The organism is Mesorhizobium sp. B2-5-4, assembly GCF_006441095.1.
Lineage (GTDB): Bacteria > Pseudomonadota > Alphaproteobacteria > Rhizobiales > Rhizobiaceae > Mesorhizobium > Mesorhizobium salmacidum.
Window position 1 is genome coordinate 1 of record NZ_VFUR01000016.1, and the last position, 56,250, is coordinate 56,250.

At 60.4% G+C, this 56,250-nt stretch carries 54 protein-coding genes, 1 tRNA gene and 2 pseudogenes (1 of these 57 only partly in view); 26 read left to right on the forward strand and 31 right to left on the reverse strand.

The window, feature by feature from the left end; all coding sequences use genetic code 11:
- Both FJ492_RS28805 and FJ492_RS19845 read left to right on the forward strand, forming a co-directional pair.
- The coding region (locus FJ492_RS28805) for a hypothetical protein (RefSeq protein WP_181166701.1) at window positions 1-809 on the forward strand (809 nt) is incomplete at its 5' end.
- 287 nt (window positions 810-1,096) lie between these two features.
- Window positions 1,097-1,756, forward strand: a complete 660-nt coding sequence (locus FJ492_RS19845; RefSeq protein WP_140771712.1) for a hypothetical protein — start codon at window positions 1,097-1,099, stop codon at window positions 1,754-1,756.
- A gap of 275 nt (window positions 1,757-2,031) precedes the next feature.
- Here FJ492_RS19845 and FJ492_RS19850 read toward each other — a convergent pair whose 3' ends face one another.
- Entirely contained in the window at window positions 2,032-4,890 is a 2,859-nt protein-coding gene (locus FJ492_RS19850) for a plasmid replication protein, CyRepA1 family (RefSeq protein WP_140771715.1), read from the reverse strand.
- Window positions 4,891-5,280: 390 nt separating this feature from the next.
- Between FJ492_RS19850 and FJ492_RS19855 the strand changes: the two genes are divergently transcribed.
- The gene (locus tag FJ492_RS19855; RefSeq protein WP_140771717.1) at window positions 5,281-5,652 is read left to right on the forward strand and encodes a hypothetical protein; all 372 of its coding nucleotides are present in this window, start codon (window positions 5,281-5,283) and stop codon (window positions 5,650-5,652) included.
- Between the two features lie 59 nt (window positions 5,653-5,711).
- On the opposite strand, the gene FJ492_RS19860 is transcribed toward FJ492_RS19855, so the two are convergent.
- Entirely contained in the window at window positions 5,712-6,044 is a 333-nt protein-coding gene (locus FJ492_RS19860; RefSeq protein ID WP_140771719.1) for a helix-turn-helix transcriptional regulator, read from the reverse strand.
- 162 nt (window positions 6,045-6,206) lie between these two features.
- Here FJ492_RS19860 and FJ492_RS19865 point away from each other — a divergent pair, with 162 nt between their 5' ends.
- Both FJ492_RS19865 and FJ492_RS19870 read left to right on the forward strand, forming a co-directional pair.
- Window positions 6,207-6,533, forward strand: coding sequence for a hypothetical protein (locus FJ492_RS19865; RefSeq protein WP_140771721.1), 327 nt, complete (start codon window positions 6,207-6,209; stop codon window positions 6,531-6,533).
- 11 nt (window positions 6,534-6,544) lie between these two features.
- Window positions 6,545-7,084, forward strand: a complete 540-nt coding sequence (locus FJ492_RS19870) for a hypothetical protein (protein ID WP_140771723.1) — start codon at window positions 6,545-6,547, stop codon at window positions 7,082-7,084.
- A 65-nt stretch (window positions 7,085-7,149) separates the two neighbouring features.
- Here the strand turns inward: FJ492_RS19870 and FJ492_RS19875 are convergent, their stop codons facing one another.
- From FJ492_RS19875 to FJ492_RS19885, 3 genes are all read right to left on the reverse strand, one after another.
- The gene (locus tag FJ492_RS19875; RefSeq protein ID WP_181166702.1) at window positions 7,150-7,455 is read right to left on the reverse strand and encodes a helix-turn-helix transcriptional regulator; all 306 of its coding nucleotides are present in this window, start codon (window positions 7,453-7,455) and stop codon (window positions 7,150-7,152) included.
- A 288-nt stretch (window positions 7,456-7,743) separates the two neighbouring features.
- Window positions 7,744-8,055, reverse strand: a complete 312-nt coding sequence (locus FJ492_RS19880; protein WP_140771727.1) for a hypothetical protein — start codon at window positions 8,053-8,055, stop codon at window positions 7,744-7,746.
- 98 nt (window positions 8,056-8,153) lie between these two features.
- Entirely contained in the window at window positions 8,154-8,348 is a 195-nt protein-coding gene (locus tag FJ492_RS19885; protein ID WP_140771729.1) for a hypothetical protein, read from the reverse strand.
- A 245-nt stretch (window positions 8,349-8,593) separates the two neighbouring features.
- On the opposite strand from FJ492_RS19885, the gene FJ492_RS19890 reads away from it, so the two are divergent.
- On the forward strand, window positions 8,594-8,779 hold the full coding sequence (locus FJ492_RS19890; protein ID WP_140771731.1) for a hypothetical protein: 186 nt from the start codon (window positions 8,594-8,596) through the stop codon (window positions 8,777-8,779).
- On the opposite strand, the gene FJ492_RS19895 is transcribed toward FJ492_RS19890, so the two are convergent.
- Window positions 8,776-9,480, reverse strand: coding sequence for an SOS response-associated peptidase (locus FJ492_RS19895; protein WP_140771732.1), 705 nt, complete (start codon window positions 9,478-9,480; stop codon window positions 8,776-8,778). The genes FJ492_RS19890 and FJ492_RS19895 overlap by 4 nt on opposite strands.
- Before the next feature lie 394 nt (window positions 9,481-9,874).
- Here FJ492_RS19895 and FJ492_RS19900 point away from each other — a divergent pair, with 394 nt between their 5' ends.
- Window positions 9,875-10,867, forward strand: a complete 993-nt coding sequence (locus FJ492_RS19900; protein ID WP_140771734.1) for a hypothetical protein — start codon at window positions 9,875-9,877, stop codon at window positions 10,865-10,867.
- Window positions 10,868-10,947: 80 nt separating this feature from the next.
- A complete protein-coding gene (locus FJ492_RS19905; RefSeq protein WP_140771736.1) occupies window positions 10,948-11,394 on the forward strand; it encodes a MucR family transcriptional regulator in 447 nt (148 codons plus the stop codon).
- Between the two features lie 42 nt (window positions 11,395-11,436).
- Here the strand turns inward: FJ492_RS19905 and FJ492_RS19910 are convergent, their stop codons facing one another.
- On the reverse strand, window positions 11,437-11,709 hold the full coding sequence (locus FJ492_RS19910) for a hypothetical protein (RefSeq protein WP_140771738.1): 273 nt from the start codon (window positions 11,707-11,709) through the stop codon (window positions 11,437-11,439).
- Between the two features lie 131 nt (window positions 11,710-11,840).
- Between FJ492_RS19910 and FJ492_RS19915 the strand changes: the two genes are divergently transcribed.
- The 4 genes from FJ492_RS19915 to FJ492_RS19930 all read left to right on the forward strand — a co-directional run bounded on the left by FJ492_RS19915 (window position 11,841) and on the right by FJ492_RS19930 (window position 15,235).
- Window positions 11,841-12,239, forward strand: coding sequence for a hypothetical protein (locus FJ492_RS19915; RefSeq protein WP_140771740.1), 399 nt, complete (start codon window positions 11,841-11,843; stop codon window positions 12,237-12,239).
- 62 nt (window positions 12,240-12,301) lie between these two features.
- A complete protein-coding gene (locus tag FJ492_RS19920; RefSeq protein WP_246676074.1) occupies window positions 12,302-13,027 on the forward strand; it encodes a thermonuclease family protein in 726 nt (241 codons plus the stop codon).
- Window positions 13,028-13,040: 13 nt separating this feature from the next.
- Window positions 13,041-13,646 carry a BRCT domain-containing protein gene (locus FJ492_RS19925; protein ID WP_181166703.1) on the forward strand — a complete coding sequence of 202 codons (606 nt, stop codon included), beginning with the start codon at window positions 13,041-13,043 and terminating at the stop codon, window positions 13,644-13,646.
- 287 nt (window positions 13,647-13,933) lie between these two features.
- Window positions 13,934-15,235, forward strand: coding sequence for a hypothetical protein (locus FJ492_RS19930; RefSeq protein WP_140771745.1), 1,302 nt, complete (start codon window positions 13,934-13,936; stop codon window positions 15,233-15,235).
- Between the two features lie 547 nt (window positions 15,236-15,782).
- Here FJ492_RS19930 and FJ492_RS29270 read toward each other — a convergent pair.
- Window positions 15,783-16,013, reverse strand: a complete 231-nt coding sequence (locus FJ492_RS29270; RefSeq protein ID WP_246676075.1) for a hypothetical protein — start codon at window positions 16,011-16,013, stop codon at window positions 15,783-15,785.
- 715 nt (window positions 16,014-16,728) lie between these two features.
- A complete protein-coding gene (locus FJ492_RS19940) occupies window positions 16,729-17,394 on the reverse strand; it encodes a recombinase family protein (RefSeq protein WP_140771749.1) in 666 nt (221 codons plus the stop codon).
- A gap of 127 nt (window positions 17,395-17,521) precedes the next feature.
- On the opposite strand from FJ492_RS19940, the gene FJ492_RS19945 reads away from it, so the two are divergent.
- The 6 genes from FJ492_RS19945 to FJ492_RS19965 all read left to right on the forward strand — a co-directional run bounded on the left by FJ492_RS19945 (window position 17,522) and on the right by FJ492_RS19965 (window position 22,936).
- A complete protein-coding gene (locus tag FJ492_RS19945) occupies window positions 17,522-17,800 on the forward strand; it encodes a hypothetical protein (RefSeq protein ID WP_140771751.1) in 279 nt (92 codons plus the stop codon).
- Window positions 17,797-18,324, forward strand: coding sequence for a DUF2971 domain-containing protein (locus tag FJ492_RS19950; RefSeq protein ID WP_140771753.1), 528 nt, complete (start codon window positions 17,797-17,799; stop codon window positions 18,322-18,324). The genes FJ492_RS19945 and FJ492_RS19950 overlap by 4 nt, the downstream gene beginning before the upstream one ends.
- 116 nt (window positions 18,325-18,440) lie before the next feature.
- On the forward strand, window positions 18,441-19,772 hold the full coding sequence (locus tag FJ492_RS19955) for an SIR2 family protein (RefSeq protein WP_246676076.1): 1,332 nt from the start codon (window positions 18,441-18,443) through the stop codon (window positions 19,770-19,772).
- Window positions 19,759-21,657 (forward strand): ATP-binding protein, encoded by a 1,899-nt coding sequence (locus tag FJ492_RS19960; RefSeq protein ID WP_181166705.1) that lies wholly within the window; start codon window positions 19,759-19,761, stop codon window positions 21,655-21,657. The genes FJ492_RS19955 and FJ492_RS19960 overlap by 14 nt, the downstream gene beginning before the upstream one ends.
- A gap of 3 nt (window positions 21,658-21,660) precedes the next feature.
- Entirely contained in the window at window positions 21,661-21,879 is a 219-nt protein-coding gene (locus FJ492_RS29275) for a KTSC domain-containing protein (RefSeq protein WP_181166706.1), read from the forward strand.
- Between the two features lie 19 nt (window positions 21,880-21,898).
- Window positions 21,899-22,936 (forward strand): hypothetical protein, encoded by a 1,038-nt coding sequence (locus FJ492_RS19965; protein ID WP_140771755.1) that lies wholly within the window; start codon window positions 21,899-21,901, stop codon window positions 22,934-22,936.
- 142 nt (window positions 22,937-23,078) lie between these two features.
- On the opposite strand, the gene FJ492_RS19970 is transcribed toward FJ492_RS19965, so the two are convergent.
- Window positions 23,079-23,399, reverse strand: a complete 321-nt coding sequence (locus FJ492_RS19970) for a YMGG-like glycine zipper-containing protein (RefSeq protein WP_140771760.1) — start codon at window positions 23,397-23,399, stop codon at window positions 23,079-23,081.
- Between the two features lie 224 nt (window positions 23,400-23,623).
- Between FJ492_RS19970 and FJ492_RS19975 the strand changes: the two genes are divergently transcribed.
- Together FJ492_RS19975 and FJ492_RS19980 are read left to right on the forward strand one after the other, a co-directional pair.
- Window positions 23,624-25,189 (forward strand): recombinase family protein, encoded by a 1,566-nt coding sequence (locus FJ492_RS19975; protein ID WP_140771762.1) that lies wholly within the window; start codon window positions 23,624-23,626, stop codon window positions 25,187-25,189.
- The gene (locus FJ492_RS19980) at window positions 25,186-26,049 is read left to right on the forward strand and encodes a plasmid partitioning protein RepB C-terminal domain-containing protein (protein WP_140771764.1); all 864 of its coding nucleotides are present in this window, start codon (window positions 25,186-25,188) and stop codon (window positions 26,047-26,049) included. Before FJ492_RS19975 ends, FJ492_RS19980 begins: the two co-directional genes overlap by 4 nt.
- A 308-nt stretch (window positions 26,050-26,357) precedes the next feature.
- On the opposite strand, the gene choX is transcribed toward FJ492_RS19980, so the two are convergent.
- Window positions 26,358-27,296, reverse strand: a complete 939-nt coding sequence (choX, locus tag FJ492_RS19985; protein WP_140613573.1) for a choline ABC transporter substrate-binding protein — start codon at window positions 27,294-27,296, stop codon at window positions 26,358-26,360.
- Window positions 27,297-27,395: 99 nt separating this feature from the next.
- On the opposite strand from choX, the gene betI reads away from it, so the two are divergent.
- Window positions 27,396-27,995 carry a transcriptional regulator BetI gene (gene betI / locus FJ492_RS19990; RefSeq protein WP_140613574.1) on the forward strand — a complete coding sequence of 200 codons (600 nt, stop codon included), beginning with the start codon at window positions 27,396-27,398 and terminating at the stop codon, window positions 27,993-27,995.
- Complete coding sequence (locus FJ492_RS19995) at window positions 27,992-29,368, forward strand: amidase (protein WP_140771768.1); 1,377 nt, start codon at window positions 27,992-27,994, stop codon at window positions 29,366-29,368. Before betI ends, FJ492_RS19995 begins: the two co-directional genes overlap by 4 nt.
- A gap of 303 nt (window positions 29,369-29,671) precedes the next feature.
- Here the strand turns inward: FJ492_RS19995 and FJ492_RS20000 are convergent, their stop codons facing one another.
- Window positions 29,672-30,085 (reverse strand): hypothetical protein, encoded by a 414-nt coding sequence (locus FJ492_RS20000; protein WP_140771770.1) that lies wholly within the window; start codon window positions 30,083-30,085, stop codon window positions 29,672-29,674.
- A gap of 307 nt (window positions 30,086-30,392) precedes the next feature.
- Here FJ492_RS20000 and FJ492_RS20005 point away from each other — a divergent pair.
- Window positions 30,393-31,829: pseudogene (locus FJ492_RS20005) on the forward strand (YifB family Mg chelatase-like AAA ATPase); the annotation flags it as partial.
- 201 nt (window positions 31,830-32,030) lie between these two features.
- On the opposite strand, the gene FJ492_RS20010 reads toward FJ492_RS20005, so the two are convergent.
- The 5 genes from FJ492_RS20010 to FJ492_RS20030 form a co-directional block, all read right to left on the reverse strand.
- Window positions 32,031-34,202, reverse strand: a complete 2,172-nt coding sequence (locus tag FJ492_RS20010; RefSeq protein WP_140771773.1) for a malate synthase G — start codon at window positions 34,200-34,202, stop codon at window positions 32,031-32,033.
- A 299-nt stretch (window positions 34,203-34,501) separates the two neighbouring features.
- On the reverse strand, window positions 34,502-36,544 hold the full coding sequence (locus FJ492_RS20015; protein WP_140771775.1) for a hydantoinase/oxoprolinase family protein: 2,043 nt from the start codon (window positions 36,542-36,544) through the stop codon (window positions 34,502-34,504).
- A 191-nt stretch (window positions 36,545-36,735) separates the two neighbouring features.
- Window positions 36,736-37,362, reverse strand: coding sequence for a CDGSH iron-sulfur domain-containing protein (locus FJ492_RS20020; protein WP_140771777.1), 627 nt, complete (start codon window positions 37,360-37,362; stop codon window positions 36,736-36,738).
- A gap of 107 nt (window positions 37,363-37,469) precedes the next feature.
- On the reverse strand, window positions 37,470-37,841 hold the full coding sequence (locus FJ492_RS20025) for a hypothetical protein (protein WP_140715639.1): 372 nt from the start codon (window positions 37,839-37,841) through the stop codon (window positions 37,470-37,472).
- A 116-nt stretch (window positions 37,842-37,957) separates the two neighbouring features.
- Window positions 37,958-38,197: a DUF1127 domain-containing protein gene (locus FJ492_RS20030; RefSeq protein ID WP_140506988.1), complete on the reverse strand. Its 240-nt coding sequence runs from the start codon at window positions 38,195-38,197 to the stop codon at window positions 37,958-37,960.
- Window positions 38,198-38,409: 212 nt separating this feature from the next.
- Here FJ492_RS20030 and FJ492_RS20035 point away from each other — a divergent pair, with 212 nt between their 5' ends.
- Window positions 38,410-39,924, forward strand: coding sequence for a winged helix-turn-helix domain-containing tetratricopeptide repeat protein (locus FJ492_RS20035; RefSeq protein WP_140771779.1), 1,515 nt, complete (start codon window positions 38,410-38,412; stop codon window positions 39,922-39,924).
- A gap of 33 nt (window positions 39,925-39,957) precedes the next feature.
- On the opposite strand, the gene FJ492_RS20040 is transcribed toward FJ492_RS20035, so the two are convergent.
- From FJ492_RS20040 to FJ492_RS20050, 3 genes are read right to left on the reverse strand one after another with little or no spacing between them, the layout of a single operon-like run.
- Window positions 39,958-40,314, reverse strand: coding sequence for a hypothetical protein (locus FJ492_RS20040; protein WP_140506991.1), 357 nt, complete (start codon window positions 40,312-40,314; stop codon window positions 39,958-39,960).
- A gap of 49 nt (window positions 40,315-40,363) precedes the next feature.
- Window positions 40,364-41,851, reverse strand: a complete 1,488-nt coding sequence (locus tag FJ492_RS20045) for an aspartate aminotransferase family protein (RefSeq protein ID WP_140771781.1) — start codon at window positions 41,849-41,851, stop codon at window positions 40,364-40,366.
- A gap of 11 nt (window positions 41,852-41,862) precedes the next feature.
- Entirely contained in the window at window positions 41,863-42,951 is a 1,089-nt protein-coding gene (locus FJ492_RS20050) for a pyridoxal-phosphate dependent enzyme (protein ID WP_140771783.1), read from the reverse strand.
- Between the two features lie 249 nt (window positions 42,952-43,200).
- Between FJ492_RS20050 and FJ492_RS20055 the strand changes: the two genes are divergently transcribed.
- Window positions 43,201-45,207: a BTAD domain-containing putative transcriptional regulator gene (locus tag FJ492_RS20055; RefSeq protein WP_140771785.1), complete on the forward strand. Its 2,007-nt coding sequence runs from the start codon at window positions 43,201-43,203 to the stop codon at window positions 45,205-45,207.
- 95 nt (window positions 45,208-45,302) lie between these two features.
- Entirely contained in the window at window positions 45,303-45,479 is a 177-nt protein-coding gene (locus tag FJ492_RS20060) for a hypothetical protein (protein ID WP_181165991.1), read from the forward strand.
- Between the two features lie 37 nt (window positions 45,480-45,516).
- On the opposite strand, the gene FJ492_RS20065 is transcribed toward FJ492_RS20060, so the two are convergent.
- The 11 genes and pseudogenes from FJ492_RS20065 to FJ492_RS20115 all read right to left on the reverse strand — a co-directional run.
- Window positions 45,517-45,825, reverse strand: coding sequence for a UBP-type zinc finger domain-containing protein (locus FJ492_RS20065; protein ID WP_140771787.1), 309 nt, complete (start codon window positions 45,823-45,825; stop codon window positions 45,517-45,519).
- Window positions 45,826-45,859: 34 nt separating this feature from the next.
- A pseudogene (locus FJ492_RS20070) lies at window positions 45,860-47,515 on the reverse strand (FAD-dependent oxidoreductase); the annotation flags it as partial.
- A 150-nt stretch (window positions 47,516-47,665) separates the two neighbouring features.
- Window positions 47,666-47,750: transfer RNA gene (locus FJ492_RS20075), tRNA-Leu, on the reverse strand.
- 123 nt (window positions 47,751-47,873) lie between these two features.
- The gene (locus FJ492_RS20080) at window positions 47,874-48,494 is read right to left on the reverse strand and encodes a 2,3-bisphosphoglycerate-dependent phosphoglycerate mutase (RefSeq protein ID WP_140507004.1); all 621 of its coding nucleotides are present in this window, start codon (window positions 48,492-48,494) and stop codon (window positions 47,874-47,876) included.
- Between the two features lie 92 nt (window positions 48,495-48,586).
- Complete coding sequence (dapB, locus tag FJ492_RS20085) at window positions 48,587-49,432, reverse strand: 4-hydroxy-tetrahydrodipicolinate reductase (RefSeq protein WP_140771789.1); 846 nt, start codon at window positions 49,430-49,432, stop codon at window positions 48,587-48,589.
- Window positions 49,429-51,288, reverse strand: coding sequence for an ABC transporter ATP-binding protein (locus FJ492_RS20090; RefSeq protein ID WP_140771799.1), 1,860 nt, complete (start codon window positions 51,286-51,288; stop codon window positions 49,429-49,431). Before FJ492_RS20090 ends, dapB begins: the two co-directional genes overlap by 4 nt.
- Before the next feature lie 78 nt (window positions 51,289-51,366).
- Window positions 51,367-52,413 (reverse strand): glucokinase, encoded by a 1,047-nt coding sequence (locus tag FJ492_RS20095; protein WP_140507010.1) that lies wholly within the window; start codon window positions 52,411-52,413, stop codon window positions 51,367-51,369.
- A 187-nt stretch (window positions 52,414-52,600) separates the two neighbouring features.
- Window positions 52,601-53,692, reverse strand: coding sequence for a penicillin-insensitive murein endopeptidase (mepA, locus tag FJ492_RS20100; protein WP_140771801.1), 1,092 nt, complete (start codon window positions 53,690-53,692; stop codon window positions 52,601-52,603).
- Between the two features lie 58 nt (window positions 53,693-53,750).
- Window positions 53,751-54,665 carry an SDR family oxidoreductase gene (locus tag FJ492_RS20105; protein WP_140771803.1) on the reverse strand — a complete coding sequence of 305 codons (915 nt, stop codon included), beginning with the start codon at window positions 54,663-54,665 and terminating at the stop codon, window positions 53,751-53,753.
- Window positions 54,662-55,816, reverse strand: a complete 1,155-nt coding sequence (gene queG, locus FJ492_RS20110) for a tRNA epoxyqueuosine(34) reductase QueG (protein ID WP_140771806.1) — start codon at window positions 55,814-55,816, stop codon at window positions 54,662-54,664. Before queG ends, FJ492_RS20105 begins: the two co-directional genes overlap by 4 nt.
- Window positions 55,797-56,250 carry the 3' portion of a glutathione S-transferase family protein gene (locus tag FJ492_RS20115; RefSeq protein ID WP_015314714.1) on the reverse strand. Its footprint extends 239 nt past the window's final position, so only the last 454 of its 693 coding nucleotides appear in the window; its start codon lies off the right edge, out of view — the gene reads right to left on this strand; the stop codon is at window positions 55,797-55,799. The genes queG and FJ492_RS20115 overlap by 20 nt, the downstream gene beginning before the upstream one ends.

Here is a 56,250-nt window from a genome sequence, read left to right on the forward strand (position 1 = left end):
TCCGATCCCAATACAGAATCGGCAACCTCACAGATCGCGATCACTCCCGAAAGGTGGCCCGAAAACACCGCTTACGCTGGAAGTACTCCGACTTCGAAACATCGTTCCTGTACTTCGTCAAGGAGATCGACCTCACAGCCACTTTGAAGGCGGCGGCTGAGAATTCTGAACGGGCTTCGCTTGAACAGCAGGTCTCTGCCATTGAGGAAAAGCTTCTTCAGCTCAGAGCGAAGCGCGAACGGATATTTGAGCTTCTGACTGAACCAGGCGCATCGATGGCCTTCATAAGGAGCAAGCTCGACGAATGTGAAAGGCAAATCGCCGACGAGGAACAACTGGCGAGCGACGTTAGGATGCAAATGTCAACTGCTCAAGCCATGCCAGTTATCACCGCTTCCGAATTGAGATCGTTGATCGAGGCGGTCCAGGATATGTCAGCACCGGATATTTTTGATCGTCGCGCTGTGGTCGCCAATCGGTTGCGGATGGTAATTACGTCCCTGAGGATGGCGGTTGACGGTACTCGACCTAAAATTCAGCGGATCAGGGATTTTCTAGAAAGCGAAAACGTTGATCCGAGCGAACGCAGGCAATTGCTTGACCATATCGAACGAACCAACATTGAAGCAAAGCGGTATAATCGCAGCTTCACCGTCGTTCTAGCCGACGGAATTTCCCGTAGAATCGTGCTGAACAATGACGACCCAACGGATTTCGTCGCTGAGGTCACCGTGGATGCCTCAGGCAATCCGGCTGGCAGCGAACGTGGCATGGACCTGCAAACACTATTCGGACGTGCATCGGAATAGTAATGCATCGCCGATTAGAGGGCACGTGGCTGTGTGGCAATTTTCGAGCGGAACAATCGAATGTGAGAGTTCGTGAGGTCCGGTTGAGATCGCCATAAATAGATTGCCACCCAGAATCGTCATTCCCTCAGAACCGAATTTCCCCTTCAGATCCTTTCCCTTTTGTCGGTTTCAAATCGGTTTTTGGACCGTGCCGACGGCCATCCTCGCACGACTTCAACCTCCCAAACGCAATTTCACCCCATTAAACCGATGGGTCTATACCCCTTTGAAAGAAGCCAACTCACATGCAGCAAAGCCACTCACAGTTCTCCCCACCCTCCATCTCATCTCAATATGCATCCTGGTTCGACAACAGGATCGAGCAGTTTATCGAAGCTCACAAAGGTAGGTTCGATCTCACCTCCATGTTCAAACGACGGAACGGGTTTTTCATCACGATCTCGTTCGATCACAGCAGTCGAAAGCATCGGCAAAAAAGTTCCGCACCTATCGACGGCCCAGGTGCCAAAAGTGAGATGGATACGTTCCAGGATCTGTACAATTTGATCTGCCGGAACCTGATCGGACGGAACTACCATCGTCCTTCATTCCATGACGTCAAACCTCTAGCTATCGGTTGTCTGGACATGAACGGATCGAGATACTGGAGATCGATGGGAGAGCTGGAGAACGCTCACATCCACTCGATCTGGATGTTCACTGATCAAACTAGAGATGGATTTCTGAAGTTATTAGCCGACAAAGAATGGCTTAGATCCATCAAAGAACGGTTCTCGATTCGAGAGCTAGATATCCAGCAGCTGGATCATGACCATCGAAATTCGACGGGTGAGAGTCGTGCATCATCGTACATGGCGAAATTCAGGGTGCACAATAATCACGAGCTGAAAGTCGCCGACGACTTCAGGGTGCTGCCATTCCAGGTCGAGAAAACGGTGAACTGAGACAGGGTTTAAGCCGGGTGCAGGCGATCTGGCAGCCACATTTCATCATATTGGATCGAGAGTGACGTCACCGTCAGAAATCTCCGTGAACTCAACATAACCCTGCCCGAATTTCGGAGGCCGTAGGATTCGCCGTAAACCCGGCGTGTGTGTCTTGGTGTGGTTTTCAAGGACGAGGATGGGATTTGCTCAGCGACCGAAAAGAAGATGCCCCACCCCCCTAACAGAGAGGGGCAGGGCATGTGTTAGATATAGCTAATTGACTGTCAGTCCCCTTATGCCGCTAATGGAAGTCGGTCAGACCAATTCTTGGCTTTGCGGATTGCCACAATCTCCTTCACTTGATCCAAGCTGACAGGATCGATCTTATATCGGATGACGAGCGCCCCACCTGCACGGGTTTTGGGCAGTTTGACCAACTTGAGCCCTACCATCTCCAAAAACGGTCGAATTTGCCTGATCGGGTTATGGTCGAGGCTCCTGTTCAAAGCGATGTTGAACTGCTGTTGGATAGCTATCCGATTGTCCTTCATCCAATCTATGAACGGCTTGAGGTTACCCTTACTAAACGTGAGGTCGGACCGGAACGCAAAATTCCGGTAGAAAGGTGCCGTGGAGAGCGTTTCCATCAGCAAAATACGCCCACTCCCGGCGTTTGGAATCAGCATGCCTGACTGTTTACGCCTGTCTGGATCATGGACTCCACCACCGAGTGCGTCGCCGGTCTTGGGGTCCAGCATCATTTCGAAATTGGCCACACAGGCACGGAAGCGACCCCTATCATCGAGCGTAATCAGTTCGTTCGAGATGGGCTGGTTATAGAAGCGCTCTGTCGCCGATCGTTCATAGCTTGCGCGCTCGCGATCGTCGGCGAACTCGTACCTTCTAATGCGACGATCAATTCGCTGGAAATCGGCTTCTGACAAGGATTCTGCCTGCATCAGTCGATTGAGGCGGAGTTTTGCCCGAAGTTCTATGCCCTGTGAGAGGATGTCCGATCCGAAGTGAGCGATTTCCGCATGCTGACCGATGTGTTCGATTTCCCAACCCTGCTGCACCTTGTAATGCAGGAAGTTCCTCCACAGGTGGTTTTTGGATGCCCTCTGTAGTGAGATGATCGCCGTTGCGATGTCCAGAAGCGGATCGGGGCGAACAATCCTTGTGGGTATGAAATCCATTGTCCATTCACGAGCTGAACTGCTGAAGACGTAGGCGTCGAGCGCGTCTTTTTTCACTACGCTGAGGTCGGTTTCGAAGGCGTATGTGGCCGGTGAAACGTAGACTTTAACCTGCTTAGGGTGACGGACGCGGCCCAACTGTTGGTCGCACTCGAAATGGGTTAGCACTTGTGGGACGAACAGGCCGTACACGGTGTCATAGAACTGCTCCTCATTTGGGAACGTAATGTCCACGCCAGTCCCAATGGACGGCGATGACAAGACGGCCTGGTATTTCCGCGCCTCGACTGATGGGCTCTTGATAAATGACATTGCGGCAGGGTCCTTGCTTGCCGTCTCTTCGGACGTGACGACTAGATATGCGATCTCCGGGCATTCCTCCGCGAGTTGCGTCGCAATGTCCTTTATCTTCTCCTTGGAATTGGACGTGAAATAGCAACGCTTGCCTTCTTTGATGGCGTTTACGAAGTCGCCAATCAGGTGGGTCTCCGACGCAAAGACCGCAAGTTTGCCCTTAGGTGACTGATACTGGTTAATGACGACCTGGCTGCTCGTCGGCCCGTCCCTGCGCTCGGCCCACTCCTTAATGAAGTTGAATGACGTCCACGATAGGTCCGCATCCGAAGCGATGACCCGCTTTGCTCTGGCAAGTATGCAGATCAATGCCTGTACAATGTCGGGACGCTTCTCAGCGAGCGTTTGAGAAAGTAGATGCGCAAGCACCTGCTCCGATTCGTCGATCACTACGAGTTTGTACGGGGCCTCCTCAACCACTTTCAAGATGCTGTCGAGGCAGATGCCATAGCGCTGTCGGCGCTTCGTCAAAGGTTCGTCGACCTGATCGTCATGGAGGTAGCACGCAAGGCCCATTGCCGAGCACATCGAGTCAATCAAGGCACGTCGATGCCCTATCAGAAGGACGCGACCTGTCGTCGACGCGACAATCTGGGCAAGCAGCTTCGTCTTTCCGGAACCCTTCGGGCTCTTTATGAACGTAGTGCCGTCTTTGACACGGATTGCGCTGATGAACTTCTCATCGCGGAACGCGATTTTCGCACCCTCCAAACCGGCAGCTGGCTCCTCATGAGCTGAGCTCGGTTGACCTTGTGACGAACGCGAGAGTTTCTGTGCCCCCTTGTCGAAATCATCGAAATCCTGCGGTTCGGGGTATCCTTGCCAATAGGTGACACCGCAAGCGCTGCAATGGACGCCTTTGTTCCGTTTGTTGGCGTTTTCAACGACGAAGGCGCTCGGGTTCTTGTCGTCGTGAATAGGGCAATGCACTTCTGTTTTGGCGGGAGCGTTTACGAGGAGAATTTCGATGCCCTTTGCGGTGCGAACAATCTGTTCTGGCGGCAACTGGATTCTAGAACGCCCTGTGCCAATCGCACCAATTGACCGGTCGTTGTATCCGGCGGCAGCCGTCTGCTCGATCAATGCATGAACCAAAGCCGGCGCAAGTGTCATCCTGATCTCAAAGATCTCGGCGTCAGTGTTGCCGTAGAACATGCGAGCAGGATCGATTGCCTTTGGGTCGCCATGGAGCTTCAACGCAAGAGAGCGGGTAGCTGCCTTGACATCGTTAGCGTCGAGCAGTGTTTCCTCAAGCATGAAGACCACCCGGAACCGATGCCGCTCAGGGGTGTGGCTGCACGTCGAATATATAAAAGACGCGTTTTCCTGGATGAAGGGATGGGCCAGAGCCTCTGAAAGGGTCATCCCTCCATCGACGTCCACAGACAAAATGTCCGTGGCAACGAAGTTATCGGCCTTACGCCTCCCGTTAAGTTCGGCACAGTAGGCGTAGCCGTTTTTAATGTTGGCGATCAGCTCGCCGACGGTGACCTGGCAGGGTTCGAACCCATCCGCCCTTGCTAGAGTGTCGCCGAGTTCGTCTTTGTTGATGAGCCGCTTGTTTATAGAGAAGCGGAGGGGTTTGGTTGTGAAACCATTCATTAGAATATCCTTTATGTTGGGTTTTAAGTTAAGGTTTTGGTGGCCCAGCGGGATGCTGGAATTTTTGAAAATATGAATTTTTAAAAATGTGAAACCGCTTTATCACTGACATCTGTATAGCATTATTGTGCGAATATCGCAAGATCTTGGCAAATTTGACTGATCTATACTTAAGTTAAACCAATACTCTATTGGTGTAACTTATTTCTCAGAAAACAGCGCGATATCAGTGGGTTGTGCGAACCCCTGGCTGGACAAGCCACACGGCCGTCAAACCCACGCTGCTGAGCTTGAAAAAAGTTAGCTTCAAGATGCCTGACTTGGGCCGCGTTGACCTTCTCAATCGCTCTACGGGATGCCGCTGACGATCAACACGGAAGGAGATCAACAATGGCATTCGAAGGATTGAAGCTCGTCGCTACACCCAAGCAGGACGCATCGGACCCTGCATCCAAGCGTCGGCAAAGGCTGGTCATGCAGATCGACCATCAGCTTTATATGGCCGAGCCGGAAAACGTCGGCCGGAAGTTCCGTGGCCGCTGGTGGACAACCGGTATCGACGGCAAGCCAACGCTGGCAATCAAGTACGGCAAAATCCCCCTGGAGCTTGCCAAAGGCAAGCATGCGATAGCATGTGCTGATATCGCCGGCGTAACCGATGCTCTTCAGAAGGCCCGAACTGCTGCGGTTGACGGCACATTCGATGCCCAGTTGGCCACTGTGTCCGAGCAGGTCAGGGCTCGGTTCAAAAAGGGCCGTTGATTAAAACTATGCCGGATAACGAGCCCATCCCGAGATCAGTACCGGGGTGGGCCAATGGCCTAGTTTGACCGCCGTTTTGCAAGAGCACGAAGTTGCTCGACCGCTACAACCAGATCGTTGTCGGTCAAATCCTTAATCAGCAATCGCGCCTCCGTCTCATTCCTGATCCGGTCTTCAGGGCGCTTAACCTGATTGAAGAAACTCTCGACCGGCACATCAAGAGCGTCACTTAATCGGATCAACGTCTCGAAATTCGGCCAATTGACGCCCCGCTCCCACTGCGAAACGGCATCGAGCGATCTGCCCGTGCGAGAGGCAAGATCGTCCTGCGTCAGGCCTCGAAGCTTTCTTAGCTCCCTTAGAATCAAGCCGAAATTGTCGATTGCAGACATGCCGCAGATGTGCGCTGCCTGCCATTTTCGTTGAACCTAGAGAATTACGATCTTTTATATTTTTATCGTAGAGAGCTACCAGTTTTTGTTGATCACCTCTGCGACCAAGAGTATCGCTATCCTGTATCAGGGGTCGCCCAAGAATGGGTGAAAAGGGGTCTCATGGAAGAAGCAGCAGCACCAATCAGCATGATCGACTGTCCGTATTGCGCGGAGCCGATCAATCCCAAGTCGAAGAAGTGCAAGCACTGTGGGGAAATCCTCGATCCGCAGATGCGAGAGATTGAGCTTCTCAAGAGCCAGCGAAACAGCCCGCAAGTTTTCATGAATGCCGGCGGAGGGGCAGCAGCCGCAGCTGCGTCCGGGATCGGATCGTTGAGGCGGTTCCCCCACTGGTTCCACATCCTGCTGACGATCATCAGTGGTGCGCTTTGGCTGCCGGTGTACATCCTCATGTACCTGTTTCGAAACAAGCGATACTACTACTGAGGGCCGGCCTGATGAGCATTTGGTCCATAACTGGCGCCAATGGCCGCCTCTACCGAAACATTGTGGCGGTACTCGCGATTGCCATTTCCATACCAACCCAGGCCTTTGCCGATAGCAGTTTTCGCGGATTTACGGTGTCTGATAGCCCCGATCAGGTCGACAAGACTGCGAAGAGCGAAGGGTTCACCGTGAAATGGCGAGGCGACGATAGCGAAGACAGACGTGCGACCCTTCTTGACGGGGATAACGAGTGTGGATGGATCACGTTCAACGGTGACAGCAAGGTCGAAAAAATGGTGTTTGCCGCATGTTTCTTCGGGGCTGACGGGCTTGGACTACGCCAAGTTACGCAGGAGTTCGTCAATAAGTTCGGTGGATCGGCGGAGACGGAAGTGATTTCCGATGAGGTATGCAAAGGCGCTCAGCCATTTGCGTTCAAGGGCCGAACCTCCGAAGGCGAACTGTTTCGGATAGAAGAGGATTGCAACGCCTGGGCGCTATATGTCGCTGTAGAGATCAAGCCGGGATCGGGTAAGGGTCTGAAATTCTAGGTGCCAATCCTGGTGGTCGCCCTTGAATGACGGCGGGCGGACCCGCCGCGTCTACCTCGCGACCGTCAAAGGATGCTGATCAGCGAACCGATCGCCTTTTGAATCCCATCTTCGTTCCGCTTGTAGAACACGCGAATGCCAACTTTTGTGCCGGTGACCAAATGCGTCGTCGTAAGCCACTTCATGTGGATGCTGACTGACTCCTGGGTGACCCGAAGCTTGCCTGAAATCATTTTGTTGGTCAGCCCGGTTTCGGCCGCCTCGGGCACGTCAGGAAAATGCTCTTCGGGATGGTTCAGAAAGTCGAGAATTTTTAACCTAGCATCACAAGCAAGGGTCTTCATCAATCGGTAATCCATCGTCGGCTTCATCAGCTTGTTTTCGATGGACGACGCTATCCCCAAGCAAGCAACTATCGACAACGAGGTTTTTTGTCGGGCTGATTGACATCAAAAACAACGGGGCTCGGTATCCTGAATGGTAATCGAGATCCGCTTTTCCGAAATCGACTTTATGTTCAAGAACTCTGCGACATCGTCGGCAACCGGAAGAAGCGTCGGGATGGCTTTTTGCCTTCAAGGGAAGGCGTGTGGTTTAGCTGCTAATGCGCGACGACCGACCACAAGCCCGCCGCTAACCCGGCGGGCTTTTTGCTCATCTTACCGCCGGCTCCTGTAGTAAGGCTCCACCCGCGTCCCGTTGGCTTTGGTGTAACCGCTCACGTGGGTGGTTCTAGGGTTGCCGGTGATATCGCTTATTGCACCGTAGCCAGTCGCGGTTCCCCCTTGATCTCTTAGCCGCTGTTGTGCGAGCAGCCCGGCCTGGCCTTGCCAATACAACGGTCCGTCGATCCGTTCATTCGCTTTCTCGCCGAAGTAAATGATAGATGGCCATTTTTCGTCCGCGCTGGCTGAGGCCAGCAGCCAGAACGTCGACAAGAGGACGCTGAGTAAAAGAACGATCCGGCGCATGATTAACCTCGCAATCGAGCACGAAGACTACCACGCGGCGCGAATAGGTGCGGGAGGACGTTGATGGCGCGGTTAACGAAGGCTTTGCAGCGGAGTGGCTACCCATTTACCGACCGACGCGGATATTTGAGTTCACCGGCAGTGGCGTCAAGCTGCTCTTGCAGCCGCCCATTCAGCACGATCATCTCTTTTAGCGCTTTCATCACGTCGCCTTTATGCACGGCGACGAAGTTGTCGGCGACGGCTTGCAACGCGGCTTCCTGGCGACTGTCGAGTTTTACAATGTGGTCCATTTCACTGGCTCCTAGCGGTCCATGCCCCTGCCTCTAGTGAACAAAAAGGGAACAAAATTGTCAAGATTGAATTGACTTGGGGAGGAATACCTTCCTATTCGTGTCCCATGCCCGAGCAACCGCCTAAGCGCCGAACAACCATCTGGTTCCTTAGTTCTGCCGTCCAGTACCGGCAGCTGGTATGGGTTGATTGTGGGTATTGCCACGACCGCCACGGTCGGCGCTACTACGAGCCTGGCGACCTCATGAAGCTGTTCGGCGATGTCGACGTGAACCGCCTAAGCAAGTCGATGAAATGCGAGCGCTGCGGCCGAAGGGACAACATCGAATGCGATGTCATCGTGCCTGTGGCCGCCGAGCGCGAGCGGATGAAGGTGCGCCGGCTGGCCAAAATAGAAGTTCGGAAACGCCCCGTCTGGCGGGACGACTAGAACAGCGATCCTTGGGCTGGCGACTGTGGCGGGAACTTGATCTGTGTGGCCGGCTTCTCGACAATCACGAGCGCATCGTCGGCGGCCGTCCGCTGCATGTGTCGTGCTTCGGACCACGGCGCTGTTAGCCACGTCTCGACCTCATCCTGGGTGGTCAGGACTACCGGCATAGCCTTCTCATGAATGGGCGCGATGAGGGCGTTAGGCTTGGTCGTCAAGAAGCCGTAAAGCTCGAAATCGCCCGGCCCGTTCTTGACCCTGCGGACACCCTGCCAGCGTGTCCAAAAGCCGGCGAAAAAGAACAGCTGCCGATCCTCGCTCCGGGCAAACCAATAGTTCCGTTGAATGCCCGTCTCGGGGTCTTTGTCGCTAGGTGTCGGCGACGGCTCGGCGAAGCTGGTCACCGGCACCACGCAACGATTCCCGACGCCGACGTATTGCTGCCAACGCCCATATTGCGGGTTGCGAATATTCGTCGTGCCGTAGTCAGCCTTACCCTTTACGCGCTCTGCCGGCGTCGGCATGCCCCACAGGAGCTTAGCAAGCTCACGCTGGCCATCGGGCGCATTGCGGACCACAGGGGCAGGGGTGTTCGGATAGATATCAATCGACGGCTCTAGGTTGCCCATGACGTCGCGCAACGCACGCGTCCATTGGCGGATCGCCTCTTGGCTGGTGGTAATATTGTAGAGGTTGCACATTTTGCCTAGCGCTTAAAATATGTGTCTTTCCAACTATCGGTCTTCGGCAGACCGCCATTTTCAGGCGGCAAACGCGCTCGGGCCGCTGGGCGCATGATCGCCCAAACGGCAAAGCCACCCAAGAGCATTCCTAAAACAAATTCCATGCCGCCGCTTCCCGCTGCCTTGGGGTAGCCGAAATAAGCCGGGATCACCGTCAACGTCGCCAGAAGAAGGGCAATTCCACAGGCCCGCAAGCTAACAAAAAGTGCTAACGAACCCTGCTAACGCGAACAGATTGTTTTTATCGATAAAAACGAAATGGCTGGGGAACCTGGAATTACAGCCTGACTTGAAAAACGGTTGTCCTCGGGGCTTTCCATGAAGAAAGGCGAGCTATCAGGAGATAGCCGCCATGCATCACAATCGAAATAGCACGCCGCTCGACCATAGTAGGTCTGAGAAGTCAATTGTTGCCCTGCTTGCGCGGCAGGACAGCGCTCACGTCCTTTCGATATGGCCGGATGATCGCATCTGCGAGTACCTGCTCGCCTCTGATAGCCGACGACATACCTGGCATGCGTGGCTTGCTGCCCATGGCACGGTCATCCGCAATGCAGCCGAGACATACCAGTTTTTGACCTTCGCGAAGTCCCGGGAAGTTCTGACAGATGCGTTCGGCTCGTCTCCTCCTGGTATGATCTCGTCACTCGGCAAATTCGGACCATTTGCAAGGCCAAAACAGGTCTATATCGCGCTCCACCAGGTCCTTTCGGCCGGTGGATCGCTGGCAGGTCATGTCCACCAATCGTCGAAAATCGGAGATGACGAGCTAGTGGCCTTTGCATCAGCAGTTCGCCTGCCGGTGTCGAATCGAGTTATCCGTGCGCTGCTGAAGTGCAAGATGCCCGCCCAAGTACTGCTGGAGCTGCTTTGGGTGATCTCAAGGCTGACACCGACGTACGGCGAGCAGCAAATGGTTCAATGCGTCGCTCAGAGCCGCCAACCGGCATCTATCCTGGCAAACTTGTTCAGCGTGGCGCCGTTCCCTGAACCGCCTTTCCAGCAGCTTGGCTCTCTCGTTCCGATCACCACGGCAGAGCAGCTTCGAGAAGCCGGCAAGGTATTCAATAACTGCCTGAAGGGCGGGGAGGAACTCGCGTACGCGCTCGCATCAGTCCAATCGGGGCAGCGTTATTTCTATCGCTGGGACGGCTGTCCTCCGACCCTGCTAGCGTTTTGCAGATGTGGTCCCACCGGTTGGATACTATCTGAGCGGGCGGGTCCAGCAAATGCCAGCGTACCAGGTGCCACCATGAACCAGATTAGCAAAGTGCTGGCTGGCGCGCCCCATGTCTTTATCGGCAACGGGGGCGCAGGAATGTTGGAGTGGATTTGTGCGAGGTAGAATATTGAGGATTCGGCCAGCCCGTTGATTAGCCGGTCGCCAAAAGCTACGAAAGCTGGATGCTCTAAAGGAGAAAGCCCTTGGCCGACGAGACTGATACCCTAATCAAACTAACCGCCGACGTTGTTTCTGCGTACGTAAGCAACAATCCTCTGCCGGTTTCGTCATTGCCGGACCTGATCCAAAGCGTGAATTCGTCGCTTTCGAAGGTCGGACAACCTGCTGAGCCGGAGAAGCCGGCTTTGACGCCTGCGGTCAATCCGAAGCGATCCGTGTTTCCGGACTACATTGTCTGCCTGGAGGATGGGAAAAAATTCAAATCGCTGAAGCGGCATCTCAATGTCCACTACGGACTGGCGCCCGACGAGTACCGTGAGAAGTGGGGGTTGGCGAGGGATTACCCGATGGTCGCCCCGAACTATGCGGCCTCTCGTTCTGAGTTGGCAAAGTCGATTGGACTTGGTCGCAAACCGGCGGCGCAAGCTGCACCGGCCAAAGCTTCAGCCAAACGCCGGGCGAAGGCTTAAGCGCCTGACGTCGAAACGACAATCTCGACCTAGCTCTTTTCTTTAAGTCTTCGGCGGTCCGCAACGACCTTTCAGGACGGCGATCTCTGTTTCGTGGTCGCCGCCCGACATTGATGCAACTGGCACACCGATCAGAAAGACGCCCAGCGCATCGCCGGTCGAGGCTTTGTTCTGCTGATTTGTCAAAACAGCTAGGCGTTCTCTGTCTGCCTGGGTGCAGGGACCAGCATTCGGAACCCCTGCAATCTTATCCGGCGGTGTGGCACAGCCCACCAGCCAAGCGAACATAGCAACGGTCAAAGCAAATCGCTTCATAGTCCCCCCAAATCCCTATCCCGTTGCCTACATGGCGTAATGCATGACCGATCGCAAGCCGTTTCGATCATTGGATTCGACAATAAACTGCAAAGAGCGCATGATTGCATCGGATCCGGGGGGATACCTCAATGCATTGGCGTTTGTATTTTGCCGCTATCTCGGCGGTTCTTATTTCAGGCTGTGCTGCCGATTATTTGAATCACTACGACACAATGACGCTCGCATCCGGTGATTCGAGCCGAGTAAATATGCTTTTGCAAACGGTCAATCCATTCAATCCGAACAGTGACAACACCCACATCGAAGGCGACGGGCAGCGTATCGCTGGGGTCGTGCAGCGGTATCGCGGAATTCCGCTAGCACCGGCTGCTCAGTCAGCACGCCAAAACACCAGCGGCGGCGGCGACTCTGGGAACCATCCATGCGATTTGCGGACCCAAGTCGACAGTCTTGATCGACGCTGCGGTGAACGTGCTGCCGAAGCGAAACCAGGCGGACGCACCGGGCATGAGGCAGGCGCGCAATGAAAATTCGGTTGGGACGGCAGGGCAGACGCCGAAGCAGTTCTGTTCCGCGACGGCTGATCTTCGTGACCGTCGCTGCAGCCGGCGCGCTGGCTGCGCAAGTGGCGATGCAGCACAGTGACAGCTTGCCAAATCTCAATGCGTCGAACTGGCTCGAGGCGAAGCCCGCTCCTATGATAGGCACAGCCTCCGTGATCGATGGCGACACGATCGAAATCCACGGCCAGCGTATCCGGCTCGACGGTATCGACGCGCCCGAGAGCCGACAATACTGCGACGACGCCAAGGGTTTTGAATACCCTTGCGGCCGTCGGTCCGCCGAGGCGCTAGACAAATTCCTGGTAGCTTCCAAGCCGGTGCAATGCGCGTTCGTAAGCTGGGATCGCTACGGCCGTTTCGTCGGCAACTGCCGGCGCGCTGACGGTGCGCGCGTGGCGGCGTGGATGGTCGAGCATGGCCAGGCGCTCGACTGGCCCCGCTACAGCCACGGCGCCTATGCTAAGCAGCAGGCGAAGGCTGAGGCGGCTAAACTCGGCTTGTGGGTCGGCAATTTTCAGGTGCCGTGGGATTGGCGCGCGGAGCACGCCAACGGAGTGGCGCCGTCGAGCCAGCCGCTCGGTATCGTCAGCAGCAAACTGGTCGCGCAGAGCGGTGGGTATTCGTGTGAGCCGCGACGGTACTGCAAGCAGATCAGTTCGTGCGAGGAAGCCCAATGGTATCTGCACAACTGCTCGTGGGGCCAGAAGCTGGATCGCGATGGCGACGGGGTGGCCTGTGAAACGTTGTGTTAGGGGGGAGGGATTGGTGGACGACAAGTTTTACAATCGCGTGGGCGGAGATCGCATCTCGTCCCGCCAGATCGACGAACTGATTGGATTGGCACGTGGCCTGGCGGCGGACGGAACCATCAACAAGGCCGAGGTCGAATTCCTTCAGAAGTGGCTGGCGGCGAACGTGGAGATCAGCAATCAGCCAATCATCCGGACTTTGTATAGGCGCGCAAATGAAATCCTCGATGACGACGTGCTCGATTCGGATGAACATTCAGAGCTTCTGGATACGCTAAATAGTTTCTCGAATCACGATTTCGAACTTGGCGAAGTGTTGAAGCCAACGACGCTACCGCTCTGCGATCCGGCTCCGACTTTGACTTTTGCTGGCCAGCTGTACTGCTTCACCGGCACGTTCAATTTCGGTCAGCGAAAACACTGCGAGCAGGCAATCTTGGAACGTGGTGGCGCCGCAGGAAGTTTGACCCAAAAAACAGACGTTTTGGTGGTTGGGGCCTATGCTACCGAATCGTGGAAGCACTCATCATTCGGCGACAAAATCGTCAAGGCGACCGACTGGCGCGATCAGGGGCTGCCCATCTCGATTGTCGCCGAGAGTCATTGGGCCCGCTTTCTCTGAGAGCTCAGGTCATGAAGCGTATTCAGCGAGGGTTGTTCCGGTTGTGGTTGGCCTTCTCCCTGGCATGGATATGCTTTTGGACCTGGCATGACAACGTGCTTTGCTTGCTGGGGTTCGATCTAACCGGCGCAAGCCCTTGGTGCCTAACGGGGCTTTACTTACCAGTGAGGCCTCACATCGAAACAGCCGAATTGGTTCTAGGGGTGCCGTTGGCGGCTGCTGCGACCATTGCCTTGGTCGCATGGGTGACTGCAGGCTTCAAAAGCACGAATTGACGACTCGCAGCCATGCTTATTTTTTCAAGACGAATTTTACAGAAAATGATCAATGGAGTAGCTGACCATCTCAGCTACCAAGAAATTGACCGAATAATACAGCACGTCGACCAACCGAAAAGGAACGGTATCCCATACGTCTGGGAATTGGCGCTTCTGTGGGCACACATCCAAATTCATCACGTGGTGTATGAATGGGCCACCCCATCCAACGAGAAAATAGACATTTGGCTTCCGGAATTTGGCGTATTTTCTGAAATCAAGACACTCTCCGACGCGCAGGCGCACAAGGACTATCCTGTCACATATTTCATGGACTGCTTTTCCACGTTCATCTTGAAATATGCGCCGGTGCATGGCGACTTCCATATTCAGTTTGGGTCGATTCAGAAGCGCATTGACGGCCGGTTAGTGCATGTCCCTGCTTTGCCCAAGGATGTCGAAAGGTCCGCGAAGCAGCTTGTGTTGGAATTGGTGAAGATCGGCGGCGATTTCTCTCAACCATTTCAACATCAGGTTTCCTACCAAAATGCTTGGGCAACCATATCCTACAAGCTCGCCAGGAAAGATTTTCCGCTTATTGGCCACGGCTACCCTGTATTCACCACACATCGCCAACACGACCGCGACGTTGACTCGGTTGTCAAGAGCCATCTCGACAAGGCCTGCAAGCAATTGGCGGGGGCGCCGCCCCGAGCGCTCAAGGGTGTTTACCTCTGCGATGGCGGGTCCGATCTTTGGACAAAGGGATCACCTCTTACAAGGACAGGTCCTGTCGAAGACATCGCGAAGAGGTATCTGCGCAAGAACCCCGAGAAGCTTAGTTTCATCGTTCTGTTTTCCGTCGACAGCGTCGGACCGCTCTATGAGCTGAAGCCCGAGTTGCGCTTCAAGGTCGTGAGCCAGGACGCGGCCATTCGAGACCTAATCCAAAGGATCGTTACCGACGCAATTGCAAATCTGAGTCGACCGATCGAAAACATTGGCACCGCCTTCACCAACAGGCTTCAGGGGCAGCGTCGAACCAGCATGCGGGGAGCACTGAAGATGTCGGGCGATCGCATTTCACTGCCTGCGAGTTCCGTTCTGGCCATCTTGGCAGGTAGACCGGCAAGCGAATTACTCGATGATCCCAAGGCTCTTAGCCTTCGATCTATCACCGAGTTGCTTCAGCATCGAATGCGGGAGGGACAATTGATTCATGACGTCCGCCTTGTCAGCGGCGAGCACCGTGATGACGACATGATCGAGTTCGACCTGCGCGGTCCCGATCCGGCAGTGTCACCGCTTATGAACCCCAAACGACCTGGCTAGGGTGCCTCGTGGCCTCTGACTTCGGTCCAGGCCCGATCGTGAAGGGCTTCTGATCCGGGGGCAGGGCAGCAAATCACGAATTTGGTTCGCATCACCGTTTTCGCCCTCGCTTTGTTTGCCGCCGCTGCCATGGCGATTCGAAGCCTCCCACGACACCCGACAAAAGCCATATTGCTTAGTCGACCTGTTAGGTGTCAGCAGGTTGTCCAGATTAGGTGGCGAAGTGTTCGCATCACCGCTATAGATTGCGCGGGGAGTAAGACTTGCGTGGTGGGCTGCAGGGGTAATGAGGGTAATCTTCAGCAGAAAGGGCTTCGACGGAGCGGCTGGAGGCGTTCCAAGCCCGATTGTAGATGGGCGGCCAATCAGTTTACCGATACCAACCAAGCTCCAGCACACTAGGTTCTCCGAGCTTCGTGAGCCCGTTTCTCAGCTCGTTAGCGATCTTACCAAAGGTCGGATCGACGGCGACGCATTCTGCCACCTCGACCCCGACATTGACGATGCTGCCACGATCCGTCCAAGGCCAATCAGTTGGCGCGGTGCCCTAGGACAGGTCGGTAATGCTCAATCCCATCTTAGGAACCGTGGGGTTGGCCGGGGCGACTTGTTCGTCTTCTGGGGGCTGTTTCAAGAAGTGGAGAAACAGGCCGGACGCTGGCGTTACCGTGGAAGACCCCAACATGCGATATTCGGATGGCTTCAGGTTGCTGACGTTTTTTCGGTTGCTACCGACGAAGATGAGATTCGAACTAAGCATCCATGGCTGACCGGCCATGCACATCTCCGGGACGGATGGGGGATTTTCGGCGCCCCTCCTGAGAAGCTTAAAAATACTGTCTACGTGGCTGAGGAGCGACTATCGGTTTTCCCGGATTCAAATCTGCCAGGATTTGGGACGCTTGAGGCCGCTCCCGTGCTGTCCGCATCTGGAAATAGGCCGAAATCGGTATGGCGAGTTCCTGACTGGCTCAACCCCCTTAAAGGTGGGACAGGCTTAACGTTCCATCCGACCAACCGGTTCTCGGGGGACCTGCTTTCCACTGTAGGTAGAGGCCAGGAGTTTGTTGCCGAGATAGGAGATAGGTTGGAACCTCGTGAATGGCTCCGATCGGTTCTCTCGTTCTAAAAAATTGGATTGGAATTAGTATCCCCGACTTCCAGGGAAGTTCGCCCAAAGGAGCGATTATGGTAGTAAAAAAGCGAGGGCGGCGGGAGCGTGCTGGGAGAAACCATTGGGTAAACTATAATTCAAAGGGAGAGATCGTTTCTAACACGCATAAGGATGGAAATGTTACAACAACCAAATATGCGAGATCTGGTAAAACTGTTATAAGGTCAAAACTTGGCGGTCCGTGGTATTCGGAGAACGTATTTGACGGAGACAAGAAATTTCGTAGAAAGAAGGCCGAGGCAGCCGGCTGCGTGTTTCCATTTCTTTTGATATGCTCTGGAGCCGTTATGCTGGGTGTCTTTGGGGTATCGGTGCTTATCTAGGTTGCTTGTTGCGACCGATAACGCTCTCCACCTTCTCGCTTTAGCCGGTTGAGAACCGCCTTGACCGTCTGAGCATGAAATCGCTTGCCGGACACGGTCAAAATCTTCTTCGCATTCAACTCGCGGGCAACTGCCGAGTAGGAGAGGTCGTGCCAATCTGGAGGGAGCTCATTTGCGATCATATTGGCGAACTGGTGCGCCCGGCGCCGGTTCTCTTCCCCCAAAACAGCGCCGTTTCTACCCAACCTCGTTCCACGCTGCCTAGCCTGAGCCAATGCGGCCTTGGTCCTTTCGGAAATCAGCCGACGCTCCTCCTGTGCCAACGCGGCAAAGATATGCAGCTGAAAATCCGTCGCGTTCGGCATCTCGACAATGACTAGGCGGATTCCCTTCTCCATCATCGCTGAAATGAAGCTGACACGCCTCGAAAAGCGGTCCAAACGGGCGATTAGCAAGGAAGCTCCGGTCTTTTTCGCGATGTTCATCGCTTTTGCCAGTTCAATGCGACGATCGTTCCTGCCAGATTCCACCTCAACGAATTCTCCGACCAGCTCGCCATTGCATCCGGCAAACTCCCGGACCATCTGCTGCTGAGCCTCTAATCCTAGCCCAGATCGGGCCTGTTTTTTGGTCGAAACGCGGTAATAGCCGACGTATTTCATCGATCCTCGTCAAACATAAACGCTGATTTATATTTGACGGATCGCTATTTTTGGATCTGAAGACAACGCTTCGGCGTCCACCTTATTCACCACCGTCAGCGCGAAGCTGGGAAGGGCTTAGGCGATCATGATCCCGTACAAGTACGTATCCCTTGCGGACGGACAAAGGATTCTCGAAGACCACTCGGTGCTGTTTTCTCAGCCAAAGCACTTCAACGATCCGTTCGATGCTCCCGCCTATCCCGAAGAGCCCAGTGAAGATCCTGTCTCAGCTATTTTAGCGCAGCTGCAAACGATGGGCAAAAATATGATTTGGGCTCAGAACACCGGCATACTTTCGCTCACGCACACTCCGGTAAACGCGCTGATGTGGGCGCACTACGCGGACAAACATCGGGGCATGTGATCGGCATTGACGCCGAGGTGGCAGGGTTAACTGATGAAAATAGCAATTTCATTCCTGCGCAGTACGGGAGCGTCATCTATGTCTCTCGCCGCGAGTCGGGTCCCTTCATCAATCGCCCGCAAACGGCGATTGCCGTGGGAACGCCCCATCACTTCACTGCGGACCACTACGAGAAACTGCAGCGCGTCTTCCTTCAGAAATCGCTGTGCTGGTGCTACGAAGAGGAAGTCCGGGTGGTAAAATGCCTGCACGGCATCACTGGCAATGGGACGGAAACCCCGAGCGGACGCTTCACGGTCAGTCGCAATAACGATCGCGACCTTCACCTCTACTCCCTGCCGCATGGGTCTATTCGCGAGCTCTATTTTGGCATTAGAGCGGATCAGCAGAGTACCGACGCTTTGGCCTTCAACGCCAGGACGATGAACCCGCAGCTCTCGGTCTTTGAGTGCGTTCTCGACGACAGCAATCTGACGGCCGGTTTTAGCAAATATGCATCATTGGCGGATTCGGCGGCAGGATAGCTTGTGCGTCAGGGGACTATAACAAAGCCGGAACTCGCGGTTCTATCGACAAACGAGATTTACAGCGCCCTCGGAAGACCGGACAAGTCTTATTTGCGGTAAATGTCGACGAGGCGTTGCAGACCGACGGCCGTTGCTTTGAGCCAATTGCCACATCGAACCGATTTCCCTACAACCGTCAAATGCATTTGCGCGAATCACTGCAATCCGCATGTGTTCCGAAACGGTGGGCAAACAAATCGTCGGCAGGGCGGGCAGGGGACAAGGATTTGGAACACGAGGCCGTTCGGCAGGTACATTATATTCAGCAGGCTCTATCCCAAAACAAACGACCGGTCGGCTTCTTCATCGGAGCCGGATGTCCGCTCTCGATCCGGCTGGCCGACGGCTCGGCCTTGATCCCGGACGTCGCTGGCCTAACCAAAGTGATTAGCGAGACCTTCGCCGCCGGGGCTCACAAGGAAGCATGGAAGAAGTTGCTCGCGGCCGTGATCGAGGACGGTGGCGGAGCCGATAATATTGAATATATCCTCAGCTACATCCGGCAACTGGCCGCCGTTGCTGGACCCAGTACGGTTAGAGGGCTCGACCGAACAACCCTCGATCAAATGGATACCGAGATTTGCGCTGTCATCAGTGAACAAGTGGATAAGGCCCTGCCAGATCGCAGTTCTGCCTATCACGACTTGGCCATCTGGACCCGGTCGATCCGACGCGCCAAACCGGTTCAGATATTTACTACCAACTACGATCTCTTGGTCGAACAAGCGCTCGAAGAGTCCGCCACACCTTATTTCGATGGCTTCGTGGGAACTCGGAAGGCGTTCTTCGATCTTGGGGCCGTAGAAGACGAAAACCTGCTTCCAGCTCGTTGGGCACGCCTATGGAAAATACATGGCTCGCTCAATTGGCGCTTGACGAGTGATGGCAAGAGAGTCGTGCGGTCAGACAATCGCGACAAGAGCACTTCGTATCTTATCTATCCCTCGCATCTTAAATACGATCAGAGCAGGAAGATGCCCTATCTGGCCATGCTCGACCGATTGAAAGCTTTCATCCTGCAGCCGAATGCGATCCTGTTCATGTCGGGCTATTCATTTAGCGATGAGCACATTAACGATGTCATCTGCAGGTCTCTGGAAGCCAATCCGACCGCGCAGGTCTTCGGCCTAATATACGGTGATCTCGCTGATGATCGTTACCAGAAGGCCCGAGAGTGCGGCTGTCAGATGCCGAACCTGAGCATCATGGGCGAGTATTCGGCGATCATCGGGCGAATTGAAGGTCTCTGGAAGGCCCTATCCGACGACGTTTCTCCTTCTATCCCGCCGGGCATCGTGAGCAAGGCGGCCGACGGAAAGACAAAAGTCAGCTTGGGAAACTTCGCTCATTTCGGCAATTTGATCCGCTATCTCACCGGTGAGGTGGCCGAAGATGACGCCGCCTGATTCGACTCTCGCGACGGTCATTGGCACGGTTCAGGACGTCAGTGGAACGACTGTGAGCGTTACGCTAGGTTCTGGGCAGCATTCGGGGCTGACCTTCGTCAGGGGCCAAGGCTACCGCATTGGCCAGATCGGCAGCTTCGTCAAGATCCCGGTCGGCTACACAGAGCTATTCGGTATCGTCAGTCAGGTGGGAGCCAGTGCTGTTCCTGCCTCCAAGGTCAGTGAGCACGCAGAGAGCCACCGCTGGATGACCGTCCAGCTGATCGGCGAGGGCCATAAGTCCGAGAGCTTCCAACGGGGCATCTCCCAGTACCCCACCATCGACGACGAGGTCCACCTCGTCTCCGAGAGCGATCTTCAGGCGATCTACGGCCGCGTAGGGGCGCTCAACAACTATGTAAAAGTTGGGCACATTACTGGAAGCGAGTCGATCGATGCCCTTGTCGACATCAACAAACTGGTCACGCGTCACTCGGCAATCGTCGGAACGACGGGATCTGGAAAGTCGACCACCGTCGCAGGTATCCTTTCCGCGCTGTCGGATCCAGACCGGTTCCCTTCAGCGAGGATCGTTGTCCTAGATCTTCATGGAGAATACGCAAAAGCGCTGGGTGCCCGGGCGAATATTTTCCGGATCAATCCGAACGCCAAAGCCGCCAACGAGCTTCCGCTCCGCATTCCCTATTGGGCTCTGAACTTCGACGAGATGCTCCGCCTAACCTTTGGTTCTCTGCCGGCCGACGGCAAGGCGCGAAACATCATCCTAGAACGCGTAATCGCGGCCAAAGCCGCATTCTTGCGCACCTATCCAGTTGCCGGCATCGACGAAGCTAGTGTCGGCGGAGACAGCCCTGTTCCCTTCTCCCTGAACAAACTTTGGCACGACCTCTATTGCGCCGAGTTCGGAACCTACAATCCCGCTATCGGCAATCCAACTGATCCGAGTTCGTGGACGTACGAGAAGGATGGCGCAGGCGAAGCGATGGTCGGCGACGCAATGAAGGGCGTCGCGCCTCGCTTCCGCAGGGTCAAGGATGTCAAGGGGGACGAGGAGAAGATCCGCTACCTGCCAGATCCTCTCAATCTCGCCAGCGCGCTTGAAAATCTAGGGTCCAAACTCCGGGTGTCACGGTTCGACTTTCTCCTGAAGGCCGGTGACTGGCATCCTGCCCTTGACGGAAGGGTCGAAAAAGATCTTCCGGAATTGATCAAGCAATGGATCGGCAGCGCTCGCAGCACCAGTATCATCGACCTGTCCGGTGTGCCCTCATCCATGACCAATGATATCATAGGGGTCGTTCTACGCGTCCTCTACGATGCGCTGTTCTGGGCCAGAAACCTTTCTGAGGGAGGTCGGGAACGGCCATTGCTGATCGTCATGGAAGAGGCCCACAACTATCTCAACAGCGCCAGCGACGGCTTAGCGGCGAGCATTGTGCGGAGGGTTGTCAAGGAAGGCCGCAAGTACGGCATCGGTGCAATGATCGTTAGCCAGCGACCCGCCGAGATAGATCCAACGATCCTATCCCAGTGCGGGACTTTCTTCGCCCTGCGGCTGAGCAACGCGACCGATCGCTCACACGTGACCAGCACGCTCTCGGACAATCTTGAGGGGCTGACGAATATGTTGCCGATCCTGCGTACGGGCGAAGCCATCGTGCTGGGCGAAGCCGTCAGCATGCCCATGCGAGCGTCTATCCAAGCTCCGCCCAAGGACCGCAGACCAGACAGCCAAGACCCGCTTGTCTGTGATGTTCAGATGCCGGAGGATTCCCAATCCCCTGGCGGCTGGAACATTCGTCTCAATGCGGACGCATCATATGACGATTTCGTTCGTGTATGGCGGCAGCAGAACCCTTCCCTCACAAACTCCGACGAGGCCTAGACCATGGCGTTCCGAGACTTTGCATCGTTCACCTCCTCCAGCATTCAGGCGTTGCGCTACGATGAGGAGACACTGGTTCTGCAGGTCATATTCAATAACGGAGGCATGTACGAATATTACGATGTGTCAGCACGTGTGGCTGAGGAGTTCGATCGGTCGGAGTCAAAGGGCGGCTTCCTTGCCGCAAATGTAAAGGGACACTACCGCTACAGCCGCGTCTGAGCCTTGGAGAACCACCCATATGGCAACCGTCTCGCTTGACCAGAAACGCCGCAGGGTCGAAATCTCGTCCTTTGAGCTGGCAAACGAGGTGGTATTTGCTTTCTTCGACCGGTTGCCTGCGGCCGATCGTGACGAAAAACTGCATCGTGCGCTCTACATTGGTGTCCTTGCTCTTATGGAGGATCGGCTGTCTTCGTTCCTCGCTCAGACGGCAAACAGTCTCGGCACCGAACTGGAAAGCCTGAAGCTGATCTTCGATATGAAGCAGGAGCTTTTCTACAAAAGCTCCGTCAAGGGTGTGCACGCCGAGATAGAGATCGCGGACTTCCTCGGCGATCTAGTCAAATCACGTCGGTATGAAGACACCGTGCATCTAACCGGAAGCAGCACAGGACAGCTTCCGCGAAACAAGACAGGGGACATCGTATGCGAGATCGCGGGGCGTCCGGGCGTGCGCATCGCCATCGAGTGCAAGTTCGACAAGGGCATTCGGCTTGGCGACATCCGAGCAAAGGACGTCTTCTCCAAGTCTTCGGACACGGCGTGGAGCCAACTTCTGGAGGCCCAAGCCAATCGAGACGGACAGGCAGGCATCATCGTTCTGGACGCAGCGTTGGCGGATAGTTCCGTGCTCGCTGAAGTCGATGACCTAAAGTTCATTCCTGGCGTCGGTTTTGTGGTGATTGTCGATTCAGCCCGCGGCGACTATCGCAACTTGGCAATCGCGTATGCTTTGGCGCGGGACCTTGTTCTCCGGCCTAAGAGTGACGACATCGATTTGGAAATACTCTCCCTGATCGTTAACCGGACCGCGAAGGATCTTGCTGACGTGGCGGCCATCCGATCGCTTGTCCTTTCCAATATCGAGAACGCCAAGGCGATTCTGGCGCGGTTGGAAAAGACCATTCTTCTAATGGAATTCAACGGCCGGTATCTGGCGAAGTTCATGAAGGACGGGACTCTATCCAAACAGGATCTGATCAGCTTCTACTCCGGAGAGGAGATCAAAGAGCGATACCGTTCGATTGAACAGGGCATTAGGGCCTTGAGTATCTAAGCGGGTTTCCCGGAGCCGATTCGTTGGTTAGATAAATTCGGCGTCAGCGAAGATTTTGAACGCGCCGATCCTGGCCGTTTAAATGGCCACAATGTTGGCAAGTGCAGCCCGGGAAGCGCCGGTCCGTCAGTCGGGAGGTCAATCAATAATTGCCGTTGTAGTAGCGGTCGTCGCAGGGCGCGGTGTAGATGCGACCGTAGCGGTCCTGGTAGCGGCACATCTGTTCGCCGCGCGGCTGCTGCGGGGTGGTGGCGGAGCCGACGACGGCACCGAGCAGCGCGCCGCTGGCCGCGCCGATAACCGTGCTCTTGGTGTTTCCACCGATAGCCTGGCCGACGAGAGCACCGCCGGCACCGCCGAGCAAGGCGCCGGTGGTGGCCCGTTGCTGGCCTTCGGTCTGCGACTGGCAGCCGGCAAGTGCGGCGGTCATTAGCACTGCGGCTATGGCTTTGTGAAAGGTCATGTGAAGTCTCCCTTAAACATCTGAAATCCCTATCGATCGTCCCGTGAGGCCGCATTGCGGCGGAACGGGGGCACGCGCTCTCACGAAGTGAGTCAGGGTTTCCCATGAGTTGAAAGTCATGGTTTCCAAAACGCAAAGCTAGGAGCGAACGCTTCGATTTAATCTTGGCTGGAATTGCCATTCGCTGCCCGCTAGAATTGACATTCGTCCGATGGTGCAAGGTGATGGATAAGGTTGCTGCGGCGCGCGAACCTCCTAAGGAGCGGCGAAGGGTTCGCGCGGCTCAATACGTACGAATGTCCACCGAGCACCAGACTTATTCTCTTGAGAATCAGAAGGACGCAATTCGCGGTTATGCAGAGGTCATGGGGTACGACATCGTCGCCACCTATGAAGACCCCGGCCGTAGCGGGCTGCACATAGAAGGCCGTCCCGGCCTCAAGAAGCTGCTGTTCGACATTGAACACGGACTCGCCGATTACGAGACGGTCGTCGTCTACGACGTGAGCAGATGGGGCCGGTTCCAAAGCGTCGATGAAAGCGCTTCCTACGAATATCGATGTCAGATAGCCGGTGTGCGGATCGAGTTTTGCGCCGAACAATTCGCGAATGATGGCACCGTCGGATCCGATGTACTGAAGGCCATAAAGCGCAGCATGGCCGCAGAGTACAGCCGGATGTTGTCACAGCGGGTCTTTTTGGGCCAGGTGAGGATGGCCCGCATGGGCTTCCACGTGGGCGGGATCCAGGGACTCGGACTAAGGCGCCTGATGGTTGACCAGTTCGGACAGCCCAAACTCGTCCTCGCCCGCTATGAACACAAAAACTTCCAGACAGACCGGGTGATCATCGTACCGGGGCCACCGGAGGAGATTGCCACTGTTCGATTGATCTTTCGCCTTTTCGTCAGGTCACGCAAGAACGAACCTCAAATCGCGAAATATCTGAATGACAGGGGGATCCTGAACGACTTCGGCCGGCCTTGGAAGGCCTATGGCGTGCGCCGTGTCCTAACCAATGAGAAATATATCGGCAACAACGTTTGGAATAGACGCTGCACAAAACTCAAAACCAAGGCTGTGTACAATCCTCCGGATCAATGGGTCAGAGCGGACAACGCCTTTGAACCTATCATCAGTCGCCAACTATTCGACAAAGCACAGCAAATGTTAAAAGCGCTCTACCTTCACATGAGCGATGACGAGATGCTGTCAGCCCTACGAAAACTCTACAAACGGCATGGGAAACTGTCGTCCGACATCATTAACGCAGCGCCGGAATGCCCTTCGAGCTATCGCTACAGCGCGCATTTCGGGGGCCTGCTCGGTGCATACAAGCTGATCGGTTGCCTGCCGCCCAGAAAGTCTCATTTTATCGAGATTGACAGGCGCCTCAGGGCCATCCGCCATCGCGTTATGGAAGACCTGCTCGTCTCGGTGGACAAGGCAGGCGGCCGCGCTTCCCAGGCTCCTGAAACGGAGATCATCCGCATCAATGGCGAGTTGACCGTAGCGCTCGCAATCGCCAGGTGTCGCGTTTCGCATTGTGCCTATCCCCGCTGGTCTTCGAGGGCGGTGCGAGAGGCCATGGCGGATATTTTCGTCTTGATCCGCATGCAGCCGGGCAATCTGATCATTCGCGATTACCTGATCGCTCCGATGCATGAAATCGTGGGGTTCAAAGGAGATTTCCATGTCAACAATGGAATGAAGCTGGATGCGTTTGTTTTCCGATCGCTTGATCCGCTCGTTGCGTTGGCCGAGCGAACATTCGTCGGGAGCGCCACATGACGCAACGCCGCACGGTTTTAGGCCTGGAAGCCGCTGACCGCCTTTTGCAGAATAACCGCACAAGGCACGCTGCGCTTTTGGAAAAGATGCAAGAGCCCAACAGGTGGTTCACCGGTCCCTGGCTGTGCAAAACCTATCAGGCTGAATGCCAAAGAACGCGGGACATGATCGCAGAAGCGATTATCTCTCGGCATCTTCTGGAGACGATCACCGAGGTATTTCGATATCCGATAAAACAGGAATCGTTCCGTCGCCTGCTATCGGCCGAAAGCCTGGCTTCTGTACCGAAGGCCCTGACCGAAGGGCCTACTTTGAACCTGCCCTCGGAGAGTTCCGCGCCAATGCCCTTGGTCAATGGAGTCTCTCCCGAGGTGATCGAGCTTTTGCAGGATTGGAATGTGCCGCCACAGGTCTTCGCGTCCTTGCGCAAGATGGTTGCGGAAAGGCAGCTCAAAGCTGCAAGGCTAATGATCGCCCTGAAGAGAGTGAGCTTCCACTATGCGCAACTCCTCGCAACGCTTACTCCGGGGTCGCAGTTGGTGGATCCCTCCAGGCCGAGGAAGAAGTTTGTCGGGGTGACAGCCGACGAGCTGGCGATCATGGAAGTTGAATTTGATTTGTTGAACGATGAATTTCTCTTCTGCGCCAGCCTTCGTGGCACCTGGGCGCTGGAGTTGATCGCGGCGAGGCTCTTTCTCGACGGGGTGATGGAAAACGCTCGGGTGGTCAGACACCTTGCGCGGGATTTCCCGGAGCAGCTCGCAAGGTTCCAAACGATACTGGACATTCCAGCGGGTCAGGAAGCTTTGACGAGCCAATCAGTCAAAACCGGACCAAGGCGCACGCATTTTGTCTTCTGAGGTGACGAGCACATTGGATTTGGCGGCAAGCTTCGCCGCAAGCCTCTGAATGTCTCGGCCATTTAATATCCTACAATGTTAGCATGAGCGATCCGCCTGGCCCGGCACTCGTAGGGCTGCCGACATTGAGCCAAGTTGCCCAAAGGAAACCTGATCTCGGTTCATTGCCTCAACGGCAACACTTTTGATGAGAGACGGAGTAGTGGTCGGCAAGCAGGTTCCCAGAGCTCCCCCGTCGGCACTTGGGCGGGGGAGGTATCGTCCCGAGGCTCGTCAGTGCCCGCAGATCACCGATCAGGCGATGATGGTCAGTTTGTGATCACAGCTGCCTTGACTGCAGCATAACCGTCCTTGCCGTCGAACGTCTTCACACCATCCAACCATGCGGTCAGCTTGTCGGGGTACTGCTTTATCAATTTGCGCGCTGCGTCTACCGGCTCGACGCTGTTGGTCATGATTTCGTTCATGCCATTGTTCTCATAGTCGATGTCGAAGTGCAGGTTTTCCAGGAACTTGGTCACGTTCGGGCATTCCTGGCGGTAGCCCTTGCGCGTCAGCGTCCGAACCGTCGCCCCACCAAAGTTGGGACCATATTCCTTGTCGCCGCCACTCAGGTAAGTCAGATCGAACTTGAGGTTCATGGGATGTGGCGCCCAAGCCAGGAAAACGATCCATTCCTTTCCCTTGGTCATCTTGTCGACCTGGGTCAACATAGCCGCCTCGCTGGACTCGACGACATTCCAGTCCTTGAGACCGTGCCTTCCGGCGGAAATCATATCGAGCAGCGGCTGGTTTGAGCCCGCTTCGATGCCGTAGATCGTTGAGTTGAATTTGTCAGAGAATTTCGAAAGATCATCGTACGAGGTCACCCCCGCCTTCGCGACATAGGTCGGCACGGCCAGCGTGAACTTGGCGCCCGTCAGGTTGGTGGTGAGGACATCGACATCGCCGTTGTCGATGTATGATTTGAATTCCTGTTCCTGGACGGGAAGCCAATTTCCCAGGAAAACGTCGATATCCTTGTTTTTCAAGCTTTCGAAGGTCACCGGCAGACCCAGAATGGTCTGTTCCGGTTCATAGCCCAAGGATGTCAGTATGACGGACGCCGTCGCATTAGTCAGCGAAAGGTCCGTCCAGCTGAGGTCGGAGAATTTCACCTTCCGGCAGCTCTCGGGATCGGCGTGCGCAGGTGCGGCGGCCATGAAGATGGTCAGCGCGGCGCTTGCATAAAGGGCAAAGGCTTTCATCGGAGTTCCCCTGTTTTTGTTGAACGCTCCAACAATCATATCTTTTTTGTTGGCGTGTACAATAAAAAAATGCAAGATGGCGCTAACCAGGAGGGACCGATGCCAAAAGTGGGAATGCAACCTATTCGGCAGAAGCAGATCATTGAGGCTGCCATTGACACCATTCACGAGCTTGGCATCGAGCAGAGTTCGATCCGCCAGATCGGTATGAAGGCGGGAATCTCGCCTAGTCTTATCACCCACTATTTCGGCAGCCGGGACGAGCTCTACACGCTTGTCCTGCGTCACCTGAACCGTGAGTTGTCACGCGTCACGATCGCCAGGCTGCGGACGGCTTCGACGCCGATGGAGCGCCTTCTGGCCATCGCGTCAGCGCAATTCGATGCCGAGCAGTTTCAGCCGGCGGTGGCAACGGCGTGGTTCGCACTTTGGGCCGCTCTGCGCGGCAATCACGAAATGATGCGCTATCAGGCAATCTACGAAAAGCGTCTGGCGAGCAATATCGCCTACTGCCTTCGCTCGCTCATTCCAGAAGGGCAGGTGGACTTTGCGGTCAACTGTCTCCTGGCAATGATCGACGGGCTCTGGGTCAAAGCGGCTCAACCAACCAGCCGAGTGACCACCGAGAATGCCCTGGCCATTTTCCAGAACTACGTCGTCCAGTTGGTCAGTCAGTTGGCGCGTGGGGGTGCCGAATGAATGTGTCGGACTATGTCGCTCAAGACGGCGTCGGTTTGGCGCGTCTGATCGAACGAAAAGAGGTTTCTCGGCGCGAAGTGATCGAGGCTGCGATCAGCGTCATTGAAAGCAGGGATGCCGCTCTCAATGCAGTGGTCATGCGTAATTTCGACCCGAGCTGTTCGAGGTCCGATACCGGTGCTGCCAGTGCATTGCGCGGTGTGCCCCTCCTTCTGAAGGACGTGAACCTCTATTCGTCAGACATGCCGACGACCTTCGGTTCGGCGTTCTTCAAGGGTGCGCCAGCAAAGCCTGACAGCATCATGGTCGATCGGTGGCGGCGTGCTGGCCTCGCTATCTTGGGCAAGACAAACACGCCGGAATTTGCTGCCGAGTTCGTCACGGAGCCTCGGGCGTATGGCACAACGCGCAATCCACGGGACCTCAATCTGACGGTGGGCGGAAGCAGCGGGGGGGCGGCCGCTGCGGTTGCTGCGGGAATGGTGCCGATTGCCCACGCAACGGACCTAGGTGGCTCGATCAGAATACCGGCTGCGTGCTGCGGCGTGTTCGGGTTCAAGCCGACCGGGGGTTTCAATCCCACAGGGCCGTACTTTGATGAGATTGCAGGTGGGCTGAACTCCGATCACGTTATCACGCGCACCGTGCGCGACAGCGCGGCATCGCTCGACATCACCGCCGATTTCTCTCCACAGCGCCATTCCTATCTCGAAGGCCTCGATAGACCTGTACGGCAGATAACAGTCGGGGTCTGCTGCACTGACCCGGCAGGCAGACCTTGTGGTCCGGACCAGCAGGAGGCAGTGAACCGGGCGGCTCAGGTTCTGGAATCATTCGGGCACCGCATTGTTGAATATCGCTATCCAGAGGGTCTCGACGCGTCCAATTGGTTCGATCACCTGTGGATTTTCGACCTCGTGCGCCTAGTCGAGGAACGCTCACGCGAACTCGGCAGAGCCCCGGCAGCCGAGGAGCTTGAGCCGTTGACGTGGCATCTTCTGGAAAAGGCCAAGGCGGGGGGAAATGGCGAACATGAGCGGGCACGCTCCGCCCGCGAGATCTATACCTCACGCTACCTGGGTTCGATGGAATCGATCCATGTCTGTTTGACGCCGACGCTGGCGACCGACCCTCCGAATGTCGGATCCTTGAGCTTCAGGGCATTTGGAGATGTCGAGGCCTGGAACGCGGCGGGTTACAGGTTCGCCCCCTACTCCATCCCATCGAACATCTCAGGACAGCCGTCCGCGTCGTGTCCGTATTTCAAAAATAGTTCAGGGCTCTCGGTCGGTGTGCAAATCAGCGGCAAGCCGGGCGATGATCTCCTCGTCTTGCAACTATGTGCCCAGCTGGAGCTATGTCACGCGCCATGAAGGTTTCCGCCAGGCCGCACTTGGATTGCCGCTTCGAGCGTAAATTGCCATGGCAGGTCGAATGTCCGCAAGGATCGTTCCCTGCCAGATGCTCGCCCATTCAACAGGCGATCAAACACGCCGCCATTGCTCGCTAATTAATGTAGCACAATGTCAGTACGGTCGGATCGCCTGAGTTGTCGGTTTCCTGAATGGCCACAACACAAAGAACCAGCGTCGGGTTGGACCGCATGAGGCCGACATTTGCTGCCCGACATCATGGGAAGAGAAAGCGACACGTGGCCTTTGTTCGGTAGCCGTCGCCTAATCGATCCGAGGTCGATTGTCGGTAAATACCACCGCTCCGTCGTCAGCTACTTGAAACACTGAGATGCCGAGGTACTTCAGTGCTGGCCTTATCCGATCAACGTGGACATTGAACCATCGCGACGATGGGATACCGATCGCAAAACGATCGCCAGGAATGTCTTTCTGGAACCGCCAGCCACCAGTCATCAAAAACGCCGCTCCGGTCCGTGACCAAGCATCATTAGACGTGTCGGCCCCAGAATACGCCCCACCTTTGGCCTCAATCAGCCAACGCTCGCCTGTATCGTCGCGCTTGGCAGCGATATCGTAGCCGCGAGCACCAGCCTTTATGGCATTGATTTCCGAGAAGCCGTTTGCATTTAGCCACGCCTCAATCGCGTCAACGACACCTTGTTCCCTTAGCGGCATGCTTTCCCCCTCTGACCCAATCCTGCATCTCTTAGGGCATGTAGAGTTAAGGATTCCCGCTGAGGTCCGCGAAATGCGCTCGTAGGGTAGCGTGAACCTCCAACATGGGAGGTGGAGGATTTTGTCCTCCTTGGGCGATCAACGCTGCGATTTCGGCGGGGGGGCGCTCGATCAAAGATGCCGAGACCGAGATTACGCCTTTTGAAGGCGAGCAGAATCGACAGTAAGGGCAGTTTCAGGTCATACGGCAGCCGGAGTGCTCAGTTCGATGCGTAGTTCCTAGAAATTAATCCACCTCATGATGCACATCGTCGGCCTGCCGGACAAGGCGGTGGCCGAGAGCCGCGAGCGGGTCCAGGCGGCCCTTCATGCTTCCGGCCTGTCGATGCCGTCGAAAAAAGTAACGATCAATTTGGCGCCCGCGGATTTGCCCAAGGAAGGCAGCCATTACGATCTGCCGATCGCACTCGGCCTGATGGCGGCCCTCGGCGCCATTCCGGGCGACATGCTGGCCGGCTATGTCGTGCTCGGCGAACTGTCGCTTGACGGGACGATCACGGCGGTCGCCGGTGCGCTGCCGGCGGCGATCGGCGCCAATGCCGAGGGCAAGGGCCTGATCTGCCCGTTCGCCTGTGGGCCGGAAGCGGCCTGGGCGGGGCGGGAATTCGACATTCTGGCGCCGCGCAGCCTGATTGCCATAGCCAACCATTTCCGCGGCACGCAGGTGCTGTCGCGCCCGGAGGCCGGCATCCACGCCTCGGCACGCGACCTGCCCGACCTTGCCGACATCAAGGGCCAGGAGACGGCGAAGCGGGCGCTGGAACTGGCGGCCGCGGGCGGCCACAATCTCTTGATGATCGGTCCTCCGGGCTCGGGAAAATCGATGCTGGCGCAGCGTCTTCCCTCGATCCTGCCGCCGCTGGCGCCGAAGGAATTGCTCGAAGTCTCGATGATCGCCTCGGTGGCGGGCGAGCTCGGCGAAGGCAAGCTGACCGACCGGCGGCCATTCCGCGCCCCGCACCATTCGGCCTCGATGGCGGCTATGGTGGGCGGCGGCATACGCGCGCGGCCGGGCGAAGTGTCGCTCGCCCATCACGGCGTGCTGTTCCTCGACGAGTTCCCCGAATTCACGCCGCAGACGCTCGATGCGCTGCGCCAGCCGCTTGAGACCGGCGACTGCATGATCGCGCGCGCCAACCACCGCGTCACTTATCCGGCACGCATCCAGCTGGTGGCGGCGATGAACCCGTGCCGCTGCGGCATGGCCGGGGAACCCGGCTATCGCTGCCTGCGCGGCGAGCGCTGCCGCACCGACTACCAGGCGCGCATCTCAGGCCCGCTGCTCGACCGCATCGATCTTCGCATTGAAGTGCCGGCGGTCTCGGCCAGCGACCTGATCCGGCCCGACCGGGCGGAAAAGAGCGCCGATGTGGCGCTGCGCGTCGGCCGCGCGCGCACCCTCCAGCGCGAGCGCTTCGAACGGCTCGGCGTCAGCAGCGCCACCACCAACGCGCATTGCTCTCCCGCAGTCATCGAAGCGATCGCCATGCCGGACGCCGCCGGCCTGTCGCTGCTCAAGGACGCCAGCGAAAAACTCGCCTTTTCCGCACGGGCCTACCATCGCGTGCTGAAAGTCGCGCGCACGCTCGCCGATCTCGACGCCAGCGAGGCCGTCGGCCGCATCCATCTGGCCGAAGCGATTTCCTACCGCATGAGTTCGGAGCGCATGGCGCAGGCGGCGTAGAGTTCGCCCGGAGGCCGGCATCCCGCCTCGGCACCTGGACCTGCCGACCTCGCCGGCGGAGAGATGGTCAAGCGGGGAGTTTGAAGTGACGGCGGCCGGCGGCCCTGCTCATTGATCCAATTCAGGACAAAGCGGCAAAAGTGACCCTTCAGGTCATGGCCGCAGCCCTCGCCGGAACCAGCTCGATGAGGCGCCGCAGGCTCAGGCGCTCTCCCGCGCCTTCAGCTCCAGCCGCCGCTTATGCAGTACGGGCTCGGTGTAACCATTTGGCTGGCTTGTTCCCTTGAACACAAGGTCGCAGGCGGCCTGGAAGGCGATCGAGCTGTCGAAGTCCGGCGCCATCGGCCGGTAGAGCGGATCGCCGACATTCTGCAGATCGACGATCGCGGCCATGCGCTGCAGCGAATCCCTGACCTGGATTTCCGAGCAGACCTTGTGGCGAAGCCAGTTGGCGATGTGCTGCGAGGAGATGCGCAGCGTGGCGCGGTCTTCCATCAGGCCGACGTCGTTGATGTCGGGAACCTTGGAGCAGCCGACGCCCTGGTCGATCCAGCGCACGACATAGCCCAGAATGCCTTGCGCGTTGTTGTCGAGCTCGCGCTGGATTTCGTCGGGCGTCCAGTTGGGCCGCACGGCCACCGGTACCGAGAGGATGTCGTCGAGTTTCGCCTTTGGCCGGCTCTTCAGCGCCGCCTGGACGGCGTGGACATCGACCTTGTGATAGTGCGTGGCGTGCAGCGTCGCCGCCGTCGGCGACGGCACCCAGGCGGTGTTGGCGCCGGCCTTGGGGTGCGCGATCTTCTCGACCAGCATGGCCGCCATCAAATCCGGCATCGCCCACATGCCCTTGCCGATCTGGGCATGGCCGGCCAGCCCGCATTCGAGACCGGTGTCGACATTCCAGGCCTCGTAGGCGGAGATCCAGGCGGCTTGCTTCATGTCGCCCTTGCGGATCATCGGGCCGGCTTCCATCGAGGTGTGGATCTCGTCGCCGGTGCGGTCGAGGAAGCCGGTGTTGATGAACACCACGCGCTCCCTGGCGGCGCGGATCGCCTCCTTGAGGTTGATCGTCGTGCGCCGCTCCTCGTCCATGATACCCATCTTGATGGTGTTTGGGGCCATGCCGAGCAGGGCTTCGACGCGGTCGAAGATCTCGACGGCGAAGGCGACTTCCTCCGGCCCGTGCATCTTCGGCTTCACCACATACATCGAGCCGGCGCGGGAGTTCATCCGCCGCCCCTTCGGCCCAACGTCGTGAAGCGCGATCAGGGCCGTCATCGCCGCGTCCACGATGCCTTCCGGTGCCTCGTTGCCGTCGCGGTCCAGGATCGCCGGATTGGTCATGAGGTGGCCGACATTGCGCACCAGCATCAGCGAGCGGCCGGGCACGGCCAGCGTGCCGCCGGCGGGGATGGTGTAGACGCGGTCGGGGTTGAGCTTGCGGGTAAAGCTCTTGCCGCCCTTGGTGATCTCTTCCGCCAGATCGCCCTTCATCAGGCCGAGCCAGTTGCGGTAGACGACGACCTTGTCCTCAGCATCCACCGCCGCGACCGAATCCTCGCAGTCCTGGATGGTCGTCAGTGCCGATTCCAGGATGACGTCGGCGATGCCAGCCGGATCGGTGCGGCCGATCTGGTTGGCGCGGTCGATCAGGATCTCGACATGCAGTCCGTTTTTCACCAGGAGCACGGCTTGCGGATTGGCGGCGTCGCCGCGATAGCCGACGAATTGCCTGGGGTCGGCCAGCGTCGTCGAGCCGGCGCCTTCGCCGACCTTCAGCGCGCCGTTCGCGACGGACAACCCGTTGACGCCGGCCCATTTGCCCGTGGTCAGCGGCACCGACTGGTCGAGAAAGTCCTTGGCCCAGGCGATGACCTTGGCGCCGCGCGCCGGGTTGAAGCCCTTGCCCTTCTGCGCGCCATCGGTTTCAGGAATGGCGTCGGTGCCGTAGAGCGCGTCATAGAGCGAACCCCAACGCGCATTGGCGGCATTCAGCGCATAGCGCGCGTTCATCACCGGCACGACAAGCTGCGGCCCGGCGACGACGGCGATTTCCGGGTCGACATTGGCGGTCGAGACGCTGAAGGCCGGCCCTTCCGGAACGAGATAGCCGATCTCCTTCAGGAACGCCTTGTAGGCGTCCATGTCGATCGGCGCGCCATTGTCGCGATACCAGCCGTCGAGCTTTTCCTGGATGGCATCGCGTTTTGCCAGCAGCGCCCGGTTCTTGGGCGCCAAATCATGGACGATGGCCGAAAATCCGTCCCAGAAGCGCGCCGCCTCGATGCCGGTGCCGGGCAACGCGTCGTCGACGACGAAGTCATGCAGCTCGCGGGCAATGCGCAATCCGGCGATCTCGACGCGATCGGTCATCAGGCTACTCCAGATGAAAGGCTTTGCGGGGCGTTTGGCATGTTTGGGGTTGCGGGGTCAATTCAGCTTAGGGTGAAGGTGGGGCATTTTGGGCGGTTGGCCAACCTACCCCCTCGTGGGGGAGATGCCCGGCAGGGCAGAGGGGGGCGCGAAGGATCGCCGACGTTGCCCACTTTTGCCGTGGGACTCATCCCAACCAGAATATAGGAGCGAAGGGAGAACGGAGATGCTGGCGGGACAGCGCCCTCCTCTGGCCTGCCGGCCATCTCCCCAACGAGGGGGGAGATCGCTCTTCTTCCTCAAACCGCGATCCTTGGCCTGCCGGAGGCCACCGCCACGACATGCGCTTCGATGAACATGCGCTGCGCTTCGACAGTCGAGACCCGGAACTCCGTTGCCACGTCGATCTCGGCGCTGTCGGTGCCGGCATCAAGGGCCCGCTGGGCGACAATGGCGCGGACATCCGCCTCGGCGGCTGCTATCGCCGCCGCCTCGTCGAGGAAATCGCGCACCGTTTCACCCGAGGCAAGCCGGAACAGGCCTTCCTTGGGCTGGCTGACGCGCGCCTCGGCCGAGACCCTGACCTGGCCGACGACGGCACCAAGCGCGTTGGCGACATCGGTATCCCGGGGCACCACGCACTCATTGCCGACCAACGGCGCCAGGCCGGCATAGTGCAGGGGGGCCGAAGCGCCGAGCCCGATGACCGGACGGTCGAGCGCGACGCTGAGGCGGGCGATGCCGGGGTGGGCGTCGACGGCGCGCTGGACCAGCGCGTGCGCCACGGTCGCCGCGCCATCGAGCCCGTCCTCGGCAAAGGCGGTTTCCAGGATATATTCGGCCGACCAGCGCGTCAGCGTCACCAGCACTCGTTCCGAGATCGCTTCCGGGGAGGCCGCGATCGCCTGGCCACGGCCATCGCGCCTGCGGGCGAACAGTTCGGCGCCTAAGCGGGCGGCGGCGGCATCCCAGTTCGCCTGCTTGCCGAGCACATGCGCGGCATCCGACGGCGTGAAGCCTGAGATATGCACCAGCCCGCGCGAGACCAGCCGGTTCAGCGTGGCGTTCTGGGCGTTCGACGTCAGCAGCCTGTCGAGGGCAAGCGGCGTCGCGCCAATCGCCTCGTAGAGCTTTGCCTCCGGTGCGGTCAGCCCCGCGGCGAGCCGGTCCGGCACGCCGGTGCGGACCGCGAAGCGGCCGTCCATGCGGCCGGTGTTGGGCGCGCGCAACTGGCGTTCGAGTTCCGCCGTCACCGCCTCGCCATGCGCCATGCCGGCCAGCGCCAGCGGCACCAGGCGGCGCGGCCCGAGCAGGATCTTCGGATTGAGCGCGCCGTCCTCCAGCGTCACTTCGGAATCGCCGCCTAGGCCGAAAGTGCGCATGGCCACCGCCTCGACCATGGTGCGGAAGCCGCCGACGGTGGCGCCTTCGGGATCGAGCCGCGGCCGGCCGCCATCGAGCACAGCGACATCCGTGGTGGTGCCGCCGATGTCGGAGACCACCGCGTTGTCGAGCCCGGTCATGTGGCGGGCGCCGACCAGGCTGGCGGCGGGGCCGGAGAGGATCGTCTCGATCGGCCGCTGGCGGGCAAACTCCGCCGAAACCAGCGCCCCATCGCCGCGCACCACCATCAGGGGAGCGGCAATGTTGCGCGCCTGAAGGAACCTCTCGGTCGCCGCCACCAGCCGGTCGATCATCGAGATCAGTCTGGCATTGAGCAGCGTGGTGAGCGCACGGCGTGGCCCGCCGAGCTTGGCCGACAATTCGTGGCTTGATGTGACCGGCAGGCCGGTCCTGTCGCGGATCAACTCGCGGGCGGCGATCTCATGCGCGGGATTGCGGGTGGCGAAATAGGCGCAGACGGCGAAACCGGACACCGACGCGCCGAGTTCCGGCAGCATCGCCTCCAGGCCGGACAGGTCGAGTTTTGCCGCGTTGCCGTGCACATCATGGCCGCCCGGACAAAACACCACCGGGTCGGTGCCGAGTGCCGTCTTCAGCCCATCACGGGCAAGATCGGCCTCGGAAAAGCCGATCATGACCAGCGCCACCCGGCCGCCCTGCCCCTCGACCAGCGCGTTGGTGGCGAGCGTCGTCGACATCGAGACCAGCTTGATGTCAGCCGGATCGGTGGCCGCCTTTTCCAGGACCGCGTCGACGGCACCCGAAATGCCGACGGCCAGATCATGCCGCGTGGTCAGCGCCTTGGCCTTGGCCAGCACCTTGCCCTTGTTCGGCCCCTCTTGCGGACCTTCGGTCTCGGACCACAGCACGGCATCGGTGTAGGTGCCGCCGGTGTCGATGCCGAGGAAGAGAGGGGCGGGCTTGGTCTTGGCGGTCATTCTTTGGTGGATCCGGGACGGGAGGCGTTCTTTTCACCCGTGCCCTTAGCCGAAACGGGCCGGCCGATAAAGCAGCGTGAGATGGGCCACGGTGTCGTGAACCCACCGGAAGGTCGGTGCGCCGTCCCGCCAACGTATGTGGGGTTCCTCGTCGCCACGAGAGGGGAGATTGGCAGCGTCGACGCGCCGCCTTATCCGACAAACCCAACCTTCTTATGACTGCCATCGCAGAACGGTTTGTTCGCCGAGTGGCCGCAGCGGCACAGGAAGACCTTCATGGTGCGATCGACCGTGTGGCCGGTGCCGGTGACGATCTCGACATTGCCTTCGAGCTTGAGCGGGCCGTTGGTGGTAGGCGTCGCCTTCAGCGGGCCGTCACGGGCCTCCAGCGCGGGCGCGTCCTTCAGCGCCGGTTCGCCGGTGGCGGCAAAGCCCGCCTTGATGTGGCTGTTGTCGCAGAACGGCTTGTTCTGCGAGGCGCCGCAGCGGCAGAGCGTGGCGCGGAAGAATGTCTCGTCGCCAAGCACGATCTCGGCATGCACCGCCAGCGGACCGTTTTCGCGCAACCGCACGGTGTTGACCACAGGCGGTTTTTCCTGCGGTCCGCCATCCTTGCGCATATAGGTGATGGCGCCCGAGGGGCAATTCTCGGCCAGCGCGACGATCTTTTCGACGCTGGCCGCCTCGGGATGGATCCATTGTCCCGGCGCGTTGGGCACGAAGACATTTGGGTCGCCGAGCACGCAATTGCGCGAGTGGATGCAGCGTTTGCCGGAAAATCCGACGTCGATCTTGTCGCTTTCGACCATGCCAGCCATTGCCGTGCTCCCTGTGTGCCTGGAGCACACCGCGCCTGATTGCACGGCGTGCCTTGGGTGTTTGGGCTATGGTCCCCAGCGGGAAACCCGTCAAGCTGGCAAACCGGTCAGGGGACCAGATCGATCTCCTCGGTCTCGCCGCCGCTGCAGGTATAGCAGCAATCCTCGCATTTTTCCTTGTTGCCGGGGCCGACGCCCCAATAGGTGCCTTCGTCGCCGTCAACCCAGGCGCCGTAGCAGATCGATTCGCCTTCATTGCAGGATATCGGCAGCTGCTTGGTCTCGCCGTCATCGAGATAGAAATCCTTGCCATCGCCCGGCCAGACATAGTCGCGATCCTGGCTGTAGAGCTCGAGGCGCATGGCGTTGGGGTGGCTGTTCTTGACGGCGAAGGTGACGTCGCCGGCTTGGGCGGTCGATACAAACAGGACGGCAAGCGAAAACGCGGCGGCGAGCCGGCGCGCTGATGTGAAAGACATGAAAACCCCCGATGTAGAATCGGCCCCCACGGCCGATGGGGGATCATGACATGACGCGGGCGGGCACTAAAGGGATGATGCCGGCAATCCCGTCCAAATCATCGCGACATTTCGCCTTATCGCTGCCAGAAGGGCAGTTTGGCGATTTCTTCCTCTACCTGTGGCGTCGTCAAACCGATGTCGTCGATCAGATGTGGACTGACCTCCGACATTCGCTTGAGGTCCCAGCGAAAACGTGTCCGCTCGCGCCAGGCCGCGATGGTGTTTCGCAAGACCGCCAGGCGCCGACGCGGCGCTTGCTTGGGACTTGCGGGCTGCCGCACTGCCGGCGGAACCGAAACAAGGATATGGTTCATGACAACCTCCGTGGGGCCGGAGCCCTCAAGCTGAAAGAGGTTGCATTCTGCGGGACGCGAACGCCGCCGTAATTAAGGCCCGCCAAATAGTTCTCAAAAGTTCCAAACGGCGTCTAACTCCTTGTTTTCGTGCAGTTCCTCCAGGGAAAGCGCTATGCGCTTCGCCGGGGCACCGCTTCGCACTTTTCCTGGAATTGCTCTATAGATGCGCCATGCAGGGAGAGCGCTTTGCCTTTGGCCCGTTCATGCTCGATGCCGGTGCGGGAACGCTGCTCCGGAACGACGTCCCCGTAGCCATCGGTTATCGCGGGCTGAAGCTGCTCGCGGCGCTGGTCGCAAGGGCCGGCGAAATCCTTGAGAAGGCCGAACTCATGGACGCGGCGTGGCCGGGCACGGCCGTCGAGGAAGGCAACCTCACCGTCCAGATCGCGCAATTGCGCAAGCTGCTCGGTCCGCCCGGCATTGCTAGTGAAGGAGGCGGCGAATGGATCGCCACCGTTCCACGCGTCGGCTACCGCTTCACGGGAGCCGTCGAACAGCTCGCCGGCGCCAAGCGAAAACCGTTGCCGCTGCCTGACAAACCATCGATTGCGGTGCTGCCCTTCGTCAATTTCAGCAACGATGCCGGGCAGGACGCTTTCTGCGACGGCTTGACCGAAGACCTGATCACCGACCTGTCGAGGATCTCCGGCCTGTTCGTCATCGCGCGCAATTCGACCTTTGCCTATAAGGGAAGGGCGATGGATGTGCGCGAGATCGCCAGGGAACTTGGCGTCCGCTACCTGCTGGAGGGCAGCGCGCGGCGTGACGCGGGGCGCGTGCGCATCAACGCACAGCTGGTCGACGCGGCGAGCGGCGACCATCTCTGGGCGGAACGCTTCGACCGCGGCCTGGACGATATCTTCGCCGTCCAGGACGAGGTGACCGCCAAGATCGTGGAGGCGTTGCTCGGCCGGCTGCGCGCGCCGCCGCCACGCAACCGGCCCACCAATCTCGATGCCTACGATCTGTGCGTGCGGGCGCGCAAGCTGATCGACGATTCGCCGCAGACGGCACGGGAAGCGCATCTGATGCTGACGCGCGCGGTTGCGCTCGACCCCGACTACGGCGAGGCCTGGCTCGCCATGAACCACTGGATGGGATGGGTGCACTGGGGCGAGCCGATCGACCCTAACCGCCGCATTGCCCTGGACCTGGCGCGCAAGGCGGTCGCGATCGATCCGAACGATGCCGGCTGCCACTGGGTGCTCGGCAATTTGCTTGCCTATGAGCATGATTTCGCCGAGTCGGATGCCGAATTCGCCAGGGCGTTCGAACTCGACCCCAACGAGGCCGATGCCTGGGCGACATTGTCCGATATAACGACGCTCGCCGGGCGGGTGGAGGAGGGCCTGCAGCAGATCCGCAAGGCGTTCCGGCTGAACCCGTTTCCGGCAAGCTGGTACTATCTGACGCTCGGCCAGGCGCAATATGCGGCGCGCGACTACGCTGCCGCCGTCGAGACGCTGCGCCGGGACGAGACCTACCGCACCAGCTCACGCCGCTTCCTTGCGGCAAGCCTTGCGCAACTTGGCCGGCTCGACGAGGCGCGCGCGGAGGTCGAGCTGTTCCTCGTCGGCAACCCGCATTTCACGACCCGCCACTGGGTGATGACCGAGCCGTTCCGCGACGACGCGACGCGTGAGCATTTCATCGAGGGCTTCCACAAGGCCGGCCTCCCAGACTGACGCCCGGAATGACCGCCTGGACGGGATCCCCGATCACGGCACCAGGTCGATCGTCTCGGTCGCGTGCTCCACGCAGATGAAACAGCAGGTATCGCAGGGCTGGTCGTTGTCTGGGCCGACGCCGGCGGAAATCTTGTCATTGCCATCGACCCAGGCGCCATAGCAGATGCGTTCGCCCTGGTTGCAGGAGATCGGCACTGATTTCTGCGAGTCCGGATCGACAAGGAACACCTTGTCGTTGCCCGGCCAGACGGTCTCACGGTCGCGGCTGAACAGCTCGACCGCGACCGCCTCCTTGCGCAGGTTCTTGACGAAAAAGGCCATATCGGCGGCATCGGCCGAATTGGCCAGGACCAGTGCCGCCAGCGCAACCATGCGAAACAACGTCACCGCCGACCTCCCCGAATCATCGCGGGCAGATTTGCACGGCCGCCCGGAACTAGGAAGACACGCGGCCCTCCGCAGTGATCTCACGCCCCAGCCTCACCGCTTCACGCACCAGCAGATCGAGATCGTCGCGGCGGGTGCGATGATTGGTGATCGCCACACGCAGCCAGTGCTCGCCATGCACGGTGGTGTCGGAGAGTGCCGCGATGCCTTGCTCCTGCAGCCGCAGCATGATCTCGGTGTTGAGCGCCTTCAGCGCTTCGCCCGCCAAACCGGGTTGGTAGCGGAAGCAGACGATGTTGATGGTCGGCGCTGCCGCCAGTTCCAGCGAAGGCTCGGCCTCGATCAGCCTGGCCAGATAGGAGACCTGCGCGATGTTCTGGTCGATCAGGCGGCCTAATTTTTCGATGCCATGCTCCTTCAGCGCCATCCACACTTTCAGCGCGCGAAAGCCGCGCGAGGTCTGCAGGCCATAGTCGTGCAGCCATTCGCCGGATGCGAGGCCGCGCGGCGTCGATTCCAGATATTCCGGCGTCACCGCGAAGGTCCGGCGGTGCGCTGTGGCATCCCTGACCAGGGCACAGCCGACCTCGAACGGCGCGTGCAGCCATTTGTGCGGATCGAGCGCGATCGAATCGGCCCATTCGATGCCGGCGACGCGGTGGGCGTTTTGCGGCGCTATCGCGATCAGCGCGCCAATACAGCCATCGACATGAAACCAGAGTCCTTCCTCGTGCGCGAGTTTGGCAAGCGCCCTGAGATCGTCGATCGCGCCGGTGTTGACCGTACCGGCATTGCCGATGACGCAGGCCGGCGTGACGCCGGCTGCCCGGTCCTCGGCGATCGCCGCGCGCAAGGCCGATATGTCGATGCGCAGCCCGGCATCCGTCGCGATCCGGCGCAGCGCCCGGTTGCCGAGCCCAAGCGCTTCCATCGCCTTGCGATGGCAGGAATGGATCTGGTCCGAGCCGTAGAAGCGCAGCGGTTTTTCGATGGCGGCGACGCCGTGTTCGCGCACATCGATGCCGGCCTTGGCGTTGCGCGCCACGGTCAGCCCGATGATATTGGCCATCGAGCCGCCGCTGACCAGCGTGCCGGAGGCCGATGCCGGAAAGCCCAGCATCTCCTTGCACCAGTTCACCACCTGGTTGTCCATCAGCCCCGCGGCGTGGTTGCCGCCGCCGAGATTGGAGCCCTGGATCGCCGCCAGGAAATCGCCGATCGCGCCGGTGAAGTTGCTCGACCCCATGTACCAGGACCAGAAGCGCGGATGGATGTTGCCCATGGGATAGGACATCACGGTGCGCGAGACCTCGCCGTAGACGGCGGCAAGCGGTGCCGGCGAGCGCGGCAACGGGGCAGTGAAGAAGTCCCGCACATCGGCCGGCATCTCCCGCCACACCGGGCGGTCGCGCACGTCGCGCAGATAATCGACGGCATCGTCGACGACCCGGTGCGACAAGGCTTGCACATCGGCCCAGTCGGCGGGGTCAAGCGTTTCCTCGGCCACCATGCCGACGGTTTCTCGCGCAATGTCCATGACTGCCTCCGTCAAGCCGCCGGAAACTGGCAGCCAGGCGTCGAGCGCGACAGCGCCAGCTCGTCGGCATCCATTTCGGCCTCGATGCCGTCGAACAGCGGTGTCGACATGTAGCGCTCGCCGGTGTCGGGCAACATGCACAGGACCACCGATCCCGTCGGCGCCTTCTCCGCGACCTGCCGCGCCACGGCGAAGGTGGCGCCGCCGGAAATGCCGGTGAAGATGCCTTCCTTCTGGGCTAGCGCCCGCGCCCATTTGATGCCCTCTGGCCCTGCGATCGGCATCACCTCGTCATAGAGGCTGGCGTCGATCGCTTCCTGCAGGACATTGGGGATGAAGTCCGGCGTCCAGCCCTGGATCAGGTGCGGCTCGAAGGCCGGATGGCTGGCGGCGGGGGCGCCACCGGCAGCGCGCAGCTGCGTCTTGCCGCTGCCGATCAGTTGCGCATTGGCCGGCTCGGAGAGCACGATGCGGGTATCGGGCCGTTCGCGGCGCAAGACTCGCGCCACGCCGACGACGGTGCCGCCGGTGCCATAGCCGGTGACGAAGCAGTCGAGCCGCGAGCCGGCGAAATCGTTGATGATTTCGCGCGCCGTCGTCGCCTCGTGGATGGCGGCATTGGCGGCCGTCTCGAACTGGCGGGCGAGGAACCAGCCATTGGCCTCAGCCAGCTCGACCGCCTTCTTGTACATGCCAAAACCCTTTTCGGCGCGCGGCGTCAGCACCACCTTGGCGCCGAGCATGCGCATCAGCTTGCGGCGCTCGACCGAAAAGCTGTCGGCCATGGTGACGACCAGAGGATAGGCTTTTTGCGCACAGACCATGGCGAGGCCGATGCCGGTGTTGCCGCTGGTCGCCTCGACCACGGTCTGGCCCGGCTTCAGCGCGCCGCTGCGTTCGCCCTCCTCGATGATATTGAGCGCCAGCCGGTCCTTCACCGAGGCGCCCGGGTTGAAGAACTCGGCCTTGACGTAGATGGTCGCATGGGCCGGCGCGAGATTGTTGATGCGCACCGCCGGCGTGTCGCCGACAGTGTCGAGAATGCCGTCGAACAGGCGCCCGCGCCCGGCGGTGGTCCTGATTTTCTGTTTGTTCAACATCGTTGATCTCCTCGATCGTGTTCATTTTCACGGACCGGTTACAAACCGGCGGCCCGGGCGGCGAGGTCTCGAGACCTTGCCGCGCTAGGACTGACGTTGCCGGCTATGCGGCAATGATCGCTGCCGGCGCGAAATTCGCCGCCGGATGCGCCAGATCGTGTTTGGTGATAAAGCAGGGGCCGACAGGCCAGCGTGGGAGCAGGCGTGGAAACGGACGTGGAATCCGCACCATCGAGCCAGGACGGCGGAATGCCGGGCCTGTCCGTGCGCCTGCTCGGCCAATTGGCGATCACGCGCAACGGTGTGCCGATGGCACTGCCGGCCTCGCGCAAGCTGCGGGCGCTGCTTGCCTATCTGGCGCTGGCGCCGCACCCGGTGGGGCGCAGCCGCCTATGCGAACTTCTGTGGCACGTGCCCAACGATCCGCGAGGCGAGCTGCGCTGGTGCCTGAGCAAGTTGCGCGGCGCTCTCGACACGCCGGACCGGCGCCGTGTCCGCACTCAGGACGATACGGTCGCGCTCGATCTCGGCGGTTGCCTTATCGATGCGTTGGAGATCAGCCATGCGGCCACGCACGGGGTCGACACGCTCGATGCCGAGCGGTTGCGAGCGCTGGCAGAACTCTTCGCCGGCGATTTTCTCGACGGGCTGGAACTCGAACGCAATCCGCACTTCAACAGCTGGCTGATCGGCCAGCGCCGCCGTTTCCGGTCCGTCCACGCGGCGGTGCTGGAACGGCTCGTCGCGAGCCTGCCCGCTGATTGCGACGAAGCGACCGCCCATCTCGACAAATGGGTGGAACTCGCGCCTTTCGAGGGGCGCGCGCATACGGCGCTGCTGGCGAGCCTCGCCCGGCGCGGCGAGATCGCCGCGGCCGAGAAGCATCTGGCGGTGGCGGCACAGCTGTTCCAGTCGGAAGACCTGGATTTCGTCCCGCTCCGGACAGCCTGGCGGGTGATCCGCGACCAGCAGTCGGCTGCCTCGCCGCGGCCGCAGCCGGCCTGCCAGTTCACAGCATCGCAATTGACGTCACCTGGTCCGCCTGACTCCGGTCCACTCGACTCCGGTCCACTCGAGCCGAGCCATGCGTCGCTGGCGGTGATGCCGTTTATTGAGGAATCCGGCCTGCGCGGCGGGCTGGCCGATGGCCTTACCCACGACATCATCACCCGTCTCGCCAAGCTGCGGGATTTCTTCGTCATCGCGCGCGGATCGGTCTTCGCACTGGCCGACAAGGGCATCGCACCCGAGGAGGCCGGTCGCCGGCTGAAGGTCGACTATGTCGCCACCGGCACGGTGCGCAGCATGGCCGGCCGCCTGATCGTCGGCGTCGAACTCGTCGAGGTGCGTACCGCCAGGATCGTCTGGGCCGAGACCTTCGAGCACCGTCCGGACGACATTTTTGCCGTGCTCGACGACATCGGCGACAGCATCGTGTCGTCGATCTCGGTGGAGGTCGAGACCGTCGAGCGTAACCGAGCCCTGCTGAAGGCGCCCAACTCGCTCAACGCCTGGGAGGCCTACCACCGCGGCCTCTGGCACATGTATCGCTTCACCCAGGCCGAGAACGAAACGGCGCGGCATTTCTTTGCCAGGGCCTTGCAGCTCGATCCGACCTTCGCCCGCGCCTATGCCGGCCTGTCCTTCACCCATTGGCAGAACGCCTTCCAGCGCTGGGACGACCGCGACCGGGAAAGCGCGCTGGCGTTCGAGAGCGCCGGCCAGAGCCTGCTGGCCGACGACCACAATCCGGCCGCCCACTGGGCAATGGGGCGGGCGCTGTGGCTGCGCGGCGAACAGGAGGGCTCGCTCGGCGAACTGGAACAGGCGGTCAAACTCAGTCCCAATTTCGCGCTCGGCCATTACGCGCTGTCCTTCGTCCACTCGCAGTCGGGCGACCCGAAAGCGGCGATAAGCTCCTCAGACCATTCGCGCCACCTCAGCCCTTTCGACCCGCTGCTGTTCGGCATGCTGGGCGCGCGGGCGATGTCGCATGTCCGTCTCGGCCAGTTCGAGGAGGCAGCCGTATGGGCGCGGAAGGCAGCGGCGCGGCCGAACGCGCACGCCATCATCCTGGCGATCGCGGCACATTGCCTGGCGCTGGCGGGGCGGCTCGACGAGGCGCGCGGCTTTGCAGCCGCGATCCGCAAGACGTTGCCGGATTACCGCGCCGACGATTTCATCGGCACGTTCCGCTTCGAGCCCGACGCCGAAGCGTTGTTCCGGCAAGGCGCCAGGCGGATCGGGCTCGGCTGATTTCAGGCTTGAACGCCTGCGTTAACGAAGTCGGAAGGAGTTGCTTAACCGTTCACGGCTATGTGACCTCGGGGGGCCATGGCAAAGTGAGTATGATGAGCAACAGCCCCGACAAGCGCAGCGAATGGCGCGCCATTCTTCATATACAGGCCCGCGTCGCCGTGCTGTTCGTTCCGGTCGTGGCCAGCCTGCTGCTCATCGCCGCCCTTGCCGGCAATGATCGCAAATCCGTTCCGGATGTCGACCGGACAGTTACCGGTTCGGTGCGATAGATCAGACCGGCCCGCTTTTCCCAGCTCGCCGAAGTACTCAGTAAAATCGCGGGATCAGGCCGTTCTGCGGCGTCGTGCGGTCGCCGAGGTCGAGAAAGATCTCGTCGACATAGCACCAGCCCCAGCCTTCCGGCGGGTCATAGCCCTCGATGACGGGATGGCTGGTGGCATGAAAGTGCTTGGTGGCGTGGCGGTTGGGGGAGTCGTCGCAGCAACCGACATGGCCGCAGGTGCGGCAGAGCCGCAGATGCACCCACCACGAGCCGCTCTTCAGGCATTCCTCGCAGCCAAGCGCGCTCGGCGTCACGTCCTTGATCCCAGCCGCGTGTCTGCACTCGTCCGCCATCACACTCCCCCAACAGTTGAGGCGCGTCGGCATGGCTGCCTTCCCGCGCAAGAAATGCATGCAATGCCGCCACAACCTGGGCGCCTTCGCCGACCGCCGCCGCGACGCGTTTGACGGAGCCGGAGCGCACGTCACCGATGGCGAACACGCCGCTGCGGCTCGTCTCCATCAGGCCATGTGCCGATCCCATGTCCGATCCGGTGCGGATGAAACCCCTGGCATCCAGCGCCACGTCGGACTGGGCGAGCCAGTCGGTATTCGGGTCGGCACCGATGAACAGGAAGAGATGGCGGATCGGCCGCGTCGTCGAGGCGCCGCTCGAGCGGTCGCGCCAGCGGACCGTGGCAAGATTGCCTTCCTCGCCGTCCAGCGCCTCGACCTCGGTGCCGGTCAGCACCTCGATGTTCGGCTGCGCCCTGATGCGCTCGACGAGGTAACGCGACATCGAGGCTTCGAGACTGCCGCCACGCGCCAGCAGCGCCACTTTCCTGACATGGCTGGCCAAAAAGACGGCCGCCTGCCCAGCCGAATTGCCGGCGCCGACCAGCGCTACTTCCTGGCCGCCGCAAAGCCGCGCTTCGATGGGCGAGGCCCAATAATGCACGCATGTGCCCTCGAACTCGGCGAGATTGGCGACGTCGAGGCGGCGGTAGCGTGCGCCGCTGGCGATCACCACCGAGCGCGTGCGCACCGTCTCGTCGTCGCCGACCGCAAGCTGGTAGCGCGCGCCGTCGGTGGCGGCACCGAGCAGCTTCACCTCGTCGGGGATGACCATCTCGACGCCGAATTTCTGCGCCTGGTTATAGGCGCGCGCCATCAGCGCCATGCCGGTAATGCCCGTGGGAAAGCCAAGATAGTTCTCGATGCGCGCGGAAGCGCCCGCCTGGCCGCCGAAGGCACGGCAATCGAGCACGATGGTCGACAGCCCTTCGGAGGCCGCATAGACCGCCGCCGCCAGACCGGCCGGCCCGGCGCCGACAATGGCGACGTCATAGACCTTGCTGGCGTCGACCGGCCGCAGCAGGCCGATGCAGCGGGCGAGGTCTTTCTCCGCGGGATTGAGCAGCAGCCTGCCGTTCGGGCACAGCACGACCGGCAAGTGATGGGGATCGACATGGAAGTGCTCAAACAGGGTCTTCGCGCAAGGATCGGTTTTGGAATCGAGCACGCGGTGGGGCTGGCCGCTGCGGGCGAGAAACCCCTGAAGGCGCAGGACGTCGCCATTGTCGGCCGGTCCGATGATGATGGGACCGATCGTGCCGCTCTCGAGCAGCCCGACGCGGCGCAGGATCAGCGCCCGCATGATGCGCTCGCCGAGATTGGCCTCCTGCATCATCAGGTCGCGCAGCCTCTGCGAGGAGATGACGAACGCCTGCACTGGCTCGGCGGCCTGCGCATTGACCAGCGAGGGACGGGCCGAAAGCTGCGCCAGCTCGCCGACGAAGCTGCCCGGGCCATGCGTGACGATCGTCTCGCGCCGGCCGAGCTTGCCGTCCTGGGTGATGTCCACCTTGCCCGACAGGACGACGATCAGCCCCGGAGACACATCGCCGGCCTCGAAAATGTGCTCGCCGGCGGCATAGGCGCTGGCCTCACCGAACCGGCGCATGCGCTCGATGTCGGCCTCGGCCAGGGTTGGGAAGGCCTGGTCGCGGCGGGCGCCGAAGATCGCGGTGGCGGATTGAGACATGGGAGCGAGCGTAGCGAAGCCGGAGCCCGGTTTGAAGCGGTTTGTTGGGGACTGGCCAGGAGGGGAGGTCATCGGGCAAGAAAAAAGCCCGGACGAACCGGGCTTTTTTCTTGAGCTTCTGAACCGATCGAATGGTTCGAAACGGGAATTTGGTGCCCAGAAGAGGACTCGAACCTCCACTCCTTGCGGAACACGGACCTGAACCGTGCGCGTCTACCAATTCCGCCATCTGGGCTGGTGCGGGCTCAATAAGCGGGCAAGCGATTGCTGTCAACGCGCTTTTTGGAACAGGACGCCAAAAGCTGGGAAGTCGCTTTAGCAAAGCTGGTGGAGGCCCGCCGCCGCAACTCGCCAGCCGTCAGCCCTCCAGCACTTCCTTCGAGGCCACGGTCGAATCGGCGTTGAGCTGGTAGATCACAGGCACGCCGGTGCCGAGCTCCAGCCTGACGATCTCCTCGCCCGACTTGCCGTCCAGCGCCATGATCAGCGCGCGCAGCGAATTGCCGTGGGCGGCGACCAGCACGGTGCCGCCGCGCAACACGTGCGGCTGCAGATCGTGCAGGTAGTATGGCCAGACGCGGGCGCCGGTGTCCTTCAGGCTTTCACCGGCGGGCGGCGGTACGTCGTAGGAGCGACGCCAGACATGCACCTGCTCCTCGCCCCATTTCTGGCGCGCATCGTCCTTGTTGAGGCCGGAAAGGTCGCCATAGTCGCGCTCGTTCAGCGCTTGGTCGCGAATGGTCTTCAGGTCGCTCTGGCCGACGGCGTCGAGAATGTGCTGGCAGGTCTTCTGCGCCCGGACCAGCGCCGAGGTGAAGGCGATGTCGAATTTCAGGCCGCGCGCCTTGAGCTTCTGGCCGGCGGCCTTGGCCTCGGCGTGGCCCTGCTCGGTCAGGTCGACGTCACGCCAGCCGGTGAACAGGTTTTTCAAATTCCATTCGCTCTGGCCGTGACGCACGAGCACGAGAGTTCTCGACATTTTTGCTCCTCTGGGGTCTGAGCATTCCAGGAAAAGTGTGTAGCGGTTTTCTGTCCGGACTTGCGTAAGAACGAAGATGGTTCAGGGTCGTTTCAGGCAAGCCCGAGCACGTCCCGCATTGAGTAAAGGCCCGGCTTCCTGCCGCGCGCCCAAAGTGCGGCCTTGACGGCGCCGCGGGCGAAGATGGCGCGATCCTCAGCATGGTGGGACAGCGTGATGCGCTCGCCGGTGCCGGCCAGGATCACGCTGTGGTCGCCGACCACCGAGCCGCCGCGCAGCGCGGCGAAACCGATCGAGCCGGTTTGTCGCACACCCGTATGGCCGTCGCGTGAACGCACGTCGTTGCCGGCCAGTGCAATGCCGCGCCCGGCGGCGGCGGCCTCGCCGAGCAGAAGCGCGGTGCCCGAAGGCGCGTCGACCTTGTGCCTGTGGTGCATTTCGAGGATCTCGATGTCGAAATCATCGGCATCGAGCGCGCGCGCCGCCTGCTCGACCAGCACCGCCAGCAGGTTGACGCCGAGGCTCATATTGCCCGACTTGACGATGGTCGCGTGGCGCGCGGCGGCAGCGATTTTCGCATTGTCGTCAGCCGAACAGCCGGTCGTGCCGATGACGTGGACAATGCGCGCCTGCGCCGCGTAACCGGCGAACTCGACCGTCGAGGCCGGGGTGGTGAAATCGAGCACGCCATCGGCCCTGGCGAACACCGGCAGCGGATCGCCGCCGATCGGCACATCGATGCGGCCGACGCCTGCCAGTTCGCCCGCATCCTTGCCCAGATGAGGCGAATCCGCGCGCTCGACCGCGCCGATGACGCGGGCGCCCGGAATGGCGTGGATGGCGCGGATCAGCGTCTGGCCCATGCGGCCGGCCGCGCCGACCACCACAAGTCCCATATCGCTGGCCGTCTCGCCTGATATTGCCGATGTTTCGCTCATGCCGTGCTCCCGGCGATGTTCCCGGTCTCTAATTCCTGAACCAAAATTTCGGCCGGCGCGCTGTCGTCGACAAGCCCCAGGCCCTTGACGCCCTGTATCCGGTGGAAACGGGCATAGACGCTGTGCGGGTCGGCCATCAGCGAGGCGTGCGTACCCTCTTCGACCAGATGGCCCTGTTCCAGCACGATGATGTGGTCGGCATTGACCACGGTCGACAGGCGGTGCGCGATGACGATGGTGGTGCGCCCTTCCATGACCTTGGTGAGCGCCTGCTGGACCCGGGCTTCGGCCTCGTTGTCGAGCGCCGATGTCGCCTCGTCGAGCAGCAGGATCGGTGCCTGGCGCACGATGGCGCGGGCGATCGACACACGCTGGCGCTGGCCGCCGGAGAGCGTGGCGCCATTCTCGCCGACCGGCGTGTCATAGCCTTGCGGCTGCTGGCGGATGAACTCGTCGGCCGCGGCCAGTCGCGCGGCCTGTTCGATCTCGGCGTCGGTCGCCGAGGGGCGGCCGTAGCGGATGTTGTCGCGGATGGTGCCTTCGAACAGATAGGGCGCCTGCGAGACATAGGCGATCGAGCCGCGCAGCGACTGTTTGGTGATCTTGGAAATGTCCTGGCCGTCGATCTCGATCGTGCCGCTCTCGACGTCATAGAAGCGCTGCAGCAGCGCCACCAGCGTCGTCTTGCCGGCGCCGGATGCACCGATGACGGCGGTCATCTTGCCGGCGGCGGCGACGAAGCTCAGACCCTGAAGGACAGGCGCCTCCTCGACATAGCGGAAGGAGACGTTGTTGAAGCGCACTTCGCCGGTGGTGAAATATGCCTGTGTGGCGCCAGGCGCATCGCCCTGCTTGGGCTCGAGGTCGAGCAGTTCGTAGATCATGCGCGCGTTGACCAGCGCCCGTTCCATGCCGACCTGCATGCGCGCCAGGCGCCGCGCCGGATCATAGGCCAGGATCAGCGCGGTGATGAACGAGAAGACCGCGCCCGGCGGCTGGCCCAGAACCAGCGCCCGGTAACCGGAATAGGCGATGACGGAGGTGACGGCGAGACCAGCCAGCATATCGGAGATCGGCGACAGCCGTTCGGAGACGCGGGCAATCTTGTTGGAGCGCTGTTCGGCGTCGTTGGCGAGCTTGCCGATGCGGCCCGACAGTTCGTCCTCCATGGTGAAGGCCTTGACGATGGCGATGCCTTGCGTGGCTTCCTGAACCGCGCCGATCAGCCGCGAATTGATGAGTACGGATTCCCGGGTTATGCGCCGCACGCGACGGGTGAGGTAGACGACGGCCCAGATCAGCGGTGGCCCGATCAGCAGCGAACTGAGCGACAGGACCGGATCCTGGTAGACCATGACGCCGAGAAGCCCGATCAGCGTCACCGCGTCGCGGGTAATCGAGGTCAGCGTCAACGACAGCAGGTCGCGGATGCCGCCGACGTTTTCGTTGACCTGCGCCGCCAGCCGGCCGGAGCGTGTGTCGTTGAAGAAGCCGACGCCGAGCTTCATCAGGTGATCGAAGATGCGCTTCTGGTAGCGCGCCACCAGATTGTTGCCGATCTTGGCCAGCGCCACCGCCTGGCCATAGCCGGCGAAGCCGCGCAGCAGGAAGGCCGCCATGAAGCCGGCGCAGATCCAGACGATCGCATCGCCACGCCGTTCGTAGAATATCTGGTTGACCATCGGGGCCATGATCCAGGCCGTGAAGGCGGTCGTGCCCGAAACGATCAGCGAGCAGGTGATGACCATCACATAGGTCCAGCGATAGTCATGGCTGTTCTCAGCGAGAATGCGGCGCAGCACCGCTGTGACCTCGCCGGGCCGGGCTTTCAGCTTGTTTGGAGTTTGAAGTGTCAAATCAGAGGGCTTTGTCGGTTTCCGCTTCCCGTGGCCGGGCAATTCGGCACCCCTATTAACGCCAAGCAGCCGGCTTGCCTATGCCTTGGGGTGACTAACTTCGTCGCGCCAGCGCCGGCCCGATGTCTGGACACCGAACAGCGAGGGGTTCCTGGCATAGGCGGCAAGGCCTAGGAGCGCCGCCAGCGGATGGGTGATGACATAGACCGGCATGGTGCGCATCAGCGCGCTGTGCGGCGCCTTGTCCTCGAAAGCGGCGCGGAAATTGCCCTCCTTCAGCGCCGGCACGATCTTTTGCGCGATGCCGCCGGTGAGGAAAACCCCGCCCCGGCTCATGAACACCAAGGCAAGGTCGCCGGCGGTGCGGCCCAGGCAGGTGACAAAGGTCTCCAGCGCTTCCTGCGCCACAGGATCGGTCTTGGCCAGCGCCGCAGCGGTGACCTCGGCCGGCGTGGTGAAGGGCGACGGCTTGCCGTCGGCCCTGGCCACCGCCCGGTAGACATTGACGAGGCCTCGCCCGGACAGGATCTGCTCGCCCGAAATGCGGCCGTCGAGCTTCTCGATGTGCGGGAACACCTCGAAATCGCGGGCCGAACGCGGCCCGATGTCCATATGGCCGCCTTCGCCGGGCACCGGTATCCAGTGATGAAGCGCGTGGACCAGCCCGGCGACGCCGAGCCCGGTTCCCGGTCCCAGCACGACGCGGCCGGCATTGGGCTCCGGCGTGCTGCCGCCGATCTTTTCCATCTGCTCTTCGCCGAGTGCGACGACGGCCAGCGCCTGCGCCTCGAAGTCGTTGAGCACGACGATGTCGCTCAGGCCGAGGCTGGCGAACATCTGCCGGGGCTTGACGATCCACGGGCAGTTGGTGAGTTCGATCTCGTCGCCATCGACCGGACCGGCCACCGCCAGCACAGCCGAATTGGGCCGGACCGAGGAGCGATCGAGCACGGCCGACTGGATCGCCTCGTCGATGGTGCTGTAATTGGCGGTCTGGACGATGGTCGGCTCGCCGGCCTCGGAATTGGCGTCGAGCACGATCGAAAAGCGCGCATTGGTGCCGCCGATATCGCCGATCAGGATCGGAAACCGCAGCAAAGTCTCGTCATCGCCTGTGCCTGGCATGCTCTTGTCCGTCCCCCGGCGCCCTCGATGGCGTTTCGCCGTTCTTCCGTTGACTAGCGCATGAGTTTGAAAAGGGAAACGGTTTTCGGACCCGGCGATGCGCAGGGAGAGGTTCTGCGGCCAAACGGCCACTGTTTCATGAAAGCAGGCAGCTAAACCGATTGAGCTTGCCGACGGCGCCCGACAATCACTTCGCGGGCGGGCGTGGACGCGGCACCGGCACGCCGACCTCGGGTGTCGCCGTGAAGGCGTTCAACGCGCTTGGCAGGCCTGCCGTGCTGCTGGCAGTGACGGCGGGCGGCGATGGCGTTTCGGGTGCGGGCGCGGGCGCCGCCACCGCTATCGGCACCGTGTCGCCGTGATAGGTCGCGGCCTCGGCCGAGGCAGGCCCCGGCGCGTCGAGCACCGCGCGGCATTCCTTGGGCAGGTTGGCCATCGTCATCAGGTCGCGGGCCTTCGGCGCATCCGGGTTCTTATTGGGCCGCCACGGCTCCTGCGTGAACCACCAGGCCAGCGGCTTGCCGCAACCGTCATCATCCGGCGTCGCTTCCTGCGCCTTGCAATTGGGCGAGCCCGGCTGACAGCCGATGCGCATGTGGAAATGATAGTCGTGGCCCCAGAACGGCCTGATCTTGCGCAGCCAGGAGCGGTCGCCCTTGACGGTGTCGCAGAGCTTCTTCTTGATGCCCGGATTGACCAGGATGCGCTCGACCTGCGGATAGCTCGCGGCCCGCTTTAGCAACGCCGTATGCCGCGGCGTCCACAGGGCATCCTTCACCAGATGCGTCTTCTCGTCGACCATCAGCGTGGCGCTCATGGTCTCGCGCTGCGCCCTGCTCATCGTGCGGTCGGGCATCGGCGTCAGCCAGATGTCGGCGTCGAGCCCGATCTGGTGCGAGGCATGGCCGGTCAGCATCGGGCCGCCGCGCGGCTGCGCGATGTCGCCGATCAGCAGGCCGGGCCAACCGTCGGCGACCGCATCGCGCGACAATCTCTCGATCAGCGCGATCAGCGCCGGATGGCCCCAGCGGCGGTTGCGCGATGGCCGCATTACCTGCCAGGTCGGACCATCCATGGGGATGGCGACGCCGCCGGAAAAGCAGCCCTTGGAATAGAAGCCGAAGGATTGCGCCGCGGTAGCCGTCGGCAGTTTCTCGGCGCCGAACAGGTCTTTTGCCCGTTCCTCGGCCGCTGCGGGCTGCGCGGCGAGACCTGCCAGGGCCAGCGCCGCCGCCAATACCGAATTTCTGGCGCCAGGCGATCGCGTCGATGATTTCATGAACCGCACCCCCGTGCCTCCAACGCCGAATCATACCACGCCAAGCGCCGCGCTTCGATCATCCTAACCCCTTCGCGGCCTTCATCGGACTGCGCGGCGCGCCGTCGCGCCAGTCGCCGCTTGCCCACATATGGTCGAAGGCGGCGCGATAGTCCGGAAAGCGAAACCGATAGCCCGCCGCCTTGATCGCCGCATTGGCGACCCGCTTGTTCTCGCCATAGAAGGACCGCGCCATGGGCGAAAGTTGGGCGGTCTCGAACGGAATTTCGGGCGGCGGCGCGATACCCATCAGCGAAGCGGCATAGGCAACGACATCCTGCGGCGGCGCCGGCTCATCGTCGGTGACGTTGAAGATGCCGCCGGTATTGCCGCCGATCAGATGCCAGAGCGCGCCCGATATGTCGTCGCAATGGATGCGGTTGAAGACCTGGTCCGGCTTGACCAGCCGCCTGGCCGTGCCGTTTTCCAGATTGACCAGCGCGTTGCGGCCCGGACCGTAGATGCCCGACAGCCGCAGGATCGCCACCGGCCGGTCGATGTCCTCGCCAAGCTTCAACCAGTCCTGCTCGGCCTCGACCCGCATCGTCGAGCGCTTCGAAACCGGCCGGCACGCGGCCGTTTCATCGACCCAGGCACCGCCAAGATCGCCATAGACCCCGACGGTCGAGAGATAGCCGATCCATTTCAGGTCAGGCATCCCTGCGATCGCCTCGCGGGCGGCATTCAGCACGGGATCGCCGGCTTCCTCCGGAGCGACGGAAATCACCAGATTGGTGGTTTTCTCGAGCGCTTCGCCGATTTCGCCGGTTAGCGCGCCATCGAACAGCAGCGGGCCGATGCCGGCTTGGCGCAGCGCTTCGAATTTTTCCTCGGAGCGTGTCGTGCCGAAGATCGGGGCGGCTCCCCTGTTGGCGCGGCCAAAGGCCTTGCCCGAATAGCCGGCGCCGAAGATGAAGATCCGCTTTTCGTTCATGCATGCGTCCTGTTTGGCCGTGCCAGGCGCCATTCCTCGCGGACGGCGCCATCGCCCTCGCTCTTCAGGCCGTTCGCGGCCCGTTCGGCATATTCGGTTTCTGGCACCAGCCGCGCCAGCGCCCATATTGCCGCGCCCCGCACCAGCGGCGAGGCGTCGCCGAGCAGGTCCCGGACGCTATCGGCAAGCGCGGCCTCGCCGGAATTGCCGGCGGCGATCAGCACGTTGCGGACAAAGCGGTCGCGACCGATGCGTTTGATCGGCGAACCGGAGAAGAAGCTGCGGAAGGCAGCATCGTCGAGGGCCAAAAGGTCGGCAAGTTCAGGCTCGCGCAAATCGTCGCGCGCGGCGAGCTTGGCCTCCGAAGCCGCGCTTGCGAACTTGTTCCATGGGCAAGCCGCGAGGCAGTCGTCGCAGCCATAGATGCGGTTGCCGATCGCCTCGCGGAATTCATGCGGTATCGGCCCCTTGTTCTCGATGGTGAGATAGGAGATGCAGCGCCGCGCATCGAGCCGATAAGGCGCCGGAAACGCGTCGGTCGGGCAGGCGTCGAGGCAGGCGCGGCAGGAGCCGCAATGGTCGATCTCGGCGCTATCCGGCACCAGTTCGGCCGTGGTGAAGATGGTGCCGAGGAACAGCCAGGAGCCGTGCTCGCGGCTGACCAGATTGGTGTGCTTGCCTTGCCAGCCCAGGCCCGCTGCTTCCGCCAGCGGCTTTTCCATGACAGGTGCGGTGTCGACGAATACTTTGACGTCGCCGCCCGCCCGCGCGACGGTCTTGCCGGCGATTTCCTTCAGCCGACCTTTCATCACCTCGTGATAGTCGCGGTTTTTCGCGTAGACCGAGATCGCGCCGCGGTCGCGCCGGGCCAGCACGTCGCGCGGATCATGGTCAGGCCCATAATTCATCGCCAGCACGATGATCGAGCGCACGCCGGGCCACAGCGTGGAAGGCTCGCTGCGGCGCGCAATCGTCTCGGCGATCCAGTCCATGGAGCCGTGAAAGCCGTCGGCGACGAATTCGGCCAGGCGCGCTGGCGCCAGCGGGATGGCATCGGGAGTGGTGACTGCGACGGCGTCGAAGCCGGCGCGCCGCGCCTCCGCGTCGATCAGCGCACGCAGTTTTGCCGGATCAGAAGTCGAGATCCGCATAGTGCGATACCGGCGACAGGCCGCGCACGCGGTCGGTCAGGAGCGGCCGGAACGAAGGCCGCGATTTCACCCGCGTGTACCATTCGCGCGCGGCGGGGTGTTCGCGCCAGTCGATCTCGCCGAGATAGTCGAGCACCGACAGCGTCGCGGCGGCCGCCAGATCGGCATAGGTGACCCTGCCGCCGGCCAGCCAGTGACGGGTGCCGGCCAGCCAGTTGGTGTATTTCATGTGCTGGCGGATGTTGGCGCGCGCGGCGCGGATGGCGCCCGAATCGGGCGAGCCGCCGCCCGCCGTTTCCGGCATCACCGGCTTCAGCACGCGCTCGCGCACCAGATGGCGCGTCACTTCGCTTTCGGCCTTGTTGAGATACCAGTCGATCAGCCTGCGGATTTCAGCGCGCTGCATCGGGTCCTCGGCGAACAGCCGCTTGTCG

Excerpts from the sequence above, each read along its gene's own strand:
- queG (WP_140771806.1), bottom strand. The coding sequence starts at position 55,816 with ATGCGGATCTCGACTTCTGATCCGGCAAAACTGCGTGCGCTGATCGAC.
- FJ492_RS20035 (WP_140771779.1), top strand. The coding sequence starts at position 38,410 with ATGCAGGGAGAGCGCTTTGCCTTTGGCCCGTTCATGCTCGATGCCGGT.
- FJ492_RS19890 (WP_140771731.1), top strand. The coding sequence starts at position 8,594 with ATGAAGCTGTTCGGCGATGTCGACGTGAACCGCCTAAGCAAGTCGATG.
- choX (WP_140613573.1), bottom strand. The coding sequence starts at position 27,296 with ATGAAAGCCTTTGCCCTTTATGCAAGCGCCGCGCTGACCATCTTCATG.
- FJ492_RS19895 (WP_140771732.1), bottom strand. The coding sequence starts at position 9,480 with ATGTGCAACCTCTACAATATTACCACCAGCCAAGAGGCGATCCGCCAA.
- FJ492_RS19930 (WP_140771745.1), top strand. The coding sequence starts at position 13,934 with ATGCTTATTTTTTCAAGACGAATTTTACAGAAAATGATCAATGGAGTA.
- mepA (WP_140771801.1), bottom strand. The coding sequence starts at position 53,692 with ATGAAATCATCGACGCGATCGCCTGGCGCCAGAAATTCGGTATTGGCG.
- FJ492_RS20080 (WP_140507004.1), bottom strand. The coding sequence starts at position 48,494 with ATGTCGAGAACTCTCGTGCTCGTGCGTCACGGCCAGAGCGAATGGAAT.
- FJ492_RS20105 (WP_140771803.1), bottom strand. The coding sequence starts at position 54,665 with ATGAACGAAAAGCGGATCTTCATCTTCGGCGCCGGCTATTCGGGCAAG.
- FJ492_RS19885 (WP_140771729.1), bottom strand. The coding sequence starts at position 8,348 with ATGGACCACATTGTAAAACTCGACAGTCGCCAGGAAGCCGCGTTGCAA.
- FJ492_RS19970 (WP_140771760.1), bottom strand. The coding sequence starts at position 23,399 with ATGACCTTTCACAAAGCCATAGCCGCAGTGCTAATGACCGCCGCACTT.
- FJ492_RS29275 (WP_181166706.1), top strand. The coding sequence starts at position 21,661 with ATGGCGTTCCGAGACTTTGCATCGTTCACCTCCTCCAGCATTCAGGCG.
- FJ492_RS19875 (WP_181166702.1), bottom strand. The coding sequence starts at position 7,455 with ATGAAGCCGACGATGGATTACCGATTGATGAAGACCCTTGCTTGTGAT.
- FJ492_RS20010 (WP_140771773.1), bottom strand. The coding sequence starts at position 34,202 with ATGACCGATCGCGTCGAGATCGCCGGATTGCGCATTGCCCGCGAGCTG.
- FJ492_RS19865 (WP_140771721.1), top strand. The coding sequence starts at position 6,207 with ATGGAAGAAGCAGCAGCACCAATCAGCATGATCGACTGTCCGTATTGC.
- FJ492_RS20030 (WP_140506988.1), bottom strand. The coding sequence starts at position 38,197 with ATGAACCATATCCTTGTTTCGGTTCCGCCGGCAGTGCGGCAGCCCGCA.
- FJ492_RS19975 (WP_140771762.1), top strand. The coding sequence starts at position 23,624 with ATGGATAAGGTTGCTGCGGCGCGCGAACCTCCTAAGGAGCGGCGAAGG.
- FJ492_RS20020 (WP_140771777.1), bottom strand. The coding sequence starts at position 37,362 with ATGGCTGGCATGGTCGAAAGCGACAAGATCGACGTCGGATTTTCCGGC.
- FJ492_RS19870 (WP_140771723.1), top strand. The coding sequence starts at position 6,545 with ATGAGCATTTGGTCCATAACTGGCGCCAATGGCCGCCTCTACCGAAAC.
- FJ492_RS19900 (WP_140771734.1), top strand. The coding sequence starts at position 9,875 with ATGCATCACAATCGAAATAGCACGCCGCTCGACCATAGTAGGTCTGAG.
- FJ492_RS20045 (WP_140771781.1), bottom strand. The coding sequence starts at position 41,851 with ATGGACATTGCGCGAGAAACCGTCGGCATGGTGGCCGAGGAAACGCTT.
- FJ492_RS19860 (WP_140771719.1), bottom strand. The coding sequence starts at position 6,044 with ATGTCTGCAATCGACAATTTCGGCTTGATTCTAAGGGAGCTAAGAAAG.
- FJ492_RS19850 (WP_140771715.1), bottom strand. The coding sequence starts at position 4,890 with ATGAATGGTTTCACAACCAAACCCCTCCGCTTCTCTATAAACAAGCGG.
- FJ492_RS19945 (WP_140771751.1), top strand. The coding sequence starts at position 17,522 with ATGATCCCGTACAAGTACGTATCCCTTGCGGACGGACAAAGGATTCTC.
- FJ492_RS19960 (WP_181166705.1), top strand. The coding sequence starts at position 19,759 with ATGACGCCGCCTGATTCGACTCTCGCGACGGTCATTGGCACGGTTCAG.
- FJ492_RS20025 (WP_140715639.1), bottom strand. The coding sequence starts at position 37,841 with ATGTCTTTCACATCAGCGCGCCGGCTCGCCGCCGCGTTTTCGCTTGCC.
- FJ492_RS20055 (WP_140771785.1), top strand. The coding sequence starts at position 43,201 with ATGCCGGGCCTGTCCGTGCGCCTGCTCGGCCAATTGGCGATCACGCGC.
- FJ492_RS19845 (WP_140771712.1), top strand. The coding sequence starts at position 1,097 with ATGCAGCAAAGCCACTCACAGTTCTCCCCACCCTCCATCTCATCTCAA.
- FJ492_RS20050 (WP_140771783.1), bottom strand. The coding sequence starts at position 42,951 with ATGTTGAACAAACAGAAAATCAGGACCACCGCCGGGCGCGGGCGCCTG.
- FJ492_RS20065 (WP_140771787.1), bottom strand. The coding sequence starts at position 45,825 with ATGGCGGACGAGTGCAGACACGCGGCTGGGATCAAGGACGTGACGCCG.
- FJ492_RS19910 (WP_140771738.1), bottom strand. The coding sequence starts at position 11,709 with ATGAAGCGATTTGCTTTGACCGTTGCTATGTTCGCTTGGCTGGTGGGC.
- FJ492_RS20015 (WP_140771775.1), bottom strand. The coding sequence starts at position 36,544 with ATGACCGCCAAGACCAAGCCCGCCCCTCTCTTCCTCGGCATCGACACC.
- FJ492_RS19855 (WP_140771717.1), top strand. The coding sequence starts at position 5,281 with ATGGCATTCGAAGGATTGAAGCTCGTCGCTACACCCAAGCAGGACGCA.
- FJ492_RS19915 (WP_140771740.1), top strand. The coding sequence starts at position 11,841 with ATGCATTGGCGTTTGTATTTTGCCGCTATCTCGGCGGTTCTTATTTCA.
- FJ492_RS19995 (WP_140771768.1), top strand. The coding sequence starts at position 27,992 with ATGAATGTGTCGGACTATGTCGCTCAAGACGGCGTCGGTTTGGCGCGT.
- FJ492_RS20000 (WP_140771770.1), bottom strand. The coding sequence starts at position 30,085 with ATGCCGCTAAGGGAACAAGGTGTCGTTGACGCGATTGAGGCGTGGCTA.
- FJ492_RS29270 (WP_246676075.1), bottom strand. The coding sequence starts at position 16,013 with ATGGCCGGTCAGCCATGGATGCTTAGTTCGAATCTCATCTTCGTCGGT.
- betI (WP_140613574.1), top strand. The coding sequence starts at position 27,396 with ATGCCAAAAGTGGGAATGCAACCTATTCGGCAGAAGCAGATCATTGAG.
- dapB (WP_140771789.1), bottom strand. The coding sequence starts at position 49,432 with ATGAGCGAAACATCGGCAATATCAGGCGAGACGGCCAGCGATATGGGA.
- FJ492_RS19880 (WP_140771727.1), bottom strand. The coding sequence starts at position 8,055 with ATGCGCCGGATCGTTCTTTTACTCAGCGTCCTCTTGTCGACGTTCTGG.
- FJ492_RS19965 (WP_140771755.1), top strand. The coding sequence starts at position 21,899 with ATGGCAACCGTCTCGCTTGACCAGAAACGCCGCAGGGTCGAAATCTCG.
- FJ492_RS19980 (WP_140771764.1), top strand. The coding sequence starts at position 25,186 with ATGACGCAACGCCGCACGGTTTTAGGCCTGGAAGCCGCTGACCGCCTT.
- FJ492_RS19940 (WP_140771749.1), bottom strand. The coding sequence starts at position 17,394 with ATGAAATACGTCGGCTATTACCGCGTTTCGACCAAAAAACAGGCCCGA.
- FJ492_RS20095 (WP_140507010.1), bottom strand. The coding sequence starts at position 52,413 with ATGCCAGGCACAGGCGATGACGAGACTTTGCTGCGGTTTCCGATCCTG.
- FJ492_RS20060 (WP_181165991.1), top strand. The coding sequence starts at position 45,303 with ATGAGCAACAGCCCCGACAAGCGCAGCGAATGGCGCGCCATTCTTCAT.